The organism is Chitinophaga sp. SVR4-12A (assembly GCF_056754765.1).
Map to the genome: position 1 here is coordinate 1,499,460 of NZ_JBPGWP010000001.1, position 57,671 is coordinate 1,557,130.

Genomic DNA, 57,671 nt, shown 5'->3' on the forward strand with positions numbered 1-57,671 from the left:
ATACATAGGGCAGCTGGTATTAGGTATGTTGCTGGGCAGTCTCCTGGCACTGGTACTTCCTTTTCTTACACAAAGCCTGGTAGACTATGGTGTAAACTACCAGAACACCGGCTTCATACAATTAGTGCTGGTATCGCAGCTGGTATTATTCATAGGCAGCACCGCGGTAGAGATGATCCGTAGCTGGATCTTGCTGCATATGAACAGCCGTATCAATATGTCTATCATCTCAGACTTCCTTTCCAAGCTGATGCAGCTGCCGATCCGCTTCTTTGATGCAAAAATGATAGGCGATATAACGCAGCGGATCAATGATCACGGCAGGATAGAGCAATTCCTTACTACTCAAACCCTGCATACACTGTTCTCGTTTGTAAGCCTGTTGGTATTCTCAGTGGTGCTGGGCATCTACAGCCTGAAGATCCTGTTCATTTTCCTGCTGGGCAGTGCCTGTTCCGTATTATGGATCCTCTTCTTCCTGAAGAGGAGAAAGGAGCTGGATTACAAACGCTTTCAACAGCTGAGCAACAACCAGAACAGCCTGTATGAACTGATCACCGGTATGCAGGAGATCAAACTGAATAATTGCGAAACCACCAAACGCTGGGAATGGGAACGCATACAGGCAAAGTTGTTCAAATTGAACATCAGTCACCTTGGCCTGGAACAATACCAGCAAACCGGTAACCTGTTCTTTACACAGCTCAAGAACATTATTATCTCTTATATAGCCGCAAGAGAGGTAATAGGCGGGAATATGACGCTGGGAATGCTGCTGGGCGTAAGTTATATCATTGGCCAGATGAACAGCCCCGTAGAACAGCTGCTCACCTTTTTCCGTTCTGCACAGGATGCGAAGATCAGCCTGGAACGGCTGGGTGAGATCCACAATCGCGACAACGAAGAGCCTGCGCAAACGGCAGATACCTTTACACCAAGCCTGGTATCCTCCCCGCTACAGAGCGGAGATATACAATTGGATAACCTTTCCTTTCAATATGCCGGTCCTGATAGCCCCTATGTGCTCAAAGATGTCAGCCTTACCATCCCCGAAGGAAAAGTAACCGCCATTGTAGGCAGCAGTGGCAGTGGTAAGACCACTTTGCTAAAGCTCTTACTCCGGTTCTATGAACCTACAGCCGGCAAGCTGCTGATCGGGAATACGGAATTGCAAAGGCTTTCTCCCAAGTGGTGGAGAAACCAATGCGGTGTGGTCATGCAGGAAGGATTCATCTTCTCCGATACCATCGCCAGCAATATTGCTGTGGGAGACGAAAGGATCAACGAGCGTAAACTGCAGCATGCCGTTAAAGTGGCGAATATTGAAAGCTTCATACAACAATTGCCCTTAGGCTATAATACCAAAACAGGTAATACCGGTAACGGTATCAGCACCGGGCAGAAACAACGCCTGCTGATCGCCAGGGCGGTATATAAAAACCCGCGCTATCTGTTCTTTGATGAAGCCACCAGCGCGCTGGACGCGAACAATGAAAAGGTAATCATGGAAAACCTGCAGCAGTTTTACCATGGTAAAACAGTAGTGGTGATCGCCCATCGGCTCAGCACCGTAAAGCATGCGGACCAGATCATCGTACTGGAACAGGGCCGCATTGCAGAAGTGGGCAACCACCAGACCCTGACCAAACAAAAAGGAAAATATTATGAGCTGGTGAAGAACCAGCTGGAACTGGGAAATTAAAACATTACCATTATGCCACAGCACCAACATCATCATGAAGATGTACAGGATATTATGAGTAAAATGCCGCACTGGCTGGTGCGCAGAGGTACTACCCTTTTATTTGTTATTGTAGCGCTGCTATTTGCAGGCGCTTATTTCATCCGTTTCCCCGATGTGATCGTTACGCAGGTAAATATCACCTCTTCCGATCCGCCGGTGAAGATAGTAGCCCAGGCCGGAGGAAAGATCCGGGAGATCTTTGTGCAGAACAACCAGGCGGTTCGCGAGAACCAGCCCATTTACCTCCTGGAAAATGCCGCCCATTACCCGGATATCCTGCAGCTGCAGCAGCTATTAAAGCGGCTGGACACATCTCTTTATCTACGCAATGCCCTGCGCAACTTCGACTTTGCACAGCCCTTGCAGCTGGGTACCTTACAAGCGGGCTACGCTGCCCTGTACCAGGCCGTAAACCAATACCTGTTCTTTTCAGACAAACATTTCACCTCTCAGAAGGTAGGGCAGCTGCAATCCCAGCTCAGCTATCAGCACCAGTTAAATGAAGAGCTGCAACGCAAGGATCAATTATTACAGCAGCAACTCCTGCTGGAACAGAAACGTTATCGTGTGGACTCCATGCTGGCAAAAGAAAAAGTGATTGCCCCGCTGGAATTCGATAACAGCAAAAGAGAATTGCTTAATAAACAGATGAATGCAGATGCCATCAAGGCCAACCTGTTACAGAACAAGCTGCAGCAAACAGAATACCTGAAAAATATTACAGACCTGCAGCAACAGTCATTACAACAGGACAATGATCTGCAGCAGAAAATACGGGAGCAGGTAAAACAGCTGCAGGGACAATTAGAGATCTGGGAGCAGCAATACCTCGTAAAAAGCCCGGTAGCAGGCAAGGTGAGTTTCTTTAAGTTCTGGAAGGCGCACCAGTTTATATCCAGCGGAGAAGCGGTGCTGATGGTGGCGCCGCCTGTACAACATTATGTAGCCAGGGCTACCTTGCCGGTAGATGGCGCCGGCAAGGTGAAACCCGGACAAAAAGTGCTGATCAAACTTTCCGCTTACCCCTTCCGTGAATTTGGGATGATACAGGGCAGTATCAGCGGGGTATCCACGGTGGCGCTGGATACTGCCTATGCGATGGATATCAGGCTCGTAAACGGCCTGCTCACCACTGCGCACAGGCAGATACCTTCGCAGCCACAGCTGCCGGGAACGGCGGAAGTACTGACCAATGATATGAGCATCCTGGCGAGGCTGTTCTACTCTTTAAGGCTTAACAGGTATTGAACGCTCTGCGGCACCTGTGTTTCTACGTTGCTGCTTTCGTCTTCAATATAGAAATGCTGGATAGCAGAACGTTTGGCGACCTTCAGTACGGCGGGAATGTTGATCTGGCCGGTTCCCAACGCTACATCATTCTCGGGAGAAGTACCGCCGGAGAGGTCGCCTTTAACACCCTTCTTCAGGTCTTTTACGTGCATGGCCCTGAAGCGGTCGCCATATTTCTTCAGTAAGGCTACCGGATCCTGGCCAGGGAAATGTACCCAGAGAATGTCCATCTCCAGGCTAACATACCTGGGATCTGTGTGCTGTACGATATAATCGAAGAGGGTACCTTTCTCGTAAGGCTGAAACTCAAAACCATGGTTATGGTATATCAACGTAAGGCCGTATTGATCCTTCAGGATCTTGCCAACGCGGTTAAATTCTGTCACTGCGATCTTCGCTTCGTCCAGCGTAAGGCCGGTTTTGCTATGCGGAAACCCAGCCACCCTTACAAATTTGGCGCCCAGGGTCCTGGCATTTTTGGCAACGGTATCTGTTTTGGTAGTAAGGTCCTCATAGCTTACCCCGAAGGAAGAACATTTAATTCCCCTTTCATCTATCATGCTGCGGATATCCTTTGCCGTTTGACCGAAAAGGTTGGAAAACTCGATATCGGTAAACCCGTTCTTCTTTACCATATCCAGTGTACCTGGCATATCTTTCGCAAAAGATTTGCGATAGGTGTATGATACTACGCCCGGGTGTTCCTTTAGCAGGGGGCGGCCTGTTTGAGCGCTCGCCGGCACATTGTACAATGAAGCCATTAATACGCCGCTGAAAAGCACTAGTTTCCTAAACATCATAAGTGGATTATTTGTCTGGTTATAGCGCTAATATAAGCGTTATGGCTTAAAGAACATAGCCGGTAAAAGTCGCCATTTTAATAGGCGGCTGTAAAACGCTGACGGATATGTTTGGAATGTTCCAGCTCGTCTACAGTGGCTAGCGCCAGATCTTCCACAGATAAGATGCTTCTGCCGTTCTCGTCAAACACTGGGTTGTCGAGCGCCGTGCGATAAGCACCTCTGCGAACGCCGGATGTATGAGGGTTCATTTCGATAGCGGGACTGACGAAAGTCCAGTCAAGGTCTTTTTCCTGCTTTAAAATATTAAGATAATCACGTGCACCGGAAGCGCCCTGCCTGTACTCGGCCGGAAACTGTGGTGTGTCGATCAGCTGCACGCCGGGAGCAACTTCCAGGCTACCTGCGCCTCCTATTACAATCAACCTTTTCACTCCTGCAGCTTTCACGCCCTGCTGAATAGCCTTGGAACCAGCAAGAAAATCTTCGTAAATATTGGGATTGGTCCACCCGGAATTAAAGGCGCTGATAACAGCTTCCTGCCCTTTCACCAATTCTGTTACTTCTTTTTCGTTGTATACATCTCCTTTCTTTACAACCAGATTAGGATGCTGCGTCCCTACTTTTTCAGGGTGCCTTACGATAGCGGTAACCTGGTGGCCACGTTCTAATAATTCATGCAGGATGTGTGATCCGACAAAGCCGGAAGCTCCGATTAATGCGACTTTCATTGCTATACTAATTTAACTGTAATTGTAATTATTACAGAACAAAGGTAGGCGTAATTCAGAGAAAAGCAAATTCTTTTTCGGTAGAAAGAAGGCCCCGTTGCTAAGTCCGGTATAAGTGTTTCTACGTAGATGGCCCCCAAGAGAATGTTTTGTAAGAATAATTTCTGTAAATTGGGGATGGACAATACAATAAATGCCCCTGGCCCTAAGTGTAATAACTTGACGATCTAAAGACTATAAGGTGAAAAGGCCTACAGCAGCTATTTACCAAACGCAAGTACTGGTAAGGATCATCCTATACCCGTTACGCAAACAGAGACAATGATTGCCCTAAAACGTCTGCAAACCAACTGCTATGAAAATGCTTGATACCTGGCAATCCATCCGGAGAACTGGCACGGAGGGAATAGCCGACAAAGAGCTTTTGCATAAAAATAAAGCTGGTAAACTCTTTGAATTGCTCCCTTTGTTTGCTTGTAATAACAATAGGAGGCATCTACTATATTTTATCCGGCAAGCTGTCGATTATTATCCCGGCCTGTATTGAAGCATTATTCGCGGCCTCCACGATATGGCTAAACTATCGCAAAAGGTACGAGTCGGCAGCCCTTATGACATTCCTGCTGCAATGCGCCGGTTCCATATATTTTGGGCTGCTGCTGGCAAACGTCATTGAGCTGCAGGCGATGGTGATCTTCCTTTTCCTGATCACTTTCCTGTTGTTTAAAGAGAAAAAGCGCAGAAGGGTCTGTCTCACCATCGCTACAGCTATTCTCATTATCATCGAGGCAAATTATTACTCCAATTTTATAACGCCTTTACAATTAAGCCTGAAGCTTACTATCATCTTCAAAGCATTGTCTATCGGGGGCGTACTATTACTGATCATGGTTGTAGGAAAGCCTTACGTATTGAGTAATGATCAGAATAACGAGCTGACCAGGGCCAACAATTTTAAAAGGATCTTTATCTACCAGACCACACATGAATTAAGAACACAGCTCAATGCCATTTACTGCATAGCCCAGCTGGTAAAACGGGAGATCAGAATTGACCCGGGCTGAAGAAAACCGAGCCATATATTAACCTGCTTTTCAACGCGGTAGGCAATACCCGGAATATTATCAACAATGTACTGGATATGTCCAAGATCGAAGCAGGCAAGATGGAAGATGTACAGGAAGAGAGCTTTGAGATCGAAACCCTTCTTTGAAAGACTGATAGCCGTACATAAGGTAACTGCCCAGACGCGCAACATACAGATCAAATTGCAAATCGATGAGCAAATGCCTCCCATTATCCGCTTTGACAGCTTTAAACTGAGCCAGGTAGTAGCCAACCTGCTAAGCAATGCGGTAAAGTATGCTGACAGGAACAGCACTGTACTTTTAAAATTGACTAAATACAATATACTTACGTGGTCTATACAGGTTACCAATAAAGGCGCCGGTATAGCCAAAGAAAAACTATCAGTGATATTTGACCAGTTTGTTACCAACAAACAGAACAGGTATACCGAGGGCACCGGGCTGGGATTATATATCGTAAAAAACATGGTACATACATTGGGCGGAGATATCCAGGCGGAAAGCCTTCCGGGGGCGATACCACCTTCACTGTAAAACTGAAATTACAGCGGGGAAGCCTGGAAGATATACCAAAAGAAACAGAAGAAGATATCGACCTGAGCCACCTGCGTGTATTGGTGGCCGATGATAACGAAATGAATAAAGTATTGTTCTCGCAGTACCTGAGTATGTGCGGCTGCACTGTTACCACCGCTACCAACGGAGTGGAGGTGATCAATAAGCTGGAGAAAGAGAAATATTTACCGGATGTGATCCTGCTGGACCACCAAATGCCGGAAATGGATGGCGCCGCCACCCTGGCCTATATTAAACAGGACCCGCTATTGCACCATATCCCTGTGATCATGTGCACAGGAAGCTTCGAGTTCCAGGAGGCATTAATTGAAGCGGGGGCCTGCGCAGTGCTGGTGAAACCTATTGATCAGAAATCACTGTTTAAAATAGTAAGTCAGCATTTGCCCCATATCAATGAAACAAATACTGACTTATTTAGTGAACAGTCACCTGACACGCAGCACGTTTTCTAGCGCTGTTTGTCTGGCGCAGATTGCCTGTTACGTGACCGGTTCCTGTTATTGTTATTATTTCTTGTGCTATTTCCGGCCGGTTATTATTACCGGGGCCACGATGTGACCGCTGTTCCCTATTGCCGGCAGGCTGCTGTGCCGTCTGTGGTTTAAGCGGCGCTGCTGTGCTGTTATGATGATACGGATGCGTGTCTACCACCGGGATATTACGCGCTATCAGCTTATGAATGTCATGCAGGTATGCCCTTTCTTCCATATCACAGAAAGAGAAAGCAATACCGTTAGCCCCAGCCCTGCCTGTACGGCCTATACGATGCACATATGTTTCGGGCACATTAGGCAGTTCATAATTGATCACGTGCGTGAGCTCGTCAATATCGATACCCCTTGCAGCAATGTCTGTAGCCACCAATACCCTGGTTTGACGGGTCTTGAAGTTATTCAGGGCACGTTGACGGGCATTCTGTGACTTGTTACCATGAATGGCCTCTGCGGTGATACCTGCTTTGTTCAGGTCTTTCACCACTTTATCGGCGCCATGCTTGGTGCGGGTAAACGCCAATACGGTTTTAATATGCTGATCCTCCAACAGGTGCTGTAATAAGCCTCGTTTATCCTGTTTTGAAACAAAATAAACAGATTGTGTGATGGTTTCCGCCGTAGACGATACGGGTGTCACCTCCACCTTAGCGGGATTATTCAGGATAACGGAGGCGAGTTTCTGGATCTCCGGCGGCATCGTGGCGGAGAAGAACAGGGATTGACGGTTGGCGGGCAACTTAGTGATCACACGCTTTACATCATGTACAAAGCCCATATCCAGCATACGGTCTGCCTCATCCAGCACAAAGAATTTGAGATGCAACAGACTAACGAAACCCTGGCTGATCAGATCGAGCAAGCGGCCCGGAGTGGCCACCAGTATATCTACACCCCTCTTCAGGGCTTCTACCTGCGGACTTTGCGATACACCGCCGAATATCACCAGGTGCTTCAGGTCCATGAACTTACCATATGCGGCAAAGCTATCCCCTATCTGTATCGCCAGTTCGCGTGTAGGCGTCAATATCAGGGCGCGGACAGCACGCGGTGCCCTGGCGGCAGCGTCCTTGGGTTGCTGATATAATAACTGTAAAAGAGGTAATGCAAATGCTGCGGTTTTACCGGTACCTGTTTGTGCACATCCCAGCAAATCCCTTTTCTGGAGGACAATGGGGATGGCTTGTTGTTGAATAGGGGTCGGATTGCTATATCCTTCGTTATTCAATGCCTTTAGCAAAGGGGCAATAAGCCCTAATTGTTCAAATGACAATTTTTAAAATTTAAAGTGATTAAATAGTGGTAAGGCTATCAAAAAGAACTGATACTTTACCTGCCTTACTCAAAGCCTGCACTATTTTTTGAACGATTGGCGCTACAAAAGCCGGTGAGGAAGTGAATAAAAGTGCCGCAAAGATACTAAATAATTCCTTTCCGGGCATGCCTTTTGTATTTACATGGATGTAATACGCTTGTTATGAAAGTAATAGTAATAATAATAGTCTTTATGCTATTATTCATGAAAAGCGCCTCGCAGGCTCAAAGCCGCATGGCTGATACAGCAGGTCTCCCTGCACCATTTGCCACCAAATCTGTTACAAATTTCAGCAAAGTCATCGGTTGGGATAACGGCCGCACGCCAGTGGCTCCCAAGGGATTTAAGGTTACTTTATATGCTGAGGGACTTCAGAATCCCAGGTGGACTTACGTCACACCCAACGGGGATGTACTGGTAGCAGAGTCCAACACGATCAAGAATACGCTGATGCAGGCAGGGGCAGTCATACTCGGCGCCGCCAAAGCGGAGAACATGAAGAAAAGCGCTAACCGCATCAGCATATTGCGTGATACTACCGGCGATGGCAAGCCAGACATCCAGCAGGTATTTCTTGAAGGCCTTAACCAACCTTTTGGTATGCTCGTTATCGGTGATAAATTATACGTAGCCAATACCAATGAGCTGCTACGCTATCCGTACCGGCCTGGCCGAGATGAAGATGGATTCCGCCGGACAAGTACTTATGGACCTGCCAGCTGAAAAACGTAATCAGCACTGGACCCGTAACATTATTACCAACGCAGACAGCTCCAAGATATACATTGCAGTAGGCTCCGTAGATAACATTGGCGACAAGGGAAAAGAAGTAAATCCAAGAAGGGCCTGTATATTGGAAGTAAACCCCGATGGCAGCGGGGAAGAGGTACACGCTTCGGGTTTACGTAACCCGGGAACGTCGGAATGGCGTGGGCGCCGGGTACCAAAACATTGTGGACAGCTGTCAACGAACGGGACGAAATTGGCGACGACCTGGTGCCCGATTACCTCACCAGCGTAAAAAAGGGTGGTTTTTATGGCTGGCCTTATGCTTACTTCGGGCAGCATGCAGATCCCCGCATGGAAACCCCTCGGCCGGACCTGGTAAAAATAGCCATTGTTCCCGATGTGCCCCTGGGCGCGCATACTGCTTCCCTGGGATTGGCTTTCTATACGCATACTGCTTTTCCAGCTAAATATAGGAACGGCGCTTTTATAGCCCAGCACGGGTCATGGAATCGCTCAAAGCTGGCAGGATATAAGGTAGTATTTGTTCCGTTTAAGAACGGCAAGCCTGCTGGTCCGCCGGAGGATTTTCTTACCGGTTTCAGGCCTGATAAAGCAGATAGTAAAGAGGTATATGGACGGCCCGTGGGGGTGACAGTGCTTCCCGATGGGTCGATGCTGGTAACGGATGATGTGAATGACAGGATATGGCGGGTAACTGCTGTGAAATAGGCTTAAACCTATTAAGAATAACATAAATATGGTATAATACATTTAGTTATTTATTCTTAACTTCATTTTGTTATGTTTAAATAATACCAAAGTTTTAATCAATATTTATATATTGAAATACCCCTATAATTAACTTCCGTTTATTCTATCACAACCTATAAAAACCAGCGAATGACAAACGAAAGAAGAATAGGCTTTCGTGAACTAGCTAAAAAAAGCCTTGCTGTTCTATCTGCCGCCTTAAGCACTTTGTCTCCAACTAAAGCTGCATCTCCCTATCTCTCGATTTACAGCACAGGGGCGACGGGCAGTATAAGCTGTGAAAAATACCATAAAAATGTATTAAAACCTAAATTAGTTTTAAAGCTTAATATCGCAAACCCCAAAATAGCTTTGTAATCCAGCACCGTTCACATAGTTCTCACAGGTCTCATTCATCGCATAGTTCTCACAGTTCACATTATTCCTCATCCTATAGTTCGAAAAGAGTTAGTTCTTATCAGCCAAGCTATACTCCTTCTAGCAACTCCAGTTATACACCGACCACCGGATCTTCTGCTTTACCTCTATATTCTCCTGCCAAGAAAGAAAATCCGTCTGGAACAATAGAACCATCACAATCCTCTCGCGCGTCAAATTCTGGACAAATCATCTACAAATTGGGAGACAGGGAGCTATCCAGAGGTTGTGAAGGAGCAGACGTTGAAGAGTTACAAAAGCTACTTATACAAATTAAATCCGATATAGTATTAACAGGATACTTTGGCAATCAGACAGAAGTCGCTGTTCTTAAATTCCAAGAGGAGAATGAACTAAAACCGACAGGCAAAGTAGATAATAAAACCTTGAATGCTATTAAACAAAAGAAAAACTGACTTTCGAAATAAGTGACAATTTCCTACATCTAACAATTGATGGACGATTATATAATGAAAGTATACTTTATAAATGCTTTTATTGGTATACTCGTGAATTTACCGTTAACATCGGCATTGAAAACGATACCAACTACTGTATATCCCTGCAGCCAGTTGCTAAACGGGAATCCTCTTGCAATTGGGAAGAGGTTGTTGAAAAAATCAAACAAGATCTGATAGATTTTCGATTAAGAGACATAATTACTAAAGAAACCCAAACAATTAAAGAATTAATCGTAGCAAAAGCCTTCGCGTATTATGATACACAGGACCCGCTCACATTAACATTTCAGACCGAGTTGGATTAGATCCAGAAAATGTGTAAAAAATCAATAAGAACTGACCTTATGAAAGAGCGCTTGACGAGGAAATTTCTCCATCCTGATATATTCAAAAGATCTTCCTGCAACACATATTATCTTCTACCCTTTAAATTTCAAAGGATCACATCTAAAAAAGAAGTACTAATAAATGAAGTGGGGGATTTTCTCATTGTACCAACAGGCACATCAGCTCTAATTGTCGAAAGAAAACTTACTAGAGAAGAGCACGAAGAACTCTACGCAGATTTAATAGCCAACTTTTTCATTTCTGAACAACCAATCCCCACGTTGGTAGAGGTATTGGCGACTCGCTATCGTACTAAGAAATCTTTTCTTGACTATTTCACCTCATTACATATTTTCGTAATCACGCTAAAGATGTGAGCACACGTGCCATTATTGCCAAGTTTCTCGGGTTACAGCCGATAAAGTTGGTACGACATGAGTAAAGAACATATAGATGCTGGCATTCAAATGATGATGCAATCTCCTACTCGACATTTAACTATGGAATTCCAAGGAGGAGAAGCGTTATTAGCATTTGAAAACATTATATACGCCGTAAAAAAGGCTCAACAAGAGGCACTGATTAGAAATAAAACGGTAACTTTTGTCATTTGTACTAATCTTGCTCCTTTAACAGAAGATATGCTCGTCTATTTTAGACAAAATAAAATTCTCTAATTTCTACTTCTCTTGATGGCCCTGAATCTATTCACAATAAAAACAGACATAAACCTTTTGGAAACAGCTATCAACTGGCAATTGATGGTATAAATAAATGCAGAAAAGAACTTGGAGAAGAAAACATATCTGCGCTGCCAACAACATCTACCTTATCTCTCAAATATCCGAACGAAATTGTAGATGAGTACGTAAGTCAAGGCTTTAGAAATATATTCTTAAGACCAATCAGCCCCTATGGATTTGCGAAGCGCAACGAGAAAAAAAACGGGTATGAAACAGCACACTTTCTTGATTTCTACAAAAAAGCGCTCAATAGAATAATCCAACACAATCTAAATGGCTATTTCATAAGAGAAGATTATGCTTGCATCATCTTAAAAAAAATGATTACTCCATTCCCTGTTGGCTATGTCGATTTACAATCTCCTGCTGGCTTAATAAACAGCGTTATAGTATTCAATTACGATGGAAAGATATATGCTTCTGATGAATCGAGGATGTTAGCTGAAATGAACGATTTTACATTCCAACTGGGAGCTCTAGGCCATAATACATATGAGGATATTTTCTATGGAAGAAAATCGATGGAGCTTTCCGAGGTCTTCCTTAACGAAGCTGTACCGGGCTGTGCTGACTGTGCATTTCAGGCGTATTGTGGGGCTGACCCTGTTTTCAACTATGCCACGCAAGGGGATATGTGGGGTCACAGACCAACCAGCTCATTCTGCCAAAGAAACATGGAAATTATCAGATACCTTATTGAGCTAATGGATAGTAATAAAAAGATTGAAAAAATATTTAGAAACTGGATAACTGGAAAAAATTGATACAATTAAAAACAAAAGGCAAACCGTACAATATTGCTAATCCTATTATTGGCCGGGTAACACGTGACCCAGACGTAGAAGCAGAAATACTACTTGTCGAACGGAATTTGCCATTTTCTTCCCTCCCCCGTTTTAAGTCAATCATCACCCTGTTAGATATTGGCAACCAAATAGATAAACCGTCTGTTTGTAACATCCAAAATATCGATCATCTTTCGAATGGAGATATTGTTGTTATTAATAGCGATGGCGTAATCAATACATTATATCGGATAAATTCACACCATAATTTTCTCTTAGTAACAGAACGTTGTAATAGCAACTGTTTAATGTGCTCTCAACCACCAAAAGACAGAGATGATATTTCCTATTTTTATGACATCTACACTCAATTAATACCTCTTATTCCGAAAACATGCTCTGAGTTAGGAATTACCGGTGGCGAACCCACATTACTGGGAAGAAAGTTTTTCCAATTACTACAACAGCTATCTTTGAATTTACCGGAAACAGAAATACATTGTCTTACTAATGGTAGGGCTTTTGCTTCAAGCAATATGGCAAACAATCTTGGAAGTCTATCATATTCTAAGTTGATGCTTGGAATACCGGTTTATTCCGATTACTACCAATTACACGATTATGTGGTGCAAGCCAAAGGCGCCTTTGATCAGACCATACAAGGGTTGCATAATTTAGCGAAAAACCAAGTTAGAATTGAGATTAGAATTGTACTGCATAAATTAACAATTCCTAGATTGCCTAAGCTTGCAAAATTCATTTATAAAAACCTTCCATTCGTAGAACATGTAGCATTTATGTCCCTTGAGTATCAAGGATATACTCCTCATAACATTGATAAATTATGGATTGATCCTGTTGACTATTCAAATGAACTCTCGGAGGCCATGCATTACTTGTCTGATTATGACATAAACGTATCTTTATACAACTCCCAACTTTGTACAACACCACGAGATCTTTGGCAATTTTCGCGAAAATCTATCTCAGATTGGAAAAATAGCTACTTAGCCGAATGCAGTAAATGTAGTGCCTTAGACGACTGTGGAGGCCTATTCGAGTCTAACATGATGAAACACAGTTGTCACATTAAGGCTATACCACAAAAAAGCTACTAGGAAGCCGCAGTTTAATAATGTCAAGCCCAACCATGAATTAACGCATTTGCATTAATTACAATATACTTAATTCGCTCATTATATTCCGCCTGGCCTGCGCCTCGTACAGTTCCCTGAATAGCGCCGTCCGGTATATCACCGGCTTTTCCAGGAAATGTGTCAGTACCTTCTTTCTTCCGGGACGATAGACTTCATCCGGATACACGCTGTACTCCTGCCTGATCTGTTGCGCATACTGGCTATAAACCTCCGCCGAGCTACCCAGTATGGAAAGATCGAAATCCAGGAGGAAATCAAGGTCATCATCATGCTCGTCAGCTGCATGCGTTTTCGTCGCCCTGATATAATCCATCACCGTAATGATCTGGTAAGGAGGAAAAGTGGTCTGCTGTAAAAAGGCACCTGCCACCAGCGCGCTTTGCTCTTCGTTGTCTGACTTCAGCACATTGTAGACGATATCATGATAAAAGATGGCCATCTGCAATACATCATTATTGCGGATATTAGACGCGTGGGTCTGCTGTAAGGACAGCAATGCTTCAATATGATGCAGGTTATGGTACTGCCGCCCGGGAGCAGCGTATCGCCCCACAAGCTGATCGAACTCTCTGTTTATCAGCTCTTCGTTGGTACAATACCGTAACATGAGCAATGTCCAGGTTTGTCTTAAAGCAGCAACAGGCATAGTGATGAATGGATGTAGTTTTCTATACTAAAATATTACTTTTAGTAAAATTTGCCCAATGAACCCTACACCTCCCATTACCTCGAGGTTTTCCCTGAAATTGATTGAATGCCTGCTGGTGTCCATTGCCATCGTTAACATCTTTTACATGCAGGTATTCTTAACACTGAGCTTTGCTCGTGTTTTACCGAAGTTCATGGACATCGCTTTGGAACTATCAGGGGCCGCATTGGTGGTAGGCGGCATAGGCTTTACAATAGGTTATTCCATTTACTGGCATCGTAAAGAACTAAAGAATAGTATCGACTCCGGCCGGCTACATGCCTGGTTCAGGGGACTTATACGCTACTGGCTGGCATTACAGATCACTACATATGGCGTTGCGAAAATATTCGGATTGCAATTCGGACATTCCTATCTGCGCGATGACAAGCTTGTAGGCTCCCTTTCAGGATTTGACCTTACCTGGAACTATTTTGCCCATTCCTATGCCTTAACCATGATCATCGGCCTGTTACAGATCGGCGGCTCCGTATTGTTAGTGTTCCGGCGCACTTATTTACTGGGTATAGTGGTGCTGCTACCTGTGATGATCAATATCATGCTGATCGATATCTTCTACGGCATCCCCTTTGCTGCTACCTTGAATGCAGTATTGTTTACCCTGGGCCTGACCTATTTGTTACTGCTAAGATGGAATGAGCTGATTGGATTCTTTCTCCGGCCAACAGACAAGCTTCCTCCTGTGCGCATCGGCTTATTTAAGCCTCTGATCAAAATAGCTGCACTGGCTTTTGTACTGATCTTTACTTTTTACGGTAACGGCGTCAAATCATCCTACAGCTTTACCGGCAAATGGCAAGTGGATACGCTTACCAGGAACGGGCTGCCGGTAGATAAAGACGCCTGGTTGCATGATCCCACCGCCTGGAAAAATGTGTATGTGGAACAGTATGGGTACATTAGCTTCTCCCCTAATCCGTACGTGATCGAGAAAAGCAAGCTCAGTTCAGGACGGTTCGATTACGACAGTGTAAAGCACGTTATGAAGATCAAGATCAACGGCAACGACATCCCGATAAATGCTTACATAAGCGTTCAGGATCAGCAACATATGATTTGGAAGATCGTAGATTATAAGGACACGACCATATTACACCTGTCCATGTCGCATTCAACCCCATAACTTGTCGTTTTCAGCCCTCATTCCGGTTCGGTGCGTGTATTAGCTTTGTTAGCAGAAATTAATCACTGCTAAAATGAAATATGTTATGTACCCTGCCATTCAAAAACTCCTGACGCGCCCCTTTCGCTGCACAGGTATATTTACGACACTTATTTCCGGACTAATATCTATACAAACTATGGCACAAACTTCAACACAGAGCGCTGCCGCACAGACCAGCGCCAACGCAGCCGCGCAACCGCTGAAAAAGGGATATGCGCCGGTAAACGGGCTTCAATTGTACTATGAAATCTATGGTACCGGCGAGCCACTGGTCCTGTTACATGGAGGCCTGGGCGCCATTGAAATGTTTGGGGTAAATCTGCCCGTGCTTGCTCAAAGCAGGCAGGTGATCGCAGTAGACCTGCAGGGGCATGGCCGCACCGCCGATATAGATCGCCCGCTTAATATAGCATTTATGGCAGACGACATTGCCGGGCTTTTAAAACACCTCGGCATCAAACAGGCCGATATCATGGGTTATTCCCTGGGAGGCGGCGTTGCTTTACAAACTGCTATCCGTCATCCGGAGCTTGTAAGGAAACTGGTGCTTGTTTCCACCCCCATCAAACGGAACGCTTTCTACCCCGACATTCTTAAACAACAGGAACAAATGGGCCCACAAGCTGCCGAATTCCTGAAGCAAACACCTATGTATGAAATGTATGCCCGCCTGGCGCCTAAACCGGAGGACTGGACAAAATTTATTACCAAGATCGGTGAAGCGATGAAAGTAGATTATGATTTGTCTGCTGAGGTTAAAGCCCTCAAATCACCGGTCCTGCTCATCGCTGCAGATGCTGACCTCTTCCCGCCTTCGCACATAGTAGAAATCTTTGGACTGCTGGGCGGCGGACAGCGTGATGGCGGCTGGGATGGCAGCGGACAGGTCCCGTCACAACTCGCCATTCTGCCGGGCCAGACCCACTACAATATTTTCATGTCGCCAGCATTGGCGCCTACAGCGCTGGCATTTCTTAACAAAACAAAATAAGGCTTATTTCCACCCATAAAAAAGCGGCGCACCGGTAACCAGTGCGCCGCTGCGCATTTATCATCTTCCTTTACTCTGTTCTCAGGCTTTTAACAGGGTTCATCAGCGCCGCTTTTACAGACTGGAAGCTTATTGTCAGCAGTGTAACCAGCAATGCCCCTGCGGCAACCGCCACAAGGATCCACCATGATACCTCCGTACGATAGGCATATTGCTGTAACCATTTATTCAGCAGCCAGCCTGCTACCGGGACAGCGATTGCACACGATAATAGCACCAGCACTACAAAATCCCTGGAAAGTAAACGCCACAGGTTAAATACGGAAGCGCCCAGCACTTTCCGTATACCGATCTCCTTGGTACGTTGTTCCGCTACAAAAGAAGCGAGCCCGAATAAACCAAGACAGGAAATAAAGATCGCCAACACGGCAAAAAAGGTAGCCAGTTTTTCTATACGTTCTTCAGCGGCAAACTTAAGGGCATACTCCTGGTCTGCGAAGGTATAGTCAAAGGGCGCTGATGGTATCAGTGCTTTAAATACCCCTTCTATTTTAGCCAGCGCCTGGCTCATATTTGCACCAGGTTTTACTTTAATATGCAGGTAATTATAACCGCCGTTGGGCGCCTTAATAAAGAAGAATGTAGGCGTTGCGGGAGCATAAGGTGATTCCATCACCATATCTTTCACCACGCCCAATATCCTGTACTGTAACAGGGGCGCATCCCGCCATTTCCAGGTTACATCCTCTCCCACGGGGTTTTGCAATCCCATATATTTTGCAGCCGATTCGTTGATCACCATTCCTGCTGAATCTGTAGCCAATGCGTTTGAAAAATCCCTGCCGTCTATAAACTGCCATCCTATTGTTTTGCCATACTCCGGCGTTACCACCAGGGTCCCAAAGTTTTGATTTTGCAACTTTGAAGTGTCTGCACCCTGCCAGTTAAAGCCATTATTACCCGAAGCTATTTCAGTGAGGCTTCCCATGGATGCTGCCATTTCCGACACGACGCCGGTATGTTTCAGCTCATTACTTAAAAGTTCATTCTTGCCATAAAAATCAGCGGATTTCATTTCCACCATCAGCAACCGCTCACGGGTATAACCTACCGGGCGGTCTTTAGCATACCGGATCTGCCGGTACACGATCATGGTAGCAATCGCCAGTATGACGGAAACGGTAAACTGCAGCACTACCAGCGCCTTACGCGGCACAACAGCAAAACGCCCCGCCCTGAATGTGCCTTTCAACACCTTCACCGGCTGGAAAGAAGACAGGTATAAAGCGGGATAGCTTCCTGCCAGTAAGCCGGTACAAAAAATAAATGTGCCGGCACACAGCCAGAACCAGGGATTGGTCCAGGGCATGCTGATAGCTTTTGCGGACAGCTGATTAAACCACGGCAACAACAGCAATGCAAATACAATAGCCAGCACAAATGCCAGCAACGCTATCAGTAATGATTCACTGAAGAACTGCTTCACCAGCTGCCAGCGTATGGATCCTATCGCTTTGCGGATACCTACCTCTTTAGCACGCTTTGCGGAACGGGCAGTACTGAGGTTCATAAAGTTGATACAAGCCAGCAACAATACGAACATGCCAATGATCCCTACCATCCATACAAAACGGATTGGTTGATCATTGTACCTTCCCCTTTCGAAACCGGATAAATGCCATTTGCTCATGGGCCACAGAAGCGCTTGGGGAGCAGATGCTCCCGGCGGCAGATCAGCGTGTACCTGGTATTGGCGCTCAGCCCCTTTAATAGAGCGCGTTGCCTGCTCAATACTTACCCCTGGTTTTAATTGAGCGTAAAGCCGGAGAAAATGGTTATTCCATTCATTGACGGCCCGCTGTTGTACCCAGTCATTATTTGCTTCCCATAGTTTCCAGGGTGAAAAGAACTTTACCGCACTGAACTCGCTGTTAAGCGGCAGGTCCTCATATACACCGGTCACTTTTACACTGTTGTTGTTATTGATCCGTACGATCTTGTCTACCGGGTTGATATTTCCAAAAAGTGCTTTGGCAGCAGATGCGGAAAGCATAATGGAGTAGGGTTCCCGCAGTCCGGCGCGGGAGCCGTAGATCATCTTCAGGGACAACATATCCGGCGCACCATCATCCATGAACTGCCCTTTGCCGGACAACTTCGCTTCCCCGGCTGATAATATATATTCCGATACCCACGACGCTTTTACAACATGGCTAAAGCTGCTGTTATACACCTTTTGCACCTCATTAGCAAAAGGATAGGACATGGTGTGGTTCGTAAACTCCTCTCCCTGGTAAGTACTCCGTAGCATTACTTGTGTTATGCGGCCGTAGTTTTGGTGATACTGGTTGAAAGATAACTCGTCCCAGATCCAGAGGCCGTTCAGGATAGCTACTGTCATACCAATAGCAAGACCAAAGATATTAATGAAGGAAAATGCTTTGTTCTTAAAAAGATTGCGGTAGGCAATCTTGATGTAATTCCTGATCATGACTGTTATTTAGGTAGAGAATAGGCACAGCTAACTGAAGTGCCGGCACGAATAAAATGCCAAACTACCTGTTACTAGCAGCAAACAGGTTACATATAAATATATTTATCAATTGTTCGGTTTTGAGACAGGCAATGTCCGCATCAGCACAAGAAAATATTACTTTCTGGCGGCTGGCTCCAGCAGGTCCCACAGATTGCCGTACAAGTCTTTAAACACGGCAACAGTACCGTAGGCTTCCGTAACAGGTTCCCTGACGAACTCAACGCCCCGGGCCTTCATCTGCTCATAATCCCGTTTAAAATCATCCGTATAGAGAAAAAGAAAAACCCGGCCACCGGTTTGATTGCCAATACGGCTTTGCTGCTCTTTATCGGCTGCCTTGGCTAATAGTAAGCAGCTTTCCTTTGCGCCAGGTGGCGCTATCAGTACCCACCGTTTATCTTCGCTTAAAACGGTGTCTTCTATTAGTGTGAAGTTGAGCTGCTGCGTGTAGAATGCGATGGCCTCATCATAGTCAGCTACTACCAAAGCTATATGCGCTATATATTGCTTCATACGCTTAAGATAGTGTTTTGTGCCTGATCTTCTCCTATTTCACTCCAAACTCATAGATAGTTACTGTTCTGTAATCCTCCCCCGGCTCCAGGATGGTATTGGGGAAGTTCGGATGATTTGGGCTGTCGGGGAAAGCCTGTGTTTCCAGGGCGATGGCGCCGTGCTGCACATAGGGTTTACCCTGCTGGCCGGTGATGCTGCCATCCCAGAAGTTGGCAGTATAAACCTGTAGCCCGTGTTGGTCTGTAAATACACGTAGTGTCCTGCCTGTTTGCGTTTCCTCCAGCAAAGCGGCTGGCACAATGGCGCCTGGCTGCTGACGATTGAGCACATAATTATGATCAAATCCCCTGTCCTTCGGAAAATGAACAAAGCGCTCTCCTATTCTACCCGGCGAGGAAAAATCCGCAGCGGTACCAGCCAAGGGGAGTATCTTCCCGGTAGGCGTATTCCTGTCGTTCTTCTCCGTATAGTGCAGGGCGTGCACCTGTAATAAGTGGTCGCTGATCAGGGGTTGTTCAAAGCCGGTAAGATTAAAATAGCTGTGATTGGTAAAACTAACCGGCGTCCTTTTATCGGATACCGCAGCACATTCCATCACCAGCTGGTTGTCCTGGTTCAGCAGGTATTTTACTTTTACCCGCAGGTTGCCTGGATAACCTTCCTCTCCGTCTTTACTGGTGTATTCAAACTCCACCCCGGTATGTATATCCTCCCGAACCAGGGAACTGAGCGCCCATACCTTTTTATGGAAGCCTTCAAAGCCGCCGTGCAGGTGATTGTTATCGTTATTGACGGATAATTGCACCGGGCGTCCGTCAAGGGTAAAGCGACCTGCCGTAATGCGGTTGGCATATCTACCTACGATACAACCAAAATACCAGGGGTTGTGCTCATATGCTGCCGGATGCTCAAACCCGGCGGCGATGTTCCTGACAACACCGTTCCTGTCAGGCGTATATATGGACATCACTGTACATCCGAGGTTGGTAATATGCACTGTTACCGTCCCGTTGTTCAGGGTAATGAGATGCAGGGGCGCTCCATGGAGAGAGCCGCACTGTTTGCTTGCTACAGTTAAAGTTTGTTGTTGGGTATTCAAAACAGATGATTTAAGGACTAATCACTTACAGGCACCAGCTTTACGAGCATGGCATCTTTCGCTGGTACTGTCAGCAAAATGGATGCCTGTCCCGGCGTTACCTGTCCTAATGATTGCCCGGTTAACAACTCCGTAATAGCATATTTCCTGTTATCCAGGCCAATATACTTTAACGGTATGGTTTCCGTAAATGTTTGTTGCGCTGCGAAATTAAAAAGGGCCAGCATGGTAGTGTCCCCTTTTAAATAAAAAGAAAGCTGCTGGTCCAATGTTTCACCATCCGACATACGCAGGGGCGTAAATGCCTTGGGATGGCTGAAAAAGGCGCATACTTCCGGGTTGTTCAAAAAGCGTTTAGCCCGTTCTGCAGCCAGCTTTTCCCTGAAATCGGAGCCATCACCCAATATACTGCCCATAGCCATCATACTGTAGATCCTCACTTTGATCTCCTGCTCCGTCAGATCGGGGTTCTTCTGAAAATGCTGCATAATGGCCACATCCAGGTTAGTATAAGGCCATAGCGTACCCTGCACCCACCACATAAAAGAGCCCGTGGCCATCGATGCTTCCGTACTACCCCAATTGGGAAAGCCCGGCTGGTCATCCCTGAGATGGGAATAAACATCTGTAGACACAAAACGGGTATGCGCATACTGGTGCGGGAACATGGGCGATATAGCCTGGGTGATAAACACATCCGGCCCCATGATGGAATCAACGAGTGAGCGCAGCATCTTCATCCCCTGGTTATATGCCTGCATACCAGTACGGACCTGTTTGTCATAACGGGTAACAGATTCCAGTGATCCTGCTGTTAAAAAATCTATTTTAATAAAGGTTGCATTGATGGCTTTTGCTTTCTTCAGCTGGCTGATAATATACTCCCGTACGGCAGGATGCGTAGGATCAATAGCATAAGCGCCCCAATCGCCATCCTTGTAGGCTATAGGCTGCCGGTTCTTATCTTTCAGCACTACATCCCGCAGGGGAATATCAGTACCGCTCAATTTAGTCTGGTCTACCGTATTCTTCCAGGTCCACACGGCAAAGGGAATAAAATAAAAGCCCAATTGCTGGTTTCGCTTTTTACCGTATCTGCCAAGCGACGCAAGCAGGTCTGTGGTATAGATGCTCTGATCGTAAGAATCAATGCTCAGTACGGGCTTTGCGTACTTGTTGAAATTATCCAGGGTATAAATGAAATCTGATATCTTGGCCACGCCCGGTGGCATCATCACTTTAGAATAACCCAGCACGCCTTCTACCCCGAAGCTGTTCCAGTACACGGGTGCATATCCCTTCCATTCCTGCCGGCCGTTCTGTATCACGTTGGCCTGACCGTAGCTGGTAAAGTCGTTTCGCATATCATTGCTGCCAGCGAGGTATATAAGGGGTGATTGCACAGCAGCACCGCGAATAGTGCCATGGGGTGCATGATCGTGTGTACCGTCAAGTCCTCCGTATGCAGGCGGCAACGCTTTGTTATCTTCTACAGCAGCCCCGCCATAGATCCTGAAGGAGTCCAGTTCTCCTTTTGAAGGACTGGTATGGTAAGCAATACCTGTTTTCCAGCTATCGTGTGTGATACTACCGGTAACCAGGCCAGACAATGTGGTTTTATCGTACAATGCTGCAAATTCGTAGCTGGTACCAGTAACAGCTTTTGCCTGTGCAGCCGGCCATTGCTGTGTAAGGATCTTCACCCAGTTGTCATTATCGAAGGGAACATCGAGGATACGCGGCTCATTACCGGGAATATATACACGTCCTTTATCTGAAGGCAAGATTGTCAATGGTGATATATACCGGGTCTCCGGCTGGCCATCCCAACTCTCCATGGGTTTTGAACCCTTGGAGGGTTTAGCTTCCACGCTAATCAATAAAAAAGGTTGGTTTTCATAGAGGATAATATGCTGTATTAAACGTAAAGCTAGCTTATCATCTTCATGTTCAATTTGCAGATGCGTGCCTGTACCAAAAGCATCCTGCACCGCAGCAGTGGTAGCTTGATGCCTGCTGTAAGCAGAACTAACAAGGTAACCTGCATGGATGTCTTCCATACAGGCTACCGTATTCTGCAGATTTACGCCATTCTTAAAGTAATAGCTGACCGTACCCGATACCTGATCTACCACAAGCCTTAGCTGCTGATTGGAAAGCACCAGGCTATCGTTTCCCTGCCGGGCATTTGCCATGCCCAGGAAGAGAAAGCACGTGATAGACAGTATCCATTCTTTATACATACAATTCATTAATAACCTGGATTTTGATCTGCAGGCTGTAAAGCTGCGTTGTTCTCAAACTCTCTGGCTGGTATAGGATATAAAAGGTGCTTTTCCTGCATGTTAGGCGCAGCGTCCGGGTTGTGGGCCTTTACTTCGGCCAGAAGTGTGCCGGTGCGCTTCAGGTCAAACCAGCGCCAGCCTTCAAAGCCTAACTCACGCATGCGCTCTAACAGTAGCTCCTTGCGCAGCTGATCCTGGGTGGGCACACTGCCGTGTACTGCTTCATAGCTTTGCAGGCCAGCCCTGGTGCGGATCTTGTTCAGCTGTTGTAAACCTCCGGGAGTTTCGCCTAACTCATTCTGTGCCTCGGCATACATCAGTATCACATCTGCCAAACGCAGATAATAAAGATTACGGGAAGAATAGGAAGCGCTCACGGAAACATCTTTTGTAATATCGAACTTCTTCATGTGTGGCTTACCTACATCAGACCACCAGGAGTAATCTACCGGGTTGCCGTCTTTATCGAAAAAGAGCGTACGGAAAGTAGCGTCTTTACGGTTGTCGCCATCTTCAAAGCTATTAAAGTAATAATCTGTAGGAATGATCACATGACCACCGGCGCCGGGTAGCCTGGGATCATTGATCTGCCAGCAACCCAGGTTCTGTGCCAGATTACTGGTATTACCGTCTTCATTGGAGAACTGTATTTCAAAGAGCGACTCAATGTTATTTTCGTTTGCCTCCACAAAGAGATCTGCATACTTGGGCATTAAAGCTACATTGGATGCGTTTAATAAAGGCTCCAGTGTTGCTTTTGCATTGCTGTAATCCTTACGCGTCAGGTATACTTTGCCTAGCAGTGCCCTGGCGGTCTCCCTGGTTGCCCGGCCGGCGTTTTGCCCGCCACCTGCCTTGCTGTCAAGATTGGCCATCGCAAACTGCAGATCGGATATAATGAGATTGTATACCTCATCCGCACTGCTCCGGGGGTACCCGCCTTTGGCATCCGCTTCGGGATTCTCTGCTTCAGTGGGTAGCGGCACACCTCCATATAGTTGTACCAGGTAGAAGTAAAAAAGACTCCGCATAAATTTAGCTTCTCCTGTTGCCCTGTTCTTTATATCATCGCTTACCGGGGCTTTTTGTATGTATTTAATAGCAACATTGGCATTACCGATTCCCTTGTAACACACAGCCCAAAAGTTTTGTATCACATCATTCTGGGCTGTCATCAAGGTTGAATAAGTGTTTACAGCGCAGAAGTTCTGCCAGTAGGTACCCCAGGTTGGTACAAACAAAGTGGTCTTTCCTTCATCTGTTCCTACCATGCCTACTATTACGTAGTCGCTGCGCTTCAGCTCAAGCAGCTGGCGGTAGATACCTACCAATCCGGATTTTACCCCGGCTTCATCTTTATACAGCTCTTCCGGTGAAATGAATGATTCCGGCTTAATGTCCAGCTGCTTTGAACAGCCGGTGAACGCCACGCCCGCCATGGCCATACATCCCAAAAGAAGTCCGCGTAGATTGGAATATTTATATGTTGATGACATCTTGTTTCAGTTTTTAGATTATAAACCCAGATTTACGCCGAATAAAAAGGTGCGGTACCTGGGATAGATTTCTGCGCTGGTGGCGCCGGTGATCTCAGGATCGATACCCCGGAAGCCAGTGAACAGGAAAGGCTCTGTTACCTGTACATATGCACGCAGGGACCTGATCTTTGCTTTACTAAGGAGGTTGGGAGAAAAATCGTAGGCCATGGAAATATCTCTTACACGGATGAAATCTCCTTTCTCCACTGCATAGCTGGAAGAGCCGTTAGGCAACATTCTCAATGCGCTACCGAAAGCATTGGGCCTGGGTATATCAGTGTTCGTATTAGTAGGCGTCCAATAGTTCAGACCGTCTTTTATGATCACGTTGCGACCCGCACCAACGTACAGGAAATCGGTGTATGCTTTGTTATACACGTCATGGCCATACATGTAAGTGGTGAAGATGGTCATGGAGATCCTCTTATACCTGAAGTAGTTCCAGATACCGCCCCAGCCTTTAGGAGTGGTGCGGCCAACGATAGTACGGTCATACTGGTTGATGATACCATCGTTGTTCAGGTCTTTTACCTTAATATCGCCCGGCCGTCCGTTAGGGTTCAGCTTAAAGTCGTCTCCCTGCTGGTAAAGACCATCAAATACATAGTCGACGATCAGGCTGTTAGGCGCCTCCCCTACCTTTAGTGTTGGGCTAAGGGAGTCGCGGCCCGGCAGCAATCCCGTTATTTTCGAAGTGTATTTAGACCAGTTAAGGTTCACCTGCCAGTCAAAGTTGTTGGTTTTAACCGGCCATAACTTCAAACCGATATCCACGCCTTTCGTGTTCATGGAAGCAATATTGATGGTTTTGCTACTGAAGCCCTGAGAAGGCGCTAAGGTCTGATCCAGCAACAGGTTGCGGATATTTTTGTTGTAATAGTCGAACGTTGCCTGTATCCGGGAATTGAAGAATGCCAGGTCGAAGCCGGTATTGAACTGGTGCTGGCTTTCCCATTTCAGGCCGGGATTACCCTGGCTGGAACCTTGCTGGTAACCGGTGGTCTGACTGCTGCCATTAAAAGGATAGCTGGCTGAATTTAAGCGGGCAAAGATCCTGTCATAACTGACATCCTGGTTACCGATCACACCGTAGCTGATCCTGATTTTAGCGTCATTCACTTTAGACTTCAGCTTGAAGCCGATAAACGGCTCGTCAATCACACGCCAGGCGCCGCTCACCGAGGGGAAGAACCCATAGCGGTTATCTGCGCCGAAACGGGAAGAACCGTCATAGCGCGCGGTGAGGTTGAAGATGTAACGGTCTTTGAATTTATAGATCACCCTTCCCAGTAAAGAGCTGATCGCCCAGTCATAGTAATCGCTGTAGATCGCATCCCGGCGGGTAGCCAGTTTCATGTCGCGATAGGTCAGCTCGTCTGTAGGGAAGCCGGAAGCCACGTCCTGGTTCCATTCCTGCCTTCTTTTCTGGAAGGTAAACCCGCCCAGCACGTTGAATGAATGCTGTTCAGAGGGGTTATAGTCGTAAGTCAGGGTGTTCTCCCATACCCAGTCGCGATAGCCGAAGTTCTGCACTTTTGCCACACCTTGTTTGAGGTAGCCATCGCCCACGGTAGTACGCGGATAATATTCAAAGCGCTGGTTCTTGTAAATGTCAATACCGAGGCTGGAGCGGAAATTCAGGTTGCTGAGCACTTTATATTCCAGGAACAGGTTACCGATCAGGCGATCGTCCACGCTGTGGTTGATCGCATCCCTGGCGAGTACCACGGGATTGTTCACACTGATGTTGCCTGTGCCCGGGTCTACCTCTATCACCGGTTTGCCTGTTGAATCGTAGATAGGTCTCAGAGGGCTCATGGTAACGGCATTATAGTAAGTTTCGTTACTTACTACATCTGTTTCTATATGGGAATAGTTGCTGTTAAGGCCCATGGTTATTTTGTCCGTAACTGCGGACTCCATATTGCCTTTCACAGAATAACGCTTCATGTTTGAGCCTACAATGATACCATCCTGGTTCATATAGTTACCGCTCAGGTAGATCTTATTGCGGCCAATACCGTTAGAGATGCTCAGGGTATGGCTTTGCAGCGGCGCAACGCGGGTAATGGCGCTGGGCCAGTCGTAGGTCTTACCCTCTGCCAGGCTCTTAAGCTCCGTGGGACTAAACACCTGCTTATCGGTTTCGGGATCATTCAGTGGCCATGCATTCGGATCTTCATCGCTCAGTGCGATCCGCCTGATGTTAGCATAATCTTTCCCATCTATAAAATCATAGCTGCGGTAGATCTTCTGTATACCATAGTAACCGTTGTAATCAATGCTGGACCGACCTGTTTTAGCCTTCCTGGTAGTAATGATCACCACACCGGAAGCAGCCCTTGCGCCGTAGATAGCGGCTGCAGAGGCGTCTTTCAGCACATCTATGGATTCAATATCATAGGGGTTCAGCTCCCTGATATCTCCTGTCATGATCACCCCGTCTACCACATATGTCGGTCCTGATCCATCCGTATTGAGGGTATTGATCCCCCTGATACGAATGCTGGTGCCTGCACCGGGTTGATAGCCTCCGCTGTTGATCTGCACCCCTGGTACCCGGGATTGCAGGGCGCTGTTGATATTGGTTACCGGCAGCTCGCTCAGCTCTTTACCGGAGATGCTGGCCACAGCACTTGTCAGGTCTTTCTTCTTTTGCGAGCCGTAGCCGATCACCACCACTTCATTGAGCCCCGAAATGTCCGTTTCCATCAATGCGGTGATTGTAGTATCTGACGGTGATACGCTGGCCGTAAACGGCTTATAGCCGACATAGCTAAAAACCAGGGTAGCCTTACCATCAATACTGATCGTAAAATTGCCGTCTGCATCTGTTTTCTGGGAAGCCTTTTTGTTCACTGTGTTAGTAATGGTCACAAAAGGCAGTGGCTTTTTGGAACTGGCGTCGAGTGCCTTTCCCTTCAGCTGCCTTGTTTGCGCTGCCGCCTGGATACATATGCCTGCGGCTAGTAGTAAAAGGTAGAAGGATGTAAAGAATTTCTTCATAACATGAATTTTAGCCTTGTTGACGTGGCGCGTTCAATTAAATAGTCCCCTGTGGAAAATTGATCTGGTCCAAAATTCGTGGTTAGCTTTAAAACAAGGAATAGTGTTTTTTTCGATGATGATGGATTTTTATACGGTTTTTCCGAAATTGAATAAAATATATCTTTAGGCATGAAAGAGAAAGTTGCGAGAAAACGGGAGGGGTTTGAGGGACAGCGCCTTATTGTGCTACCGAAAAAGATCAGCACTGATTTTCTGACGAAAGATCCCATTACCCGGCAGGTGTATATTACCGACATAGGGTACTATCCCAAGGCCAGGGGCCATTATATCAAGCGCTCTACCGGAGTTGGGCAGCATATTATTATCTATTGTGTAGAAGGCAGCGGATGGCTGGAGATAGACAGGAAACGGGTGGAGATCCAACCTTCACAATTTGTTACTATTCCGATTAACACACCGCATACCTACTCGGCTAACGAGGATGATCCATGGACAATCTACTGGATACATTTTAAAGGAGAACTGGCGGCCTATATCGTAGAGTTGATATTGCAGCATGCAAAAAATTATAAGCCTTACCTGCCATATAATGAGGACCGCATAAAGCTGTTTGAAGATATTTATTCCAACCTGGAAAGAGGATATACAGCAGATAACCTGCGGTATGTGAACATGATCTTCTATCACTTTTTATCTTCTTTGCTGTACGAGGATAAGTTCAATTATATTCAGCATTCACCGGAAAAAGATGTGATCGCCTCTACGCTGGACCTGATGCAGCAAAAGGTACATACCAGGATCACGTTGAATGAGTTTGCGGAATTTGCGAATCTGTCGGTATCTTATTTTTCGACGATATTCAGGGAAAGAACGGGGTATGCACCGGTGGAGTATTTTAATCATTTAAAGGTGCAGAAGGCATGTCAATACCTATTGCTGCCGGATATTACGATTAAAGAAACCGCGCAGAAATTGGGAATGGATGATCCGTATTATTTTTCGAGGATGTTTTCTAAGTTAATGGGGGTATCGCCGAAGGAATATAGAAAGAGGAATAATGTGGGGTAAGCAATTCCGTAAAAAAATAACTTATCTCAACCATTAACATGTGATTCACACTTTAGCTTCAATAATGTTCCTATTTTCATCCTGACAACTATATTGTTAACCTGTTTAAAAACCAACAACCATGTCTAGTGACAACCTGCTATCAGTAAGTATTGATAGCATTGCAATGGACACCATTCTGCAGTCCATCTTGACCATCAAAACGCAGCTGCCGTTTTGTTAAAGCTAAGCCCAAGTGAACGACAAGTGTACTCCCGTATGGGTGACAAATCTTCGCCGTTTGTAGAAAAGGCCTTAGCTTATGCAGAAACCAATCCTCACCTGGTGCCACCTTATTTGCTAGTACCGGAATTTAAGAAGGATTTTGAATTGGTAAAATCACTTACCAAGGTAATGCAACCTCTACATAGTCTTGTAGAGGCTATTGATGACACGATGATCGTGGCAGGCTATGAGAGCTACAACGCGGCTCCCGTCTTTTACAACTCTGCCAAAAGAGCGGCAGACAATGGAGTACAAGGTACTCAAAGCATTGTAAATGACTTAAAACAACGGTTTCCGGGGCGTAGCGTCGCAAAAGTGCCTCCGAAGCCAACTGACGAGGCATAGTACCTAAAAGGTAATGTCTTGTAACAGCAAATTGCGGTATTGTTCCTGATCAATGGAGAATAATAACTGCAATTTGCTGTTCTTTTTAGGGCAATTGCGTAAGCAAATAGAAAGCCGCCCATCAAAAGCTGGTAAAAGTAGTTAATGACTTGCCAATTGTCTTACTTACCCGCAATCACGAAGGTTTAAAGTCGTCATTCGCAGTGCAGTAATGAAAATTGGTGTTAGCATACAGGCAGCGGCAATAAATTTTCCCGCCTCACGAAGGGTTCTTGTCAAAGTATTTACTCTCCAGCTGCTTTGCCAGCATCCAGACCATTAAACCCGATCTGTCATCATCCAGTTCTTCAATACCTCCCACAAAAATGTTGCTTTTATCCTTTGAAATAGTTAGGTTAGAACCATCCAATTCAATAGAAAACGTTCCTACATTCTCTCTGTGAAAATCCCACTCTTCCTGCAATGTTCTCAGAATGCACCCATCACAAAACTTAATTAAACGTTCATCCTTCTGGCATGCCAGGCTACTACAATACCTGATCACGGATGCTGCATCTTTAACGGAAATTTGATAATCACCAATAGAAGCTGGCAGATCATTCTCATAGTATATTTTAGTTACTACATCATAGACTCGCAACCTACGACCTATTAAACTTGGCTGGCCAAAGCACTTATGAGGATTGCACTCTATACATTGCATGTCCATTTCACTCAGTTTTTAACCTTAGCTCCGGACGATTTAGACTCAACCACAGCCCGCTTGCAATGGGATATCAACGCTTTCAGATCATGGGCAAGATGGCCGGCCACTTTAAGCATTATTTGCATTTCCTCAGGAGGGCATTTTTCGGGATACTTTAGATAAAGGGCGTATCTGTCGGCTGTCATGTTGCATTCGCTTTGTACAAAATCGTAAAAATTTTCTGGAAGCTCGTTGATCCTATCATGGATTGCAGCAAAAATAGACCGGACAGTTATCGGGGTAGCCTTTCTTGTAATTGTATCTGTTTGCATAAATTGCACTTTTTATATTTCAACAAAAAAGAGATGATTTATAGGCAGCATATGGCCTTTTCGAATAAATTCATTTGTAACTTGAAGGTAGAAAAGAAAAAAAGGACAAACACTCGCTGTTCACGAGTATTTAGTCTTTAATATGAGAAACGCTAAAATAGGTTATATCTGATCAACACATCTGTCATGGAGGAATCAATAGAAATCTACATCAGCTAGGAGCTAATATAAAATCAATAAGAAAACGAAAAAGACTTACTCAATTAAATATTGAGCAAAGAACTGGTATAGACGCCGGTGATCTAAGCCGGATAGAAAGCGGTCAAGTAAACCTTACATTTACTAAACTGATTAAACTAGCAACCGCATTAAATGTTTAGCTAAATGAAATATACCGGCTAAAAATTCAAAATAATTTCCCTGTACTATTACCTCTTATCTTTTCTTTACCAAAAAGAACCATTGTCCGCTCCTGAACATCAGTTGTATTAAAACCGGACAATCATTTCCCATACCTAATACATAAATATTTAATTCCCAGCTACCTACCCTTTAGGTCTCTTTTTTGACAGTTTAGACCTGATATTCTGGCCGTACGCATTTTGAGACCCTTATAAATGCAGTTATGCTTAAGAATTACTTAAAAGTTGCATTCCGCAGCCTTTCCAACAGCAAAGGTTTCTCTGCTATCAATATTATCGGGCTGGCCATTGGTTTAGCCACCTGTCTCCTTCTCGTATTCTACGTAGTTGATGAGCTAAGCTATGATCAGTATCATCAAAAAGCTGCCCGGATCTACCGTATCAATAATGAAGTAAAATTTGGCGATAATCATTTTGATCTTGCTCAGTCGCCTCCACTGTTAGGACCAACCATCGTCAAAGAATTTCCACAGGTAGAACAGTATACCCGCTTTCTGTGGCATGAGAATATACTGGTCAAAAAAGGAAATCAAAACGTTCGTGAAACTAAAGTAGTATACGCTGATTCCACGCTGTTCGAAGTATTCACGCTGCCCGCCATCTCAGGAGATGTGCATACCGCCTTAAAAGAACCCGGTTCGCTGGTAATAACAGAAAGCATTGCCAGGAAGTATTTTAACCGCACAAATGTCGTCGGGGAAACCCTGCTTATTAATAATGCCGATAATTATAAGATCACTGCTGTAATAAAAGACCTTCCTTCTCAATCACATTTTAATTTCGACTTTTTTATCCCCCTTGCTGAAAACGCGGAGAGCCGCAGTGAACAGGCCTGGTTTAGCCAAAACTTCAACACCTATCTCCTGCTAAGGAAAGAAGCCGATCCTGGAAAGCTGGTACCGGAGTTCAATAAACTAATGGACAGCCATCTCGGCCCTTTACTGAAAAGCGCTATCAACTCAACGCTGGACGAATTTAAAAAACAGGGGAATTATTCACGGTGTAGCCTTACACCGCTCACTGCAATCCATCTTCATTCAAATAGGATCGGCGAGCTATCAGCAAATGGCACCATCACTTTTGTATATATCTTCTCGGCACTCGCACTGTTAATCCTGCTGATCGCCTGTTTTAATTTCATGAACCTCACAACAGCACGTTCCTCCAGCCGCGCAAGGGAAATAGGGGTAAGAAAAGTGCTTGGCTCCTTCCGTAAGAACCTGGTTATCCAGTTCCTCACCGAATCTTTGTTAGTAAGCTTTTGCTCGTTACTGATCTCCGTTGTGATGATAGTGATCCTGCTGCCATGGTTTAACAATCTGTCGGACAAGCATATCAGTATCAGCTCATTATTGCAGCCATACATGCTGGCATTGCTGTTAGGCTTGATGTTCATCGTTGGACTGCTGGCTGGCAGCTATCCTGCATTCTTTTTGTCGGCTTTTCAGCCTGTCGAAGTATTGAAAGGAAAACTCCTTAAAGGCGTCAAGGCATCGTGGCTTCGGAATTCCCTGGTGGTGTTCCAGTTTACCGTTTCTATCATGCTTATTGTGGCCACCATTGTTATTTACAACCAGCTTACCTATATACAGAACAAGGATATTGGATTCAACAGGGAGCGCGTGTTGACCATTCAAAATACTAACGCGCTGAAATCGCAGGTCATCAGTTTCAAAAAAGAGCTCATGGCAATGAGCGGCGTTGAAAATGCTACCATGACAAGCTATTTGCCTGTAAATGGATTCAGAAGCAGCGAAACATATTTTACATCTCCAGCATTGGATCAAAGATCAGCCATTGCGATGCAAAGCTGGACAGTCGATGAGCACTTTATTCCTACATTCAATATGAAGCTTCTAAATGGCAGAAATTTTTCTCCCGATTTCCCATCTGATTCAACTGGCTTTATTATCAATGAAGCTGCCGCCCGCTTCATCGGAGCCGGGGATCATATCAATAGAAAACTATACAGGCTGGCAAATGTCCAGACCGGGAAGCTGGCGGAATATAAGATCATCGGAATTGTAAAAAACTTCAATTTCAACTCCTTAAGGGACAAGATAACTCCGCTCGCATTACAACTTGGACGTGAAACCGGTAGCATATCTATCCGCTTAAAAACATCAGACATCCCTGGTATGCTGCTGCAAATAAAGAACAAGTGGCAATCCTTTGCACCAGAAGAGCCTTTTAATTTCTCTTTTGCAGATCAAGAGTTTAATAACCTCTACAAAACTGAACGCAGAACAGGAAAGGTAGTTACTACGTTCGCAATACTCGCGGTTTTAATCGCCTGCCTGGGTTTGTTTGGGCTGTCAATGTATGCTGCGCAGCAGCGTATGAAGGAAATAGGAATCCGGAAAGTATTGGGCGCTTCCGTAGGTAATATCGCCAGTATGCTGACAAAGGACTTTTTAAGCCTTGTTCTCATTGCTGCAGTGATAGCTTTCCCAACTGCAAGATGGCTCATGCACAAATGGCTGGAAGGCTTTGCGTACCGTACAAGTATCAATTGGTGGATATTTGTACTGGCGGGTGTGGTTACATTACTGATTACATTGTTAACAATAAGTTTTCAGGCCGTTAAAGCGGCAGTGGCAAATCCCGTTAAGAGCCTGAAGGCCGAATAAAATAAGTATAGGAAACTCAGCTATAGCCGTACCGGCAATTTCCTTACCCTTTTTCCAGTCGCCATGAAAAGCGCATTTGCCAGGGCCGGGGCAATAAGTGGCACGCCTGGCTCCCCTGCCCCACCCATTTGTTCTGTACTGGGGACAATATATACTTCTATAGCCGGCATCTCATTCATGCGCAACATGCGATAGTCATGAAAATTACTTTGTTTCACCCGCCCTTCTTCCAGGGCGATCTCGCCATACAAGGCAGCTGTCAATCCATATACAATTCCGCTTTCCATCTGTGCACGCACTCCATCCGGATTTACCGCTAAACCGCAATCAATGGCGCAAACTACGCGGTGAATACGTATCCGTCCGTTATCGATAGACAATTCAACTGCCTGCGATACGTAACTACCCATTGCTTTATGGACCGCTATTCCACGGGATCTGCCGGGGGGCAATGCCTGCCCCCATCCAACCTTTTCTGCAGCCAGGTTAAGCGCAGCCAGGTGGCGGGGATGATCTTTCAACAATATCCGGCGATACTCCACCGGGTCTCGCCCTGCCATTGTCGCCAGTTCATCGATCAGGGTTTCCATTACAAAACAGGTATGGGTATTTCCTACGGAACGCCATGCCGATACAGGAACGCCTGCCGTAGTAGTATGTAATTCCAGGGAGTAATCCCGGATGGGATTCAGATAAGGAGAACCATTAACCCCGTCTACTGAACTGTAGTCAATGCCATTCGGGGCAATGGCGCTAGCCAGTGGGGTGTTAACAAAAAGAGACTGGCCGACAATGCGGTGCAGCCAGGCTGACGGCAGACCATTTTCATCAATACCAATATGGACCCGATGGAAATAAACAGGCCGGTAGAAACCTCCTTTTATATCATCCTCTCTTGACCATATAAGTTTGATGAATTGCCCGCTTGCTTTGGCAATATGTACAGCTTCCATCACCCAATCCGAGCCGAAAGATCCACGCCTGCCAAAACTACCTCCGATGTATGGCGTATGCAACTCTACCTGCTCAGGCTTTAAACCTAAAAAAGCGGCTACCTGTTGCTGATGCAACAATGGCCATTGGGTGCCCACCCATACCTGGCATTTGTCTTCGAGAATTTTTACGGTACAATTCAACGGTTCCATCGGCGCATGCGCCAGGTAGGGAAAAGAATATGCTGCTTCAATTGTTTTGTATGCAGTTTTTAGCGCGGCAGCGGCATTTCCTTTTTGCTGAACAGGATCTCCTTTCGTTTCTGATAAGCGGCTGTAGGTTTCCAGCAGCGCGTTACTGTTAATATTCGCATTGAGTCCCAAGTCCCATTCCACCTGTAGTGCATCACGCCCTTGTTTGGCAGCCCAATAATGATCCGCGATCACTGCGATCCCCTCGGGGATCTGCACCACATCACGAACACCGTTGATGGCCTTCGCCTGGGTAGCGTTAAATGACTTCACTTTTCCACCGAAGACAGGAGGATGGGCTACCACAGCTGTAAGCAATCCGGGGAACTGGATATCGATACCATATTTAGCCTGGCCATTTACTTTTTCCCGGCTATCCAAGCGCTTCTGAGACTTCCCTATGTACTTCCATTTACCGGGCTCCCGCAACTTTACGACGGGCGCCGGCAGCTTTGCCGCATCAGCGGCTACTTCGCCATAGCTAAGCCGTTGATGACCATGTGTTACATATCCATCCTTTGTACTGCAAGCTTCGGGCGGCACATTCCACCGTTTTGCCGCAGCCGCCACCAGCATTGTTCGCGCAGTAGCACCGGCCATGCGGTAGCGATCAAACTCGGAGCGGGTGGAATCTGATCCACCCGTAGCTTGAACAAAAGGGTCTTCCTCAAAGTCTTTTCCTTTACCGGAGGGACGGTGGGCGACCTTGATCTTACTCCAATCGCAATCCAGCTCTTCCGCAATCAGCATGGGTAAAGTAGTCCAGATCCCCTGCCCTATTTCTACTTTGGATAAAGTAATATGTATACTGTTATCGGTTGCTATTTGCAGGAAGGCGTTCATTGTATTGATGGCCGGAGATGATGTTCCTGGGAGAAAATGCCTGGCTACTATCGCCGCAGTAAAAGAAACGAATAAACCTCCACCGGCCAGCGCGCCTGTTTTAATAAAATCTCTGCGATCCATCTGCTTATTAGTTGTAGGATGATCTTCAAAATAAACTACTAAAACAATGCAAGAGGCTCGCTATTGATGACCTGCATATGCAGATACATCAAATACGCCCGGTAATTGATGAGCGGCCGGATAAACGAAAAGGCCTGTAAACCGACGTTTACAGGCCTCATTTAAAGGTGATAAACCAAATGCTATTTTGTAGCTAGCCTGACCAGCGTGTGATAACGTTCCTCATGCTTGCTCTGTTCTGCCCTTGTATTTACGTTAATGTGCATCACAGTAACCGGCTTGGTGCTGTTGGCTACAGGCCAGGCAGGCAAACCGTCTCCGTTAGGGTCATGCTTAATAATAAAGTTGGCGAAATACTGCTGCATGGTCCTGGACACTTTATAATCGTCTTCCGTCCATGCAAAGACTTTATTATTATCCAGGTTACCCATGGCGTACTCGATCTCTGCAGAATGAACCGCCCCTTTAGCAGAAGGAGCTGGTGGTTTTTTAGCGGCGTCGGGATTTCGCTGTATGCCACCGGCTAAGCCAGGTGTCGCATTGCCTAATTCGGGACGCATAGCAGGCCTGGGACGTTCATAATAATAACGATACACCGGGCTTTTACCGGTGTTTGTGTGCATGTCAGCCCAACGCCAGGTGCTAAAGCCGATAAAACGATCACCGGCAAGGTCTGTAGCCACTTTTTCTACCTCTTCATCCGATGCAGGGTTATAGACTTTCAATATTTCAGCTGCCTTGTCGCCATATAATTTTTGAACGGCCTTCTCAAAGTTCTCTTTTGTGGGCGGCTCATTTCCCACTATGCCATGGTAGTCTCCTTCCTGGCTGTTCCATCCCAACAGCAATGGCACCTGTGCCTGTTCGCCTGCTGCAAAGATCTCATAAGGACTTTTTGGAAAGAAATAACCATCTACTGTGCGGCTGAAACGGAAAGGACCAAATTTTCCAACCACCTTTAAAAGAGAATCAGCGTTCATAGCTCTGAGCTCAGCCAGGGAATTAGCACCGGCAGCTTTGGCAAATTCAACGCCTGTTTTCTCTCCTTCACTCAATGGCAGGGCGGGTAATGCTCCCAATATGGAACCGCTCTCTCCTATGGCAGCAGCAAACAGCTTTCTGGATAAGGGAGAAGCCATTTGTGCGCTTACCGCAACAGAACCGGCAGACTCACCGGCGATAGTCACCCTGGTTGGATCTCCGCCAAAAGCGGCGATGTTCTGCTGCACCCATTTTAAAGCTGCAGCCTGGTCAAGCAATCCGTAATTGCTGGAAGCGTGGTGTGGCGATTCTTTTGTTAATTCAGGATGAGAGAAAAATCCGAATAGACCCAGGCGATAGTTAACTGTCAGTGCCACTATTCCTTTCTGCGCCATGCTTTCGCCATCATAACGGCCTTCTGATCCATCGCCGGCTACAAAACCACCACCGTAGAAGTAAACTAATACCGGCAGGCGTTCTTTATCTGATTTTGCGGGTGTCCATACATTCAGGTACAAACAGTCCTCGCTCATGCCATCAGAACGGAAGGCCATATCGCCGTAAATGGGCAGCTGCATGGTACGCGGACCAAAATGATCCGTTTTTCGCACTCCCTCCCAGTTTTTAACCGGCTGAGGCTCTTTCCATCTAAGGTCTCCTACAGGAGGCGCCGCAAAAGGAACTCCTTTAAAAGAACGTATGCCACTTTTCTCCAGAGTTCCTTCTACAATTCCATTGGCTGTTTTTGCCTGGTTATTGCTGCCGAGCGATTGGGCGTTTGCGTGGAATGTGATCACAACGGACATTAGCGATAAGCATGTTTTTAAATATCTCATTTCTCGTGCTCTTTTACTGGTAATATACAAATAAGCGCTCTTGAAATATTATACCTTTTTAGCCTGGTCCAATATTGCCTTAACAGGCGCCAATGCCTCTTGCGTGGTAGCCGTTGATTCCGTAATACACAAGCCCACCACATCAAAATCGTTCCTGAGCTTTTCAATGATCTCCACCACTTCGTTTACTTTAAAACCGTTAGCTGTAGGAAACAAAATATGCTCGTATTCCGCTGGATCCAGCACATCCAGGTCAAGATGGATGTACACCTTTCCATAGCCCTTCTGTCCGACAGCCTGTTCTATGCGATTGTAGTCTGCACCCTCGAGCGATACGATATGGTGATGAACAATGTATCGCCGTTCATCCTCATCCAGGTCACGCAGCCCAACGTAACAGATCTGTTCCGGTTTAATAAATGAGAACAGCTGCTCCTTTATTTTCTCGTCACCTTCTCCCAATAAAGTACGTAACGGCATGCCGTGAAAGGTCTGGCTGGGGGATGAGGCCGGTGTATTCAGATCCGCATGGGCATCTATCCATACAATACAAAGATCTCCGCCATACATACTGTTAAGGTAGGATATCGGAATGATCTCTATCCCGCAATCTCCTCCGATGGTAACCAATTTTGCAGGCTTAGCTGCAGCAACCATGTTCCGGAAGCTTTCCGCCTGTTCCAGGATAGGCCAATATCCTTTTATTGCATTTACGGTGGTTAACGTTTTATCTGAGAGCGGAACTTCAGGTACCTTTTCTCCAAAGTATTCTTTCAGGGTGGCAGCGCCCTGTTTTAATTCATCTGTAAGTCCGGAACCTTGCCATTGGGGATTGATGATAAGCATGTGGGTTAAATTTCTTCAAATATATCTATATTTAGGCGTACACCCTACTTATGAAAGATAAACAGCCCCTTCCGCAAGTAGCAGCATTCCTTGCTTTTAATTATATTGCAGCGCTCATGTGTACATCAACCTACCATATCCGTCTAATACCTGTATTACTATTCTTCTTCATCATACAGGCCTGCAAACAAGCACCCTCGTCTGCTGTAACCATCACCGGAAAGGTGCTGGATGAAAAAAGTAATAAACCCGTACCAGGCATTAATGTCCGCCTGGAAGCTGTTCTTTCATCCGCGAAGGATACACAACTGACAGCCACAGTAACAGACCACGAGGGAAAGTACACTATCACAACCGGGCGTGGAACTATTGACCGGTACACAGATACCGCCAACGCCAACTACCAGCAAGGTTCTTTACGGCTGGTGGCAGAACCGGTGCAGGCGCAAGAACAGCGGCAATACAAGAACCCCTACAAAACCGGGCAAAAAGGCGCTCCATTCCTCTTTTTTAGCCAGGTAGGACTACCTGCCAAAATTTTGGAACAAAACAATATTGCCCAGGATATTAAAATGCAAACAGGGGCCATCATCATATGTCGCAACCCGCTGACAGATACTGCTACTCATATATTTCTTGATGTAACAGGCCTTCAAAAACCGCAGGACCACTTCAGAATTATCGTTACCGATCACCGGTACCTCGTTGTACGCCCGGACCATCCCTACTTGTTGAACATCATCCACCAGCTTCCCGGTATGGATAGTATCGCCGCTGAACAGATCATAAAACAGGATACCCTCCGGCTCAAACCGATGGATACGCTGGTAGTCAACATCTCTTCCGACATGTTGAAGCTTCCCCTTAACCGGTAGTTTAAATGATCCGATTATACACCCTCGCGGTTGCTGGCTTTATATTGTTCGGGAGATACGTTCATATGCTTCTTGAAGAGTAACGTGGAGGCAGACCTATTCATTCACCAGGAAATACACGATCCGGCATATATTTTTGGATGAGCCCTGGTGTAGACCGCCGGTTTCTAAACGCAAAATATGCTTTTCCGGCTTTAATTCATCGCCCAGCATTAGGTACCAGGGCAGGTAAAGAATCTTACTCCATTGCGTGTGCAGATCAAGTTCCTTTACGGGTTGACCGTCGATGCTGTAACGGATATAGCCCGCATCGGGGCCAGATACAATAGCGATACCTATTGCCCTTCCGGTAAAAGGCAGTTCCAATGCGGCTTCGTTGCCGTCAGACACCAGCATAGGCACATGTACAAAGCCGGGCCGGGTGCCCAGGCTGTCTGTTGGCTGCCAGGACTCGTCTATGGAGAAACCTTTTTTATTGATCGCGTTGTGGATATCGTAGTAATCGGCGTGTACGTAACTGAAAGGATCTATAGGTGGTGGAAGCTTTGCTTTTACCAACTTCACCGGAGTAGGTTTATTCGCTTCTGCGGCCAACAAGCGCTGTATAGATTTAAAATAAAGTTCCTGGCCAAAGGGGGATGGATGCAGGTCTTTAAAATCACCCTCCCAGCTAAACTCTCCCTTATCAATACGCTCTGTCACCTCTTTAGCCAGGTTAATGAAGGGAAGATGATAGTATTTGGCTATGTCGTTATGGAGCTGTACTTCCGCAGGTACTTTGCCGCTGCGGTAGTCTTTCATTTTATCCGGGTCTACAAAAGCCATCATTACAATATTGGCTGCGGGGTTCACTGTCAGCATATGCCGCACAATCCCTTCAAGGGCGCGTTGCTGTGTTCCGGGAGGCGTACCATTTACTTTGTCGTTCACAGCTGACTCCACAAACAACAGGTCTACGTTCCCTTTGCTGATCACATCCTTGTTAAACCGGAATGCGTGCGGCAAACTGCCCAATGAAGGGATGCCTGCATTGACGAAATTAAAACGGGTGGCAGGATAAGTGGTGGAAAGATATTCGCACACCTTATCCCGCCAGCCTTTCATATTGGTGATGGAACCACCCAGGAAAACAACATTCGCCTGCTGCTTTACTTTGACCTGGTAAAAAGCATTATCCAGGTTGCCGTAGCACTCGATATAACTGTTCCGGGCAGATGCCGGAAAAACAGCCAATACACTAAAAGCCAGTAAGAGCAGGTACTTCATGCGGCTTATATTTCATCTATCTGAAGGATCACACTGGTTCGGCGGTTATTTACGTCCGGGTTGAAGCCTACCTTCATCAGGAAATCGCCGGAGTACACTTTGTCAGCGTCAATAGTGGATTTTGTACCGGGATAAAGGTTTACTTCTTTGATCTTATATTTCCCCTTGGCTTTAAGGCCTTTCAGGCGGATAGGCAGCTTGCTGCCTTCGTCATAACGGTTATTCACAAGATAGTTGAAGATAACGCCGGAAGACTGTTGTTCATCCAGGTAGAGCACGGATGCCACACTGCCTTCACGCGGATTAGCCAGGCGGTATTGATTGCCCTGCCAGATGATATGCTTCAGTGCATCGTAAGTCTTTACTGCCTGCTGGGCATATTTCAGATCGTTCTCATTCAGCTTGCTGACAACAATATCAAAGCCCAGTTTACCCATCATGGCCACATCGGTACGGAACTTCAGCGGCTGTTTGCCCCAGTCTGTTACGTGGTTAGAACTGCTGATGGCCGGGTAGAAATAAGAATACTCCCATTGTATAAAGATGCGCTCCAGCGGATCTGTGTTATCGCTGGGCCAGAACTCAGTGAAGTATTGCAAAGCGGCGTAGTCAACGCGGCCGCCACCGCCGGAGCATAACATCATCGGCACGGTAGGGTATTTCTTGCGGATGCGCTCCAGGACTTTATATAACCCGCGCATGTATTCAATAAAGAAATGCGACTGGTTCTTCAGATGAGCCGAATACGCATTATAGATCACGGCATTACAATCCCATTTGATATAGGCCAGGTCCGGGCTTTTAGTGAACAGATCATCAATCACCTTGAAAACAAACTCCTGTACTTCAGGATTGCCCAGGTCCAGCACCAGCTGGTTGCGGAAATAATGTTCTTCTCTCTTCGGCTGACGGATCACCCAATCCTTATGCTTCTCGTATAATTCGCTTTTGGGGTTCACCATTTCCGGCTCTACCCATATACCGAATTTCACACCGTCTGCCTGTGCCTGTTTTACCAGGGAAGTAACGCCATTGGGCAGTTTGGTCTTATTCTCCTGCCAGTCGCCCAGGCCTGCATGATCGTCATTCCTGGGATATTTGTTGGCGAACCAGCCGTCGTCCAGCAGGAACAGGTCTACACCCAATGCTTTGGTATCCTTGAAGAGTGCAAACAGCTTTTCTTCGTTAAAGTCAAAATAGGTGGACTCCCAGTTATTCAGCAGGGTAAGACGTTCGCCCTTACCATTCAGCAGTTTATAGTTCCTGGCCCAGCGCTGCAGGTTACGGCTTGCATCGCCTTTACCGGTATTTGAAAAGGTGTACAGGAAAGCGGGTGTAGTGAAGGCCTCGTTGGGCGTCAGCGTATAGTCTGATGCGTAGTTATTGATACCGGCGATAATACGCAGGTTGTCCTGCGGATCCAGTTCCAGGTCTACCCTGAAATTTCCGCTGTATTCCATTGCCCCATACAGCACAGTGCCTTCGTCTTCGGCGGCAGGCTTACCGAAGGAAACCATGAACACGGAAGGCTGGAAAAGGTTGGCACGGGTACCCAGCTTAGTATCCAGCGTTTTGATGCCGTGTGTCAGCCTTGATTCTTCTGGCTGCATTTCTTTTGCCCAGTCGCCATGATACTGCGTGAGCCAGTAGGCAGGCGCCTGCAGGTGAACGTTGGCGGATGCAAACTTGTGCAGCACTACATTTCCTTTTTCATGGTGGCGGATCTCGCTCCACTGCTCTACCACATCTTCTTTAAACCAGCTTTTATAAAAGAGTGTTACTTCAAAGTCGTATACCGGATCTTTTAGCCGGATCGTCAACAGGGATATGTTGTCGTCTACTTTTGTCAGCTCGTGACTTACATATTTCAGATCAAGTGAGTTGTTGCCGTCAGCATGCGTCACTGCAATGGCTGGTTCTGCCAGGTTACGGGAACCGGCGGGCGTATAGGCGGCGCTCAGCTGATTGGTATAATCTCCTGACTGGCGGTAAGTACCTTGTACCAGGGCATACTCGGCGTCGTTTGCGAGTTGCTCGCCAAAATAGATCGTGTTAAGGTCTTTACTGTCTGTTACCTGCAACACCTGCGCGTGATGCGCTGTCTGAACGGGAATAGTGATCTGCTGTGCCACTGCAAGTTGGGCTACCAGCAATACGCTTGATAACGTGGTTAAATATACTTTTGCCTGCATGTTGTAATAGTTCCGGAAATGAGTATCCAATTTATAGTTTCGTACTGACATTTCTAAATTTTCTCCGTCATAATTTGCTTCATTTCCCCGTTCACCTTCACTTTTACCTCCTGCGGAACCGCTGAGGCAATACGATAACCTGTTACGTGGCCGTCCTTCCAGGTGATATCTACAGTAATATTTCCCCTGGCTTTGAGCCCTTTAACGGCGCCTGAAGATTTCCACTGGTCAGGGATCGCAGGCAGCAGGTCTATATACCCGGCATGGCTTTGCAGCAGCATTTCGGCCAGCGCGGCTTCGCCGCCAAAATTGGCATCTATCTGGAAAGGAGGACCGGCAGAAAGCAGGTTTGGATAAATGCCGCCTCCGCCACCGTAATTGATATGTGTTTTCAGGGTGGGCCGCATCAGGTCTTTGAATAATTTGTAAGCACGGTTGCCATCGCGCAAGCGGGCCCAGAAAAGTTGTTTGTAAGCAATAGACCATCCCGGGCCATCATCTCCCCTGGCCTCCAGCGTTTTCTTACAGGCGGCTGCCAATTCCGGCGTACCCTCAGGCGTAATCAGCGGTGCGGGATATAGCCCATATAAATGGGAAAGATGGCGGTGATGTGGCTCCGTTTCTTTATACTCCTCCAGCCATTCCATCAGGCGACCGTCTTTCCCTACTACGCCTGCAGGCGGGATCTGCCGGAGCTGGTCTTCCAGTTTCCTACGGAGATCTTCATCTTTTCCCAGCGCTGCGGAGGCGGTGATCACGTTGGTGAATAGTTCCCGGATGATCTGGTTATCGATCGTGGGCCCGTTACATATGCTGGTTGATTTACCGTTAGGCAGCAAAAAGGAGTTTTCCGGGGATGAAGAAGGCGAGGTGACCAGCCATCCTTTCTGCGGATCTTTCACCAGCATACTGCTGTAGAATTGTGCAGCGCCTTTCAGCACCGGGTAAATATCCGCCAGGTATTTTTTGTCGTTGCTGAATGCATAGTGCTCCCAAAGGTTATTACACAACCAGCCGGAGCCTGATTTAGTAATGCCCCAGGAAGCGCTTTCTCCCGGCTCCGTGAATCCCCATACGTTGGTGATCACATGGGCTACCCAACCTTCTGCATTGTAATAGGCTTTGGCGGTTCGCTGTCCTGGTTCCACCAATCCTTTTACCAGCGCTGCCAGCGGCAGGTTCAGCTCAGACAGGTTAGTCACTTCCACCGGCCAGTGGTTCATCTGAACATTCACGTCCAGGTGATAATCGCCGTTCCAGGGCGTCTGGATCTGGTTGGCCCAAAGCCCCTGCAGGTTGGGTGGCAAGAGCCCTACCCTTGTACTGCTGATGGTGAGATACCTGCCGAACTGCAGGAACAATGCGGACAGGGCGTCATCTGCCTCAGGATGTTCCTGGAAAGCCGCCAGCCTTTTATCCGTAGTCAGCTGATCAGCACTGCTGGCGCCGAGCTGCAGGCTCAAACGATTGAATAGTTTCTGATAATTGGTGGTATGCTGTTGGAGCTGCGTAGTGTAAGGCTTTTTCATACCAGCAGCCAGCAGTTGTTGTACACGTTCCTTAAAACGCGGGCTACGGAAATCAGTGCCCATCGAGACAACGATGAGCACTTCCGTAGCATCTTTAATGAACAGTGAATGAAGATCTGTAGTTAAACGGCCGCCGGTAAGCTTCGCCGTTACCTGCGCCAGGTACTGCATACCGGGTTTGTCTGTGCCGCTTTCTAATTGGCCGGACATCTGCAGGATGTTTGCTGACGCGCTTAAGCTAGCCTTTTCGGGACGATTCATCGTTACCCGCAGGCTCAGCTGCCCTGGCTGGGAAGCCCTGAGCCGCACCAGGCCTATATCATCGCCGAAGCTGGTAAAATATTCCCGGGTATAGGTAACGCCGTTCACTTTATAAGTAGCCTTTGCCACGGCTGTATTCAGCGACAATTCCCTTTGGTAATCAGTGAACGCGATATTACTATCCGCCATTCCCTTGTAATCAAATGCCAGTTCCAGGTTACCCAGGGTCTGGAAACAGCCGAAAGGTACGTCAGCAGACCCTTTACCCGTGCAGGTAAATGATTTATCCATAATAGCCTGCGCTTCATCATTCCGGCCCTCAGCCAGCAGTTGTCTGATCTGCGGCAACAGTTTATAGGCATCGTAGTTATTGGCGTCCTGCGGTGCGCCAGACCAGAGCGTGATATCATTCAAAACAATCTTCTCGGTGCCAACGCCCCCATCGGGCATCATGCCCAGGCGGCCGTTGCCCAGTGGCAGGGTTTCTTCCCATACAGCCGCAGGTTCGTCATACCATAAACGCAGGGGCTTGTGCTGCGCGAAGGAAACGGCGCTGGCCGTTATCAGCAGTAAAGGAACTGCGATCAATTGCTTAAAGGTCATTGCTTGTTATTACGGTTAATGCTGTACCAGTGTGCCTACTGTTGCCAGGATAAAACTATCTTCATCACGTTTAACAGGAAATAGACAAATCTGCTATATTGATGGATTATACTATTATTTTTCGAAATAAAAAAGGCAGGAGTATTTGCTCCTGCCTTTTTTATTTCATTCGCATGCCGCTACCAGGGGATCTCTCCCGCAGCATTAAAAAATTTGCCGCTGGGACCAGCGTCATCCAGCATGGCGTATCCTGCGATGGTACGGGCAGCGTCTGCTGCTTTTCCTGCACCACTGAAGTTGTTCATGGCGGTAGCAGTATAGCCGGGACAAACGCTGTTTACTTTAAAAGGTGTATCCGCAAGCTGGTAAGCCAGCATAATGGTGTAGCAATTGAGCGCTGTCTTGGAAGGCCCGTAAGCTTTGTCTTTCAGTTGATAGAATGGCCAGGAAGGATCCTGGTGTAATTGAAGGGAACCTACTTCACTGGATACATTCACGATCCTGGGCTGTGCAGACTTTTGCAGCAAAGGCAGCATGGCGCTCGTAACCCTGATTGGGCCAAAGTAATTTGTATCAAATACCTGCTGCGCATTCAGGGTACCTGCCGCGCCCTCCGGCGCGGGGAAAGCGCCCAGGATGCCTGCATTATTAATCAGTACGTCCAATGTGATTCCTTTTGCGCTAAGGGCGGCGGCCGCCGCATCCACGGACGACTGACTGGTAACGTCGAGTTCCAGCAGTTCGCAGTTACTGCCTAACCCTCCAAGGGTTTCGAACCCTTGGAGGGTTTTGACTGCCGCTGTTCCCAAGCTAACATTCCTGCACCCCAGGTAAACAAAATACCCTTGCTCCAATAAATATTTCGCGGTTTCGAAACCAATGCCTTTATTGGCTCCTGTGATCAATGCCGTCTTCATTTTCATGTGATGATAATTTTGATGAGCACAAAATTCATCAAGGACGGCCGGAAGGATGGGGACAAATCACTTTAATAATGTGACAAATCCTGAACGGTTTTCATAAACTCCGTAGTGCTTTTTCCGGTCGTCTTTTTAAACAGGCGGGAGAAATAACCGGGATCGGTGAAGCCCAGCTCATAGGCCAGCTCCTTTATGGAGGTCTCAGAATAGTATAACCTGCGTTGTGCCTCCACCATCAGGCGCTTAGTAATGAACTCTTTGGGAGAGACGCCGGCATAATGCTTTACGATGTTGTAGAGGCTATTAGTGGTTAACGACAGGCTATCAGCAATGGTTTGTACGGCAGGCTGCTCCATGAACTGCTCTTCCACTATCAGCTTAAACCCGATAAACTTTGAGAGATGCCCCTCCGGGTCGTTCGTTCGCTTATTATTGGCCAGGTAGGTATGGTTGCACTCAGTCAGCAGGGTATTGAGGTTAGACAATACCAGTTCAGGGTTGGCATCTGGCTCCTGCAGCAGCTGGGTCAGCAGGCCGAAAAGGGTCTTTACCCGCTGCAGCGTTTTTTCATCGAAACTTAGCAGCTGGTTGCCCAGGGGATTGAGCAGGAACAGGAAAGGCCTGGGCAGCAGCGATAAACAATGCTGGTCAAAATGCAGTACGGCATAGTGCAGCGGCTGTATCCTTTGTGAAATGAGATGGACCTGGTGTGGCAGCACAAACAACAGCTGTCCTTCATTTATTGTAACAGGCTGCATGTCGACAGCGTGCTCAGAATGTCCTTTTCCTACCAGCAAAAATACGTAATGCCGGCTTCTATGCGGGCTGAGGAGCTGCCGGTAAATATGCTCCGGCATGTGCACATTACAGTTAGTGATCACTCGTATATTCAGTTTGTTATGCTGCTTTAAACTGTCCAGCAGCTTGGATTGATCCAGCATAAACGCAAAGTAAACTGAAAATCCTAATTTTACCGGTTTTTGGAAAAGTCCGCAAGAATCAGAATAAAGACCTTACATCCATGCGCAGCAAAAGCAAGATCAACGTTTATGACCCTACCTCCTTTCTGCCCAGGTTCATGCCTTCTGATGAACTGATGGCTCTCATGAAAGCAGGCTATGAAAAATTCCTGGTCGTAAAGCTAGAAGATATGTACCGCCATGTTACAAACGCGGTACCCGCCTCCAGGTCGCTTACCCACTCCTGCCTGTACCTGACCTCGGGAGAAGCGAATATGAGGATCGGCAGTGAGTCTTATACCATCCATAAAGACCAGATGCTGTTTGTGCCTGCCGGGCAGGTATTCTCCTTCGGCGAAAAGGATGTAAACAAAGGCTACCTTTGTTCTTTCCACGAAGACATACTAACAGGAAAATTTGGCAGCAGCGAACTGTTAAAGGATTTTGAGTTCCTGCAGGTATGGGGCAATCCACGCATTGTGCTGCCGCAGCAAACATCAAAGTTCATACTACAGCTTTTTAAGCGCATCTTACATGAGTACACGCAAAACGGCCTTAATACGCTTAATATTATCCAGCCCTATTTTATTGCCCTGCTGTGCGAAGTTAATACTGCCTACCAGCCCGTTTCTTCCAGCACCCAAACGATGTCGGTCACCATCACAAACAGGTTTAAAAGCCTTCTTTTCTCCCATATCCGTGAACATCACCTGGTAAGCGACTATGCCGCACTGCTCAACATCTCCCCGAACCATCTCAACAAATCGGTAAAAGCCATTACCGGCAAATCTCCCACCAGATGGATAGATGAGACCATTGTGCTCGAAGCGAAGGTGCTGTTAAGCCAAACCCGGTTCACTATCAGCGAAATAGCCACTGAAGTGGGCATAGACGATCAATCCTATTTCACAAGGCTGTTCAGGAAATACGAAGGCCTCACTCCATCTGAATTCCGGGCAAAGATTGAAAAGTCCTAATAATCCCACTATCCGTCCTAACAATAAGTGACATCCGTTCGGAGCTTTGCACAGCAAAAACGCAAAGCATATCATTCATGTATTCTTTATTGTTATTCACGCACTCGCTGTGGAGATGGTTCGTGCTGATCAGCCTTGTCTATGCTATCTTCAGAGGGATCAGGGGACGGATAAAGCAGCTTCCCTTTACAGCCACGGACAACAGGGCCAGGCATTTCACCGCCACCATTGCCCACATCCAGCTGATCATCGGTTATGCCTTGTATTTTAACAGCCCGGTGATCAGTTACTTCAGGAGCAATTTCCATACGGCTGTACGCCAGCCCGAATTCCTGTTCTTCGGATTGATCCATATTATCGGCATGACCACTTCCATTGTGCTCATCACAGTTGGTTCATCCATGTCTAAACGTCAGGCTACAGACCGGGAGAAATTCAGCGTGATGGCGTTCTGGTTCATACTGGCCCTGATCATGATATTCGTTACCATACCCTGGCCTTTTTCGCCGCTGGCAAACAGGCCTTACTTAAGACACTTTTAATTATGAGCACCTTTTTCACCACAAAGCTTGGGCGCCTGCGCCTGATCGGTTTCCTGGAAGGCATTTCCTTATTAGTACTTGCGGGCATTGGAGTTCCCTTAAAATATGCGGGGGGCGATCCTTCGCTCGTTAAAATGATGGGCCCCGTACACGGGCTGCTGTTCCTGCTGTTTATTGTTAATACGATCAGTGTGGGAATAGCGTATCGATGGCAGTTCGGCAGTACCACCTGGAAAGTGCTGCTGGCTTGCATCATCCCTTTCGGTACGTTTTATATAGACCGGAAGATCTTATCTAAAATGGCGCCGGTACTGTGACCTGCCTGGGAAGTAGGTATATGCAAGGTATTGGGAGGGCATTTTTGTGCTGGCTATTGTGCTATCCGTCGCCATTGCCTGGCTGACAGTAGACTATAAAGCGGTAAAAGCAGCGCTGGTGAATCCAGTTAAAAGCCTGAAAGCAGAATAGATCACTGCGGGATCACCATCTGTTTTTCTGTGTTGGCAAGTAAGCTCAATACATCTTCACGGGTACCGGTAAAAGGCCCGGACGACTGGATCTTAAGGGTTGCCATTGCAGCGGCAAATTCGCCTGCATCCTGTAAAGAAGCGCCTTTGATGCGTTGGTATAAGAAGCCGGCCATGTAGGTATCGCCGCAACCAGTGGCGTCGATCACCGCGGCGGGCACATAAGCAGGAATATTGTAGAAGGTACGGCCGTTGTAAATCACAGATCCCATGCTGCCCAGGGTGATCACCACTTCTTTCACGCCCCAGTCATACAGCACCTGTGCGCCTTTGCGGACATCCTTGATGCCTGTCAGCACTTCCATTTCCGATTCATTGGCCTTCAGGGTTTGTATGTACTGCAGCCCTTCTTTCTTGGCCTGCCAGTCGATAGGAATGACCTGTTTGTTTTCCACTTTACGCAAATATCCCTGAACATCCAGTGATACTTTGCCTTTTGCAGCCAGGGCTTTGATCAGCTCTACCGGCATATCATCCGCCAGCAAGGGGCCAAGGTGGAAAATACGGGCATTGATATTCAACAGCTGCTCCGGTGTAAAAGCATCCGCCTTTTGCAATACTCTTTGTGTGCGGTGGTCCTGGTTCTCCGAATAGATATTCTCGAAATAAACGGTATGCTCGCTGGGCAATACATTCACCTCGATGCCTTTGGCCCGCAGCTCTTCGACTACATGCATTTCGCTTTCAGCCAGCGCGGTCACCAAAGTATAGTTTACATTCATGTTGCGGATGGCATTGGAGAAATAAAAGGAGGTGCCGCCCGCCATATGCACCACAGATTTAGTCGTAACTACTTTGTCGAGAGTGATATGCCCTACACAACAGATATCGTACATGTGCTTAAACTAATGATAACAAATAACTAACAAATAGGTAACAAAAGTAGCTAATAACTCAGGATTTTTGGCACATTTTCGCCATTTTCGCTATAAATCCCGCTGTTTACCCATATAAATCCGACTTAAAGTGAGACCCATTCTGCATATACTGTTTTGTCTGTTGCCGGTCATATTTACCTGCCAGATACCAGCGCTCCATGCACAGGACCACGACCTGGTGCCTGATGTGGAACCGCAACCCTTATTGGCCCAGGCCTTACGACTGGACGATGCCCTTACTTTCCTGGGCAGCGCCCTCTCCAAAGAGGACAGTAAACGCCTGAAGGCCCTGCAGCACGCGCCCCTGACACCAGCCACTTCCAGTATCGTTCAGCAGATCCTGGACCCTTACTGCCTGGCGATGGTTAACATCAATCCTGAAGCACGCGTAAAAGTGAGTAGAGGCCCGTCAGCCGCCAGGTTAGTACAGGGCGGTTGGACCAGTTTCCTGGTAAAGGTGCACAACGAAGCAGGCGTTACAGCACAGCTGAGAGCTGCCAGTCCGCAGGCATTGCAGGCACTGCATATTTCCACTTACTCACCCCGTATGCTCCCTAAAAACAAGCTCTCTCCCGGGGAAGTACAGCAGCGCTTCCTGGAGATGCAAATGTACCGCAACCCGCCACTGCTCCAGCATCTGTCAGGGCTTAAGCTGGAATACGCGGTGGTGCAGATCTACAGTAAGGACGCCGGCAAGCGGGAAGCACAGCTTGGCTTCGACATTGGCCAGGGCACCCAGGACATTGGTTTCCGCAACGCCATACCGGTACTGTTCGATATCCATCCCTCTGTGAAAGTAGTATTGCGTGTGCAGGACGAGGATGGCTCGCCCGTGATGGGCTCTTTCACTATTACCGATGGTATAGACCGCATCAGCCGGGATAGCCTTCGTAAGCCCGATTACCGTTTAACCCTTGCCGGTACTGAATACCAGGTACCCTCTGCAGCGCTGACGGGCATCTATCCCCTGCCCTCCCGTCGCGTGGCGGCAACAGACGAATATCCTGACTTCTTCTTCCAGCCCCAGGTATACCGGGCAGATGGAGAGCATATATTGCTGCCACCGGGTACATATAAGGTGGTTTTTACCAGGGGACCAGAATACATTCCCCTGATCCAAACGCTGGAGGTGAAAGCCGGACAGGCTTCCATGACGGCCATCTTCCACCTGCAACGCTGGATCAACATGGCGGCCCTGGGATGGTACAGCGCAGATCATCATATACACGCCGCTGGCTGCAGTCATTACGAAAGCCCTGAAGAAGGTGTACGCCCGCCGGATATGTGGCGGCAGATCATTGGCGAAGATCTCCGCATCGGCGCCGTACTGGCCTGGGGACCAGGCTGGTATCATCAGAAAGAATATTTCACCGGTAAGAACGATTCTCTGTCTACCGCTAGCAATATCATGCGTTATGATGTGGAAGTATCCGGCTTCCCCTCTTCTCATGCGGGGCACGTTGTACTATTACGGCTAAAGGAAGATGATTACCCGGGCACCAGCAGTATTGAAGACTGGCCCAGCTGGACGCAGCCGGTGCTGCAATGGGCAAGATCACAAGGAGCGGTGACCGGCTATGCGCATTCCGGCTGGGGACTGGAGCCAACACAAGCCGCCAAAGGATTGCCCAACTATGTGCTACCCAGGATGGATGGCATCGGGGCCAACGAATACGTGGTGACCGTTACAGAAGGGCTGGTAGACTTCTACAGCGCCGGCGATACCCCTGCACCCTGGGAATTGAATATGTGGTATCATACGCTCAACTGCGGGTTCAGGACAAGGCTCAGCGGCGAAACTGATTTCCCCTGCATCTTTGATGAACGCGTAGGTATTGCCCGCAGCTACTTCAAAGCAGATGGACCTTTGAACTACGATGCGTATATCGCCGCCATTAAAAAAGGAAGATGCTATGTGTCCGATGGGTATTCTCACATTATCGATTTCAAGGTGAATGGATCAGAAGCCGGCACGGCCAACAGCGAAGTATCCTTACAGCAGCCGCAAACTGTTACGGTTACCGCAAAAGCAGCAGCCTATTTACCCGCTGTACAGGATGAGAAAGGAAAGCAGATCGCCGCCAGGCCTTTAACAGAACAGCCCTACTGGCATATTGAGCGCGCCCGCATCGGTAACACAAGGCAGGTAAATGTTGAACTGCTCATCAACGGTGTGCCGGTTGATACCACGCAGATAACAGCAGACGGCCAGCTGCGTGATATACAGTTCTCTTACGCCATACAACAATCCGGCTGGGCCGCGCTCAGGATCTTTCCCAGTGTGCATACTAACCCCGTGTTCATCATTGTAGATGGTAAACCAATTCATGTACAACAAAGCGCGGAATGGTGCAAACAGGCGGTAGAACAATGCTGGAAGATGAAGCAGGATAATATACGTCCGGCAGAACGGGAAGCCGCACGAGCGGCCTATGAACAGGCACGTAAGGTTTATGAAAATATGCTGCGTTAAAGAATTATATTTGTGAGAATAGCCATGCTATGATAATACCACGTTGTCGTACGTACTTAAAAAACAGTTCCATGAGCAAACATCTCCGTACAGGACTTGTACTGATCTTTCCTGTCTTTATAGCGCTGCAAGGCCAGTGCCAGCAGCTGGACTCCATCCGTGTAGTAGCGCCCGGCGCCACGGTACAGCAAGTGTCCTCACAATTTAAATTCACAGAAGGACCTGCAGTCAACAAGCGCGGTGATATCTATTTCACTGATCAACCCAATGATAAGATCTGGAAATATGATACGAACGGACAACTATCCCTTTTCATGGATAAAACCGGCCGCTCCAACGGTTTGTATTTTGACGCCAAAGGGAACATTATTTCCTGTGCGGATAATAAGAATGAACTGTGGGCCATCAGCCCGGATAAGAAGATCAAAGTGCTGTTAAGCAAATACCAGGGGCATCTGCTCAACGGTCCCAATGACCTCTGGATAGATCCTAAGGGCGGCATCTATTTTACTGATCCCTATTACCAAAGGGATTACTGGGAACGCAAGCAACCCGAGATCGAAGGACAGAAAGTATACTACCTGGCCAAGGGCGCCAAAGAACCGGTAGTAATAGAAGACCAGCTGGAACAACCTAACGGTATCGTAGGCACGCCGGATGGCAAATACCTGTATGTAGCTGATATACATGCCGACAAAACCTATAAATACAAGATCAATGAAGACGGCAGCCTGACAGACAAGCAGCTGTTCGTTTCCAAAGGCTCTGATGGCATGACCCTGGACAATGAAGGGAATCTCTACCTCACCGGTAAAGGCGTTACCGTCATTGATCCTGCAGGCAGCATGATCGGCAATATACCCGTCTCCCCCCGCTGGACCGCCAACGTATGTTTTGGTGGAAAAGACCGTCACACCTTATTCATCACCGCATCAGAATCAGTATATACCTTACGTATGAAGGTAAAAGGAGTAGAATAAATGAATCGCAGACATTTTATTAAGACCACAGGCATCTCACTGGGAGCGTTCCTGGTGAGCGATCATTTGTCAGCTTTCACTGGCAACAAGTTACAATTGATCAATCTACCGGATGAAGTTACTGCCATCGTTAATGATCGGCCAGTAACGTTAAAGGGTATAGGAAAAAAGAGCTGGACGCACGACAACCTGAAAGTAGATCTACAATCTACCGCCAAAGGTATCCTGGTAGCAATAGAAGCGCCGCAAATCAGCCTTACATCCGTTAGCTTAAGCTGGAAAAAGCCAGGGCACCCTTCTTCGCTGGTCTTAAACGACCATTGGGAACGTACCTATGGCGACGTATCCTGGCATAAACCCAACGCGCAGGAAATACTGCCCTGGTACTTCATGGAGTACAATGGTAAAAGTACCAACGGCTTTGGAGTAAAGACAGGCGCCCATGCTTTCTGTTCCTGGCAGCTGAGCGACACGCAGCTGAGCCTTACACTGGATACCCGTTCCGGCGGCAACGGCGTGCAATTAGGCAACCGTAAACTGAAAGCGGCGGAGATCGTAACCATCAAAAGCAAGCCAGGTGAATCTGCTTTTGCCACTACACGGCGCTTCACCGGCATGATGTGCGATCAATCACGGACACCTAAACAACCCGTGTATGGTATTAACGACTGGTATTTCAGCTACGGTAAAAACTCGGAACAACTGATCGTACAACATACTGAACTGTTGGCGCCAATGGCAGAAGGACTGGAAAACCGGCCTTTCTCTGTAGTAGACGCCGGCTGGTATCAAGGACCTCCTGACTCCCCGGATGATGCAGGCTGGGGTGATCGTATGGACCTGGTCAACGCACGCTTCGGCGATATGCACCGCATGGCCGAAAAGATCAAACAGATCGGCATGCGCCCGGGCATCTGGACACGTCCGCTTTGCGGCAGTTACAAGGATCCGAAGTCATTGATGCTGCCTGTTATCCAGGGAAGATCAGAAAACAGGCCCGTGCTTGATCCCACCATACCGGAAAACCTGGAACGCGTAAAACATTATTTTAAGCTGTATAATGAGTGGGGATATGAGATGGTAAAGTTCGACTTCACCTCTAATGATATCTTCGGAAGATGGGGTTTTGAAATGATGAAGGCAGGCGCTATGACAGCACCCGGCTGGCGCATGCATGATAATACCCGCACCAATGCGGAGATTATTGCCAACCTGTACCAGGTGATACGCGAAGCAGCAGGCGACACGTACGTTATAGGTTGCAATACCATCAGTCATCTGTCTGCGGGCGTATTTGAGCTGTGCCGTATAGGCGACGATACCTCCGGCCACGAATGGGCCAGAACCCGCAAGATGGGCGTTAACACCGTTGCCTTCCGGGGCTTGCAGCAAGGCACCTTCTACGGAGCAGATGGCGATTGCGTAGGGCTTACCACCAAAATCCCCTGGGAAAAGAACAAGCAGTGGATGGAGCTGGTAGCGAAAAGCGGTACACCGCTCTTCATCTCTGCACAACCGGAGGCTACAGGCGCTGAGCAAAAGGCATTCATCAAAGAATGCTTCCGCTGGGCTTCGCAACCATTGCCCGTAGGCGAACCGCTGGACTGGATGGAACATCCCTTCCCGCAAAAATGGAAGCTGAATGGAGAGGTGGTGCAGTTTAACTGGGATTGATACAATTGTTATAAAGGGCCGGAGTAAGTATAGCTCCGGCCCTTGTTATTGAAAGTCTCCTTATAACGGCACTTCGCCGGTGGTGATATTCCCGGGCAGGTCGCTAACCTGTATGAGTAGCTTCCCTCCTGCCTTTGCTGCGTTAACGTTAGTAGCAGTATAAAGCCAGGTTCCTTCAGAGGCGGCGACTGCAAACCCTTCTTCCACGATTGCTTCAACAGCATTCAATATAGTTACCAGCACGCTTTCCACTTTGAAATCGTCTACGGCTGCAATACGAATGACATCTCCCGGCGATCCGCTGTAATTGCCAATGTCTATTTCTGTGATGACGGGCGCCTTGAAGCGGTCGCGGAAAGCAATGTTATAAGCGGATGTTCCAAGCTTTGCAATGGCCTGGTAAAGCGCTTTCTGTGCTGGATCGGCCACTACCTTCCTGGCATACGCTACGGCCTGTTTGAATCTTTCCCTATACCGCAGTTGATCTTCAGTCCGTCTGTCAATTGTGCGGATTGCAGGTACGCTAATGACAGTCTTTCCGGCACGTTGTCTGAATACAAGTTCTTCTCCTAATGCACCACTCGCTCCGCGCATGACGCTGTTTCTTGATTGACGCATAACTTTAAAATTTTGTTGTTACAAAGCTCGTTCAGTAAAAATCGAAAGGGTATACCGGAGTAGAGAAAAAGTATACCCGAATGGAGAATTTCAGTTAGTGTGATATTATATTAACAAAATGCGTTGAAGCATAGTGAAAGCATGGAGAAAGCATAGAGAAAGCATGTTGGGAGCATGGAGAAGACAGTTAAAATAACATTAAAGAGGCCGTCATCTATAGGACGGCCTCTTCCTCTCTGTAACAAAACAACAAACAGGGGATAAACGACAGACCAATTGCGATCAGAATTAAAGTCCCCCCGGGTACCATTTGTCTTTCCATAGGATACTAAAATCATTACACGGACCATTAAATGATACACAGGTGAAAAGAGGGTAATAACAACATTAGACTCTAAGAAAAACGGTGGCAATGGTTACGCAAAAGATTAGCGGGTATAGTAGAAAACAGGATGCAGGATAGCTGGGGCCGGAGACGATCATTGGTTGACATTCGCTTTCGCCGGGTCTCCGTCGGTCGCAGTAAAACAAATATATGAGAAACGGGTTATAACAAAAACAGTTTTTTCTCCCGGAACAGGTAGTACAATAGACGCTCACTGCCTCAGTCAGGCAGGATAACGATACTAACTGTTGAGACTGATCGAAAAATTTTATACGATGGTCACTTTAATGCCCATTTCTTCCATCATTTTTACCGTATGATCTGATATACCCCTATCCGTTATAATCTCATCTATCTCTTCCATTCCGCAAATCCGGCCAAATCCACGTTTGCCGAATTTGCTGGAATCTGCCAGTACGATGGTCTTTTGTACAGTAGCGATCATCTTCTGGTTCAGATGGGCTTCCATAATATTGGTAGTCGTCAATCCGAAGTCAACATCGATACCATCTACTCCCAGGAATAATTTGCTGCAGGAAAAATCCTGCAGGATCTTCTCTGCATAGGGCCCGGTAACGGATGATGAGCTGTTGCGCAGCAAGCCGCCGAGCTGTATCACTTCTATTTCGGGATGACGGAGCAGCTCCATAGCTACGTTAAGAGCGGCCGTGATCACGGTAAGGTGCCCCTTGGGATGAATGCATCTTGCCAGCGCCAGCACGGAAGTCCCGGAAGCAATAATAATGGCATCGTTGGGTGCGATCAAAGCCGCAGCTGCCTGGCCGATATCATGCTTTTCATCGCGACGGATCTTTTCCTTTTCATTAACAGGTTTGTCGTTCGTATAGGGGTTATTAAGCGTGGCGCCGCCATGTGAACGGAACAGCAGCGACCTATCCTCCAGCAGCTTCAGATCTTTGCGGATGGTTACGCCGGAAACATCCAGCTCCTTACAAAGGTCTACCACACTGATGTAGCCCTTTTCCTGCAGTCTGTCGAGGATAAACTTATGACGTTCAGCTATATTGATCATAGACATATCTCCTAAAATTAATCTATTGCCGCTTGTTGACAAGAGAATTTTACCGGCTGTTCTCCTTCCTTCCTGTTACAAACCCGGTATTTAACACTTTCAATTGACGAACCAAGCATTTAAATGTTGGATAAAAAGAAAATAATTCGAAATCAATGGAAATTTACGAAATCTCTCCATTTTTATAAACCGTTCATAATTAACCACTAATTAACTTTCCCACCGCTCATTTTCCGCTTAAACAAAATATTTTTGCTTTTTCATATTATTTTATATTTTGGTTTCAATTTATTGGCTTTACTTTTATATCGTGAACAAAGTTAAACATATTGAAAGTATTCAAAAGCCATAAGCAATAAAATGAACAGAAGCGCATTTCTAGAACAGATAGCCAGACTACCGGAAAAACCCTGGGACCTTGTCATTATCGGGGGAGGCGCCACCGGCCTTGGAATAGCCATGGACGCCGCCACCCGTGGATATAAAACCTTATTGCTGGAACAGGCAGACTTTGCCAAAGGTACCTCCAGCCGCAGTACCAAACTGGTACACGGCGGCGTACGCTATCTTGCCCAGGGAGATGTATCCCTGGTAAAAGAAGCCCTGTATGAAAGAGGATTATTGCTGGCCAATGCGCCCCACCTCGCCCATAACCAGGATTTTATCATTCCGCAGTATACCTGGTGGCAGGGACCATTCTATACCATCGGCTTAAAGCTCTACGACCTCCTGTCAGGTAAACTCAGCCTGGGCCGCTCCCGGCATATCGGCAGGAACGAAGTGCTGGAAAAACTGCCTACCATCCGCCGCCAGGGATTAAAAGGCGGTATCGTATATCATGACGGACAATTTGATGATGCCCGCCTGGCCATAAACATCGCACAAACTTCTGCGGAGAACGGCGCCGTATTGCTGAACTATTTCAAAGTAACCGGGCTGGAAAAACAGGCAGACGGACGCATCAACGGCGTTAAGGCTAAAGACCTGGAAAGCGGCCGTACCTATACCCTGCCGGCTAAAGTGGTGATCAATGCCACCGGCGTATTTGTGGATGAGATCCTCCAGCTGGACAACCCGGGCGCACGCCCCATGGTAAGGCCCAGCCAGGGAGTGCACGTAGTGCTGGACCGTTCCTTCCTGCAAAGCG

At 47.0% G+C, this 57,671-nt stretch carries 50 protein-coding genes (2 of these 50 cut by a window edge); 27 read left to right on the plus strand and 23 right to left on the minus strand.

The window, feature by feature from the left end; genetic code table 11:
- Together ACR9Y8_RS06065 and ACR9Y8_RS06070 are read left to right on the plus strand one after the other, a co-directional pair.
- Positions 1-1,702: the 3' portion of a peptidase domain-containing ABC transporter gene (locus ACR9Y8_RS06065; protein WP_481212346.1), read on the plus strand. Its footprint begins 512 nt before the window's first position; 1,702 of the gene's 2,214 nt are visible here — the last part of the coding sequence; its start codon lies off the left edge, out of view; it ends in the stop codon at positions 1,700-1,702.
- A gap of 12 nt (positions 1,703-1,714) precedes the next feature.
- Complete coding sequence (locus tag ACR9Y8_RS06070) at positions 1,715-2,992, plus strand: HlyD family secretion protein (RefSeq protein ID WP_481212347.1); 1,278 nt, start codon at positions 1,715-1,717, stop codon at positions 2,990-2,992.
- Here the strand turns inward: ACR9Y8_RS06070 and ACR9Y8_RS06075 are convergent.
- Entirely contained in the window at positions 2,965-3,831 is an 867-nt protein-coding gene (locus ACR9Y8_RS06075) for a sugar phosphate isomerase/epimerase family protein (protein ID WP_481212348.1), read from the minus strand. The two genes, ACR9Y8_RS06070 and ACR9Y8_RS06075, sit on opposite strands and share 28 nt — an antisense overlap.
- Positions 3,832-3,911: 80 nt before the next feature.
- The gene (locus tag ACR9Y8_RS06080) at positions 3,912-4,565 is read right to left on the minus strand and encodes an NAD(P)-dependent oxidoreductase (protein ID WP_481212349.1); all 654 of its coding nucleotides are present in this window, start codon (positions 4,563-4,565) and stop codon (positions 3,912-3,914) included.
- Between the two features lie 470 nt (positions 4,566-5,035).
- On the opposite strand from ACR9Y8_RS06080, the gene ACR9Y8_RS06085 reads away from it, so the two are divergent.
- The 3 genes from ACR9Y8_RS06085 (at position 5,036) to ACR9Y8_RS06095 (ending at position 6,681) form a co-directional block, all read left to right on the plus strand.
- Positions 5,036-5,629 carry a hypothetical protein gene (locus ACR9Y8_RS06085; protein ID WP_481212350.1) on the plus strand — a complete coding sequence of 198 codons (594 nt, stop codon included), beginning with the start codon at positions 5,036-5,038 and terminating at the stop codon, positions 5,627-5,629.
- A 66-nt stretch (positions 5,630-5,695) separates the two neighbouring features.
- Positions 5,696-6,187 carry a sensor histidine kinase gene (locus ACR9Y8_RS06090; RefSeq protein WP_481212351.1) on the plus strand — a complete coding sequence of 164 codons (492 nt, stop codon included), beginning with the start codon at positions 5,696-5,698 and terminating at the stop codon, positions 6,185-6,187.
- 83 nt (positions 6,188-6,270) lie between these two features.
- Entirely contained in the window at positions 6,271-6,681 is a 411-nt protein-coding gene (locus ACR9Y8_RS06095; protein ID WP_481212352.1) for a response regulator, read from the plus strand.
- Here the strand turns inward: ACR9Y8_RS06095 and ACR9Y8_RS06100 are convergent.
- On the minus strand, positions 6,644-7,993 hold the full coding sequence (locus tag ACR9Y8_RS06100; RefSeq protein WP_481212353.1) for a DEAD/DEAH box helicase: 1,350 nt from the start codon (positions 7,991-7,993) through the stop codon (positions 6,644-6,646). The two genes, ACR9Y8_RS06095 and ACR9Y8_RS06100, sit on opposite strands and share 38 nt — an antisense overlap.
- A 234-nt stretch (positions 7,994-8,227) precedes the next feature.
- Here ACR9Y8_RS06100 and ACR9Y8_RS06105 point away from each other — a divergent pair, with 234 nt between their 5' ends.
- The 8 genes from ACR9Y8_RS06105 (at position 8,228) to hxsC (ending at position 13,386) form a co-directional block, all read left to right on the plus strand.
- A complete protein-coding gene (locus ACR9Y8_RS06105) occupies positions 8,228-8,758 on the plus strand; it encodes a DUF7133 domain-containing protein (RefSeq protein WP_481212354.1) in 531 nt (176 codons plus the stop codon).
- Positions 8,759-8,959: 201 nt separating this feature from the next.
- On the plus strand, positions 8,960-9,493 hold the full coding sequence (locus ACR9Y8_RS06110) for a PQQ-dependent sugar dehydrogenase (RefSeq protein WP_481212355.1): 534 nt from the start codon (positions 8,960-8,962) through the stop codon (positions 9,491-9,493).
- 171 nt (positions 9,494-9,664) lie between these two features.
- Positions 9,665-9,892 carry a hypothetical protein gene (locus tag ACR9Y8_RS06115; RefSeq protein WP_481212356.1) on the plus strand — a complete coding sequence of 76 codons (228 nt, stop codon included), beginning with the start codon at positions 9,665-9,667 and terminating at the stop codon, positions 9,890-9,892.
- Positions 9,893-10,152: 260 nt separating this feature from the next.
- Positions 10,153-10,368, plus strand: coding sequence for a peptidoglycan-binding domain-containing protein (locus tag ACR9Y8_RS06120; protein WP_481212357.1), 216 nt, complete (start codon positions 10,153-10,155; stop codon positions 10,366-10,368).
- Positions 10,369-10,403: 35 nt separating this feature from the next.
- Positions 10,404-10,718: a His-Xaa-Ser system protein HxsD gene (gene hxsD / locus ACR9Y8_RS06125; protein WP_481216214.1), complete on the plus strand. Its 315-nt coding sequence runs from the start codon at positions 10,404-10,406 to the stop codon at positions 10,716-10,718.
- A 456-nt stretch (positions 10,719-11,174) separates the two neighbouring features.
- Positions 11,175-11,417: a hypothetical protein gene (locus ACR9Y8_RS06130; protein WP_481212358.1), complete on the plus strand. Its 243-nt coding sequence runs from the start codon at positions 11,175-11,177 to the stop codon at positions 11,415-11,417.
- Positions 11,418-11,446: 29 nt separating this feature from the next.
- The gene (locus ACR9Y8_RS06135; RefSeq protein ID WP_481216215.1) at positions 11,447-12,247 is read left to right on the plus strand and encodes a hypothetical protein; all 801 of its coding nucleotides are present in this window, start codon (positions 11,447-11,449) and stop codon (positions 12,245-12,247) included.
- Positions 12,244-13,386, plus strand: coding sequence for a His-Xaa-Ser system radical SAM maturase HxsC (gene hxsC / locus ACR9Y8_RS06140; RefSeq protein ID WP_481212359.1), 1,143 nt, complete (start codon positions 12,244-12,246; stop codon positions 13,384-13,386). Before ACR9Y8_RS06135 ends, hxsC begins: the two co-directional genes overlap by 4 nt.
- A 55-nt stretch (positions 13,387-13,441) precedes the next feature.
- Here the strand turns inward: hxsC and ACR9Y8_RS06145 are convergent, their stop codons facing one another.
- Entirely contained in the window at positions 13,442-14,032 is a 591-nt protein-coding gene (locus tag ACR9Y8_RS06145) for an HD domain-containing protein (protein ID WP_481212360.1), read from the minus strand.
- Positions 14,033-14,129: 97 nt separating this feature from the next.
- On the opposite strand from ACR9Y8_RS06145, the gene ACR9Y8_RS06150 reads away from it, so the two are divergent.
- Positions 14,130-15,257 (plus strand): hypothetical protein, encoded by a 1,128-nt coding sequence (locus tag ACR9Y8_RS06150; protein ID WP_481212361.1) that lies wholly within the window; start codon positions 14,130-14,132, stop codon positions 15,255-15,257.
- A 178-nt stretch (positions 15,258-15,435) separates the two neighbouring features.
- The gene (locus ACR9Y8_RS06155) at positions 15,436-16,290 is read left to right on the plus strand and encodes an alpha/beta fold hydrolase (protein WP_481212362.1); all 855 of its coding nucleotides are present in this window, start codon (positions 15,436-15,438) and stop codon (positions 16,288-16,290) included.
- A 70-nt stretch (positions 16,291-16,360) separates the two neighbouring features.
- On the opposite strand, the gene ACR9Y8_RS06160 is transcribed toward ACR9Y8_RS06155, so the two are convergent.
- The 6 genes from ACR9Y8_RS06160 to ACR9Y8_RS06185 form a co-directional block, all read right to left on the minus strand.
- Positions 16,361-18,781 (minus strand): ABC transporter permease, encoded by a 2,421-nt coding sequence (locus tag ACR9Y8_RS06160; RefSeq protein WP_481212363.1) that lies wholly within the window; start codon positions 18,779-18,781, stop codon positions 16,361-16,363.
- A 159-nt stretch (positions 18,782-18,940) separates the two neighbouring features.
- Positions 18,941-19,339, minus strand: a complete 399-nt coding sequence (locus tag ACR9Y8_RS06165) for a VOC family protein (RefSeq protein WP_481212364.1) — start codon at positions 19,337-19,339, stop codon at positions 18,941-18,943.
- A 34-nt stretch (positions 19,340-19,373) separates the two neighbouring features.
- Positions 19,374-20,441 carry an aldose epimerase family protein gene (locus tag ACR9Y8_RS06170; protein ID WP_481212365.1) on the minus strand — a complete coding sequence of 356 codons (1,068 nt, stop codon included), beginning with the start codon at positions 20,439-20,441 and terminating at the stop codon, positions 19,374-19,376.
- Positions 20,442-20,458: 17 nt separating this feature from the next.
- The gene (locus tag ACR9Y8_RS06175; RefSeq protein WP_481212366.1) at positions 20,459-22,693 is read right to left on the minus strand and encodes a hypothetical protein; all 2,235 of its coding nucleotides are present in this window, start codon (positions 22,691-22,693) and stop codon (positions 20,459-20,461) included.
- Positions 22,693-24,222 carry a RagB/SusD family nutrient uptake outer membrane protein gene (locus tag ACR9Y8_RS06180; protein ID WP_481212367.1) on the minus strand — a complete coding sequence of 510 codons (1,530 nt, stop codon included), beginning with the start codon at positions 24,220-24,222 and terminating at the stop codon, positions 22,693-22,695. The genes ACR9Y8_RS06175 and ACR9Y8_RS06180 overlap by 1 nt, the downstream gene beginning before the upstream one ends.
- Positions 24,223-24,240: 18 nt before the next feature.
- Positions 24,241-27,270 (minus strand): SusC/RagA family TonB-linked outer membrane protein, encoded by a 3,030-nt coding sequence (locus tag ACR9Y8_RS06185; protein ID WP_481212368.1) that lies wholly within the window; start codon positions 27,268-27,270, stop codon positions 24,241-24,243.
- A gap of 171 nt (positions 27,271-27,441) precedes the next feature.
- Between ACR9Y8_RS06185 and ACR9Y8_RS06190 the strand changes: the two genes are divergently transcribed.
- Positions 27,442-28,341, plus strand: a complete 900-nt coding sequence (locus ACR9Y8_RS06190; protein ID WP_481212369.1) for an AraC family transcriptional regulator — start codon at positions 27,442-27,444, stop codon at positions 28,339-28,341.
- Between the two features lie 258 nt (positions 28,342-28,599).
- Positions 28,600-28,950 carry a hypothetical protein gene (locus ACR9Y8_RS06195; protein ID WP_481212370.1) on the plus strand — a complete coding sequence of 117 codons (351 nt, stop codon included), beginning with the start codon at positions 28,600-28,602 and terminating at the stop codon, positions 28,948-28,950.
- 259 nt (positions 28,951-29,209) lie between these two features.
- Here the strand turns inward: ACR9Y8_RS06195 and ACR9Y8_RS06200 are convergent, their stop codons facing one another.
- Both ACR9Y8_RS06200 and ACR9Y8_RS06205 read right to left on the minus strand, forming a co-directional pair.
- A complete protein-coding gene (locus ACR9Y8_RS06200; RefSeq protein ID WP_481212371.1) occupies positions 29,210-29,659 on the minus strand; it encodes a DUF433 domain-containing protein in 450 nt (149 codons plus the stop codon).
- A gap of 5 nt (positions 29,660-29,664) precedes the next feature.
- Positions 29,665-29,967: a hypothetical protein gene (locus ACR9Y8_RS06205; RefSeq protein ID WP_481212372.1), complete on the minus strand. Its 303-nt coding sequence runs from the start codon at positions 29,965-29,967 to the stop codon at positions 29,665-29,667.
- A gap of 194 nt (positions 29,968-30,161) precedes the next feature.
- Here ACR9Y8_RS06205 and ACR9Y8_RS06210 point away from each other — a divergent pair, with 194 nt between their 5' ends.
- Positions 30,162-30,347, plus strand: coding sequence for a helix-turn-helix domain-containing protein (locus ACR9Y8_RS06210; protein WP_481216216.1), 186 nt, complete (start codon positions 30,162-30,164; stop codon positions 30,345-30,347).
- Positions 30,348-30,592: 245 nt separating this feature from the next.
- Positions 30,593-33,019 (plus strand): ABC transporter permease, encoded by a 2,427-nt coding sequence (locus ACR9Y8_RS06215; protein ID WP_481212373.1) that lies wholly within the window; start codon positions 30,593-30,595, stop codon positions 33,017-33,019.
- Between the two features lie 20 nt (positions 33,020-33,039).
- Here the strand turns inward: ACR9Y8_RS06215 and ACR9Y8_RS06220 are convergent, their stop codons facing one another.
- From ACR9Y8_RS06220 to ACR9Y8_RS06230, 3 genes are all read right to left on the minus strand, one after another.
- Positions 33,040-35,169 carry a xanthine dehydrogenase family protein molybdopterin-binding subunit gene (locus ACR9Y8_RS06220; protein ID WP_481212374.1) on the minus strand — a complete coding sequence of 710 codons (2,130 nt, stop codon included), beginning with the start codon at positions 35,167-35,169 and terminating at the stop codon, positions 33,040-33,042.
- Between the two features lie 182 nt (positions 35,170-35,351).
- Positions 35,352-36,956, minus strand: coding sequence for a carboxylesterase/lipase family protein (locus ACR9Y8_RS06225; protein WP_481212375.1), 1,605 nt, complete (start codon positions 36,954-36,956; stop codon positions 35,352-35,354).
- Positions 36,957-37,034: 78 nt separating this feature from the next.
- Positions 37,035-37,832 (minus strand): arginase family protein, encoded by a 798-nt coding sequence (locus tag ACR9Y8_RS06230; RefSeq protein WP_481212376.1) that lies wholly within the window; start codon positions 37,830-37,832, stop codon positions 37,035-37,037.
- Between the two features lie 116 nt (positions 37,833-37,948).
- On the opposite strand from ACR9Y8_RS06230, the gene ACR9Y8_RS06235 reads away from it, so the two are divergent.
- Positions 37,949-38,707, plus strand: coding sequence for a peptidase associated/transthyretin-like domain-containing protein (locus tag ACR9Y8_RS06235; RefSeq protein ID WP_481212377.1), 759 nt, complete (start codon positions 37,949-37,951; stop codon positions 38,705-38,707).
- A gap of 96 nt (positions 38,708-38,803) precedes the next feature.
- Here the strand turns inward: ACR9Y8_RS06235 and ACR9Y8_RS06240 are convergent, their stop codons facing one another.
- From ACR9Y8_RS06240 to ACR9Y8_RS06260, 5 genes are all read right to left on the minus strand, one after another.
- Positions 38,804-39,973 (minus strand): SGNH/GDSL hydrolase family protein, encoded by a 1,170-nt coding sequence (locus tag ACR9Y8_RS06240; RefSeq protein WP_481212378.1) that lies wholly within the window; start codon positions 39,971-39,973, stop codon positions 38,804-38,806.
- A gap of 5 nt (positions 39,974-39,978) precedes the next feature.
- Positions 39,979-42,216 carry an alpha-galactosidase gene (locus ACR9Y8_RS06245; protein WP_481212379.1) on the minus strand — a complete coding sequence of 746 codons (2,238 nt, stop codon included), beginning with the start codon at positions 42,214-42,216 and terminating at the stop codon, positions 39,979-39,981.
- Positions 42,217-42,218: 2 nt separating this feature from the next.
- On the minus strand, positions 42,219-44,558 hold the full coding sequence (locus ACR9Y8_RS06250; protein ID WP_481212380.1) for a glycoside hydrolase family 95 protein: 2,340 nt from the start codon (positions 44,556-44,558) through the stop codon (positions 42,219-42,221).
- Positions 44,559-44,737: 179 nt separating this feature from the next.
- Complete coding sequence (locus tag ACR9Y8_RS06255) at positions 44,738-45,481, minus strand: SDR family NAD(P)-dependent oxidoreductase (RefSeq protein ID WP_481212381.1); 744 nt, start codon at positions 45,479-45,481, stop codon at positions 44,738-44,740.
- A gap of 65 nt (positions 45,482-45,546) precedes the next feature.
- The gene (locus ACR9Y8_RS06260) at positions 45,547-46,419 is read right to left on the minus strand and encodes a helix-turn-helix domain-containing protein (protein WP_481212382.1); all 873 of its coding nucleotides are present in this window, start codon (positions 46,417-46,419) and stop codon (positions 45,547-45,549) included.
- A gap of 80 nt (positions 46,420-46,499) precedes the next feature.
- Between ACR9Y8_RS06260 and ACR9Y8_RS06265 the strand changes: the two genes are divergently transcribed.
- The 3 genes from ACR9Y8_RS06265 to ACR9Y8_RS06275 all read left to right on the plus strand — a co-directional run bounded on the left by ACR9Y8_RS06265 (position 46,500) and on the right by ACR9Y8_RS06275 (position 48,273).
- A complete protein-coding gene (locus ACR9Y8_RS06265) occupies positions 46,500-47,414 on the plus strand; it encodes a helix-turn-helix domain-containing protein (protein ID WP_481212383.1) in 915 nt (304 codons plus the stop codon).
- Between the two features lie 77 nt (positions 47,415-47,491).
- Positions 47,492-47,956, plus strand: coding sequence for a hypothetical protein (locus ACR9Y8_RS06270; RefSeq protein WP_481212384.1), 465 nt, complete (start codon positions 47,492-47,494; stop codon positions 47,954-47,956).
- Positions 47,957-47,958: 2 nt separating this feature from the next.
- A complete protein-coding gene (locus ACR9Y8_RS06275; RefSeq protein WP_481212385.1) occupies positions 47,959-48,273 on the plus strand; it encodes a DUF3817 domain-containing protein in 315 nt (104 codons plus the stop codon).
- 152 nt (positions 48,274-48,425) lie between these two features.
- On the opposite strand, the gene ACR9Y8_RS06280 is transcribed toward ACR9Y8_RS06275, so the two are convergent.
- Positions 48,426-49,319 (minus strand): PfkB family carbohydrate kinase, encoded by an 894-nt coding sequence (locus tag ACR9Y8_RS06280; RefSeq protein ID WP_481212386.1) that lies wholly within the window; start codon positions 49,317-49,319, stop codon positions 48,426-48,428.
- A gap of 130 nt (positions 49,320-49,449) precedes the next feature.
- Here ACR9Y8_RS06280 and ACR9Y8_RS06285 point away from each other — a divergent pair, with 130 nt between their 5' ends.
- From ACR9Y8_RS06285 to ACR9Y8_RS06295, 3 genes are all read left to right on the plus strand, one after another.
- Positions 49,450-51,834, plus strand: coding sequence for a CehA/McbA family metallohydrolase (locus tag ACR9Y8_RS06285; protein ID WP_481212387.1), 2,385 nt, complete (start codon positions 49,450-49,452; stop codon positions 51,832-51,834).
- A gap of 71 nt (positions 51,835-51,905) precedes the next feature.
- Entirely contained in the window at positions 51,906-52,814 is a 909-nt protein-coding gene (locus tag ACR9Y8_RS06290; protein WP_481212388.1) for an SMP-30/gluconolactonase/LRE family protein, read from the plus strand.
- A complete protein-coding gene (locus tag ACR9Y8_RS06295) occupies positions 52,815-54,488 on the plus strand; it encodes an alpha-amylase family protein (RefSeq protein WP_481212389.1) in 1,674 nt (557 codons plus the stop codon). It begins immediately after the preceding gene.
- 60 nt (positions 54,489-54,548) lie between these two features.
- Here the strand turns inward: ACR9Y8_RS06295 and ACR9Y8_RS06300 are convergent, their stop codons facing one another.
- Positions 54,549-55,106, minus strand: coding sequence for a hypothetical protein (locus tag ACR9Y8_RS06300; RefSeq protein WP_481212390.1), 558 nt, complete (start codon positions 55,104-55,106; stop codon positions 54,549-54,551).
- Between the two features lie 653 nt (positions 55,107-55,759).
- Positions 55,760-56,530: a DeoR/GlpR family DNA-binding transcription regulator gene (locus ACR9Y8_RS06305; protein WP_481212391.1), complete on the minus strand. Its 771-nt coding sequence runs from the start codon at positions 56,528-56,530 to the stop codon at positions 55,760-55,762.
- Between the two features lie 354 nt (positions 56,531-56,884).
- Between ACR9Y8_RS06305 and ACR9Y8_RS06310 the strand changes: the two genes are divergently transcribed.
- Positions 56,885-57,671 carry the 5' end (the start) of a glycerol-3-phosphate dehydrogenase/oxidase gene (locus tag ACR9Y8_RS06310; protein WP_481212392.1) on the plus strand. Its footprint extends 818 nt past the window's final position, so only the first 787 of its 1,605 coding nucleotides appear in the window; it begins with the start codon at positions 56,885-56,887; its stop codon lies off the right edge, out of view.

What these genes read in the sequence shown, in the direction of transcription:
- ACR9Y8_RS06070 (WP_481212347.1), top strand. Translation starts at nt 1,715, where the DNA reads ATGCCACAGCACCAACATCATCATGAAGATGTACAGGATATTATGAGT.
- ACR9Y8_RS06075 (WP_481212348.1), bottom strand. Translation starts at nt 3,831, where the DNA reads ATGTTTAGGAAACTAGTGCTTTTCAGCGGCGTATTAATGGCTTCATTG.
- ACR9Y8_RS06080 (WP_481212349.1), bottom strand. Translation starts at nt 4,565, where the DNA reads ATGAAAGTCGCATTAATCGGAGCTTCCGGCTTTGTCGGATCACACATC.
- ACR9Y8_RS06090 (WP_481212351.1), top strand. Translation starts at nt 5,696, where the DNA reads ATGTACTGGATATGTCCAAGATCGAAGCAGGCAAGATGGAAGATGTAC.
- ACR9Y8_RS06105 (WP_481212354.1), top strand. Translation starts at nt 8,228, where the DNA reads ATGCTATTATTCATGAAAAGCGCCTCGCAGGCTCAAAGCCGCATGGCT.
- ACR9Y8_RS06110 (WP_481212355.1), top strand. Translation starts at nt 8,960, where the DNA reads ATGGCGTGGGCGCCGGGTACCAAAACATTGTGGACAGCTGTCAACGAA.
- ACR9Y8_RS06115 (WP_481212356.1), top strand. Translation starts at nt 9,665, where the DNA reads ATGACAAACGAAAGAAGAATAGGCTTTCGTGAACTAGCTAAAAAAAGC.
- ACR9Y8_RS06130 (WP_481212358.1), top strand. Translation starts at nt 11,175, where the DNA reads ATGAGTAAAGAACATATAGATGCTGGCATTCAAATGATGATGCAATCT.
- ACR9Y8_RS06145 (WP_481212360.1), bottom strand. Translation starts at nt 14,032, where the DNA reads ATGTTACGGTATTGTACCAACGAAGAGCTGATAAACAGAGAGTTCGAT.
- ACR9Y8_RS06150 (WP_481212361.1), top strand. Translation starts at nt 14,130, where the DNA reads ATGAACCCTACACCTCCCATTACCTCGAGGTTTTCCCTGAAATTGATT.
- ACR9Y8_RS06155 (WP_481212362.1), top strand. Translation starts at nt 15,436, where the DNA reads ATGGCACAAACTTCAACACAGAGCGCTGCCGCACAGACCAGCGCCAAC.
- ACR9Y8_RS06160 (WP_481212363.1), bottom strand. Translation starts at nt 18,781, where the DNA reads ATGATCAGGAATTACATCAAGATTGCCTACCGCAATCTTTTTAAGAAC.
- ACR9Y8_RS06165 (WP_481212364.1), bottom strand. Translation starts at nt 19,339, where the DNA reads ATGAAGCAATATATAGCGCATATAGCTTTGGTAGTAGCTGACTATGAT.
- ACR9Y8_RS06175 (WP_481212366.1), bottom strand. Translation starts at nt 22,693, where the DNA reads ATGAATTGTATGTATAAAGAATGGATACTGTCTATCACGTGCTTTCTC.
- ACR9Y8_RS06180 (WP_481212367.1), bottom strand. Translation starts at nt 24,222, where the DNA reads ATGTCATCAACATATAAATATTCCAATCTACGCGGACTTCTTTTGGGA.
- ACR9Y8_RS06185 (WP_481212368.1), bottom strand. Translation starts at nt 27,270, where the DNA reads ATGAAGAAATTCTTTACATCCTTCTACCTTTTACTACTAGCCGCAGGC.
- ACR9Y8_RS06190 (WP_481212369.1), top strand. Translation starts at nt 27,442, where the DNA reads ATGAAAGAGAAAGTTGCGAGAAAACGGGAGGGGTTTGAGGGACAGCGC.
- ACR9Y8_RS06195 (WP_481212370.1), top strand. Translation starts at nt 28,600, where the DNA reads ATGGGTGACAAATCTTCGCCGTTTGTAGAAAAGGCCTTAGCTTATGCA.
- ACR9Y8_RS06200 (WP_481212371.1), bottom strand. Translation starts at nt 29,659, where the DNA reads ATGGACATGCAATGTATAGAGTGCAATCCTCATAAGTGCTTTGGCCAG.
- ACR9Y8_RS06205 (WP_481212372.1), bottom strand. Translation starts at nt 29,967, where the DNA reads ATGCAAACAGATACAATTACAAGAAAGGCTACCCCGATAACTGTCCGG.
- ACR9Y8_RS06215 (WP_481212373.1), top strand. Translation starts at nt 30,593, where the DNA reads ATGCTTAAGAATTACTTAAAAGTTGCATTCCGCAGCCTTTCCAACAGC.
- ACR9Y8_RS06220 (WP_481212374.1), bottom strand. Translation starts at nt 35,169, where the DNA reads ATGGATCGCAGAGATTTTATTAAAACAGGCGCGCTGGCCGGTGGAGGT.
- ACR9Y8_RS06225 (WP_481212375.1), bottom strand. Translation starts at nt 36,956, where the DNA reads ATGTCCGTTGTGATCACATTCCACGCAAACGCCCAATCGCTCGGCAGC.
- ACR9Y8_RS06230 (WP_481212376.1), bottom strand. Translation starts at nt 37,832, where the DNA reads ATGCTTATCATCAATCCCCAATGGCAAGGTTCCGGACTTACAGATGAA.
- ACR9Y8_RS06235 (WP_481212377.1), top strand. Translation starts at nt 37,949, where the DNA reads ATGTGTACATCAACCTACCATATCCGTCTAATACCTGTATTACTATTC.
- ACR9Y8_RS06240 (WP_481212378.1), bottom strand. Translation starts at nt 39,973, where the DNA reads ATGAAGTACCTGCTCTTACTGGCTTTTAGTGTATTGGCTGTTTTTCCG.
- ACR9Y8_RS06245 (WP_481212379.1), bottom strand. Translation starts at nt 42,216, where the DNA reads ATGTCAGTACGAAACTATAAATTGGATACTCATTTCCGGAACTATTAC.
- ACR9Y8_RS06250 (WP_481212380.1), bottom strand. Translation starts at nt 44,558, where the DNA reads ATGACCTTTAAGCAATTGATCGCAGTTCCTTTACTGCTGATAACGGCC.
- ACR9Y8_RS06255 (WP_481212381.1), bottom strand. Translation starts at nt 45,481, where the DNA reads ATGAAAATGAAGACGGCATTGATCACAGGAGCCAATAAAGGCATTGGT.
- ACR9Y8_RS06260 (WP_481212382.1), bottom strand. Translation starts at nt 46,419, where the DNA reads ATGCTGGATCAATCCAAGCTGCTGGACAGTTTAAAGCAGCATAACAAA.
- ACR9Y8_RS06265 (WP_481212383.1), top strand. Translation starts at nt 46,500, where the DNA reads ATGCGCAGCAAAAGCAAGATCAACGTTTATGACCCTACCTCCTTTCTG.
- ACR9Y8_RS06270 (WP_481212384.1), top strand. Translation starts at nt 47,492, where the DNA reads ATGTATTCTTTATTGTTATTCACGCACTCGCTGTGGAGATGGTTCGTG.
- ACR9Y8_RS06275 (WP_481212385.1), top strand. Translation starts at nt 47,959, where the DNA reads ATGAGCACCTTTTTCACCACAAAGCTTGGGCGCCTGCGCCTGATCGGT.
- ACR9Y8_RS06280 (WP_481212386.1), bottom strand. Translation starts at nt 49,319, where the DNA reads ATGTACGATATCTGTTGTGTAGGGCATATCACTCTCGACAAAGTAGTT.
- ACR9Y8_RS06290 (WP_481212388.1), top strand. Translation starts at nt 51,906, where the DNA reads ATGAGCAAACATCTCCGTACAGGACTTGTACTGATCTTTCCTGTCTTT.
- ACR9Y8_RS06295 (WP_481212389.1), top strand. Translation starts at nt 52,815, where the DNA reads ATGAATCGCAGACATTTTATTAAGACCACAGGCATCTCACTGGGAGCG.
- ACR9Y8_RS06300 (WP_481212390.1), bottom strand. Translation starts at nt 55,106, where the DNA reads ATGCGTCAATCAAGAAACAGCGTCATGCGCGGAGCGAGTGGTGCATTA.
- ACR9Y8_RS06305 (WP_481212391.1), bottom strand. Translation starts at nt 56,530, where the DNA reads ATGTCTATGATCAATATAGCTGAACGTCATAAGTTTATCCTCGACAGA.